Below are 57,671 nucleotides of genomic sequence, written 5' to 3' on the forward strand. Positions count from 1 at the left end.
CGTTGAGCCACGCGGCTAATCCGTCGTTCTGACCGATCCACATGCGGACGTCCTGGTCGATCGGCGAATACACCCACGTCGTAGCCTCGGCCAATGCCGCACCGGACTTGCCCAGCAGCTTGGCGAGATCAACGAAGTCGGCGTCGCTGACGACGGTGACGGTATGGAGGGAGGGTCCGGAGTTGATCGGATCGAGTACGTGGTGTCGCAGTGGCTCAGAACTATTGCCGGACTCGCGTACCGGAAATGGTCCTTTGATTTGCCAGAGTCGCACATGATTGCCCGGCGAGCACAAATCGGTCATCTTCGGCCGCAACGCCATCGCCGGAGTGAAGTTGTAGCGCAGCGCCGCGCGAAGGCTGTATGTCTCATGCGGCACTGGTTGGTGACCGCAGTCCCAGAGGTCGTCGCCGGCGGGATACCCCTCGCCGATCTCGCCGACGTGCGCCGCCCAGGTGTAATGCTGATACCAGGCTTGGAACATCTCCTTCCAGCCGGCGTCGTCGTAAAGGCAGGAGATCGCCGCGCCTTTCGGCCCGCTGTCGCCACCGGCGGTCAGGACATTGGGCTCCTTGTCAGTCGCGACGCGCGGGCGGATGAAGATGACGCTGTCGAACCAGCCGCGGTCGCCGACGAGGTCCTCTTTAGGGCCGTGTACGCCGCCTGGATATGTGCGGAAGGCGTGGGCGGTCTCGTCCTTGAACTCGTGCGTGGTAGTGATGATCCGCACAGCCCCGCCCGTGGCCGCTTCGACCATCCGCTGCACGACGATCCAGTCGCCCTTGATATCGAAAAGGCGATCGTTGGGAATGGACTTGTTCTGACGCGATTCGAGGATGACCAGGAGCGTGTACCAGGGCGAGACCTTTTTGGGGAAGGATGCCTCGTAGCAGCGCTCCATGTAGGGCAATTGCTTGAACTGGTTTGCGTCGAGGCGATCGAGCATCTCGCCCGCGCGGAACTGACTCTCGGCGTGCAGCGGGTAGATGACCCGGCACTCGTTGAATTCGCCGAAGGCCGGCCCGAAGAGGCTGCACTGCTGGAGGTAAAGCGCCCAGCGCCAATGTTCCATGAAGTTGCCGGAGAGCTTGCGCGGCCGCGTTTCGAAGCCGAACAGGCGGACGCCGCGCCGGGCGATGCGGGCAAGCGTCTCGTTTTGCGACTGTGCGAGCTTGCGGTATTCGAGGAGGGCGTTGACGTTGTCCCCGCCGATCTCGAAGGCCAGGGCCTTGAAGTACGCCTTGATCTCCGGGTCCGAGGCGGCGTCGTAAAATGCCGCAATCGGCCCGTTCAACGTCTCGTTGAGCAGGAGCGGATCGGGCATGGCGAACACCGCAAAATCGAATTGATCGGCGCGGCTTTCGAGGACGGCCTTGATGGCCATGCGACCGGTCGCGTATTCCGGATTTCGGCGGATGACGTCGAGGTTAATGACGTAGGCCGTAACGAACGGGTGCAGGTTCCACGGCGGCAGTTCCTGACCGGCAATGGTGAACTTGATGGTGGCGGGAACCTGCTCCATCTCTGGCGGGGCATCCGGATCGGCGGGCTGCGACATGGGGAACCGGAATTCCTTGGCCGCTTTGGGCTGCTTGCCCATGAGTACGAGGGCCTGCGGCAAGGGTCCGTTCGCCCCCATGGGCAGCCGCCACGAATCTTCGGGTTTGTCTTTGGTGATCTGACCGGAACCCATGCGGAGGACGGTCACGTCGGGATGGCCGGCGGCCCCGGCCCGCGCGGTCAACACAATGGCGGCAAACAGGGCGATGCAGTGAAAGGTCGGTCGATTCATCGGGCGGTGCAGATTCCTTGAACTAAACCGTGAAGTCTTCATCCCTTCGGCTATTGTCGCCGGGTCGCAAAGTGATGCAAGTCAGGATGCGGAGGGAGTCGAGTTTGACGACTTGGAGTCCACCGGGTTCTCGGACGCGCGCGGCGGGGCGTTGTCCGGCGGCAGCCATGCGAAATCGTCGTCGGTGTCCCGGCGCGCCGGGACGCGCGTACCGGATCGGCCTGCAAGGTGCGAGTCTCGTGCCGCCGTTCGGCGCGTTGCGGCACGGCGCAGCCACAGCCAGAGAATGGCCAGAAGCGCGATTCCGGGGATGAGCCAACGATCGAGCGAGGCTGCCGGTCCACCGCCGGGAATGCCCGTGGCGGGAGGCGAGAGGAGGTGGAGGTTCTTGGCGACGATCAGCGGGCCGGCGCCGGTTTCCCCGGCGCTGGTTTGAAAGGCGCGAACTTTGATGAAATAGCCCTTCACGCGGACGCGCGAACGTAGCGGAACCGCCAATGGCTCCTGCGTACAAATGACGGCGCCCAGCGCGCGGGTGCCGGTCTCCGACAATTCGCATTGGTAGAGCCTGCCGAGCCCCTCGCGGTTGGTTACATCGAAAGCGCGGATGGCCTGCAGTGTGCCTTCGATGACGACGGGCTTGCCGCGAAAGTCGCTGGGGCGTTCGAGGAGCAGGGTCCAGGGGAGCGATTCAGGGGATTCCTTGCCGGCAAGGGCGACATCAGCTTTCCCCGACGCGACGAATCGGCAGAACCAATAGAAGGCTGGATCGTCGAAGGAAAAGACATTGTCACGGACATCTTCGAGGAGGCGGGCGGCGTGCGCGAGGTCGTCGGCCTCTGGTTGTGCAAGTGCGGCGCCAGGCATCAATGCGACGAGTGCGACGGCGAACGGCATCAGACGATGTTTCGATAGGCGGCTGGCGTTCATTGCGAATCACCGCGGCCATCGGCCTCGCGGGCCTTGGCGGCCAATTCCAGCAGTCGCCCCTGCCATGGCGGGCCGCCGAGGTCGGGGAACCACGCCTTTTCGGATTCTATTCCCTTCCATACATCGGCCGCGCGACCGTGGCGGAGTTGATGCGCGAGCCAGTAATACCGCGCCTCCCAATAGACCTCGGGCGAGCGTTGGCGGAGGGAAGCATCTTCGAGGAGCCTGCCCCATTGCGCTTCGGCGCGATCGGCGGCGTCCGGATGGCTGGAGCTGGCGGCGAGTTGTTCTTCCAGCAGCGCCGCCCTGCGGAGATGGTCGCCGTTGGCCGGGTCGGCGGCGATGAGCTCGTCGTATTGGGCGCGGGCCGCGGCAAACTCGCCGAGCTGGACGAGGGCCTCGGCCAAACCGACCCTGGCCGCGATCGCGGCGCGACGTAATTCGTCGCCATCCGGTTGTTTGTCCATCCACGCGATCAGCTCGCGGAGGATGCCCGCGCAGGCGGACCAGTTCTTCTTCGCATCGTCCGTGCGGTCGGCTTTTTGTAAGCGGCGGGCGGCGCCTTCGTAATGCGCGGCCAGCGCCGCGAGGAGAGGGCCGCGCTGCGCCCCGGAGGCGTCATTCAGGATCGCGTCGAATTCCCGGCGGGCAGCGGCTTCATCGCCCCGGCTGGTAAGACATCGAAGCCGAAGGAGCAGGACGCGCTCGGATTGCGGCATTCTTTGCAGAATCGACAGGGCGTCATCGATGCGCTCCAGGTCCGGACCGGCCAACAACTCCGCGGCGGCGAGGTTCGCTTCATCGACTGACGGCTGGGAGGCGGTTGAAGTGGTGGTCGGCATCCCGGCGACGGCGATCCAGGCGTCGGCGGCGGCCTTTGCGGCTTCACGGCGAGCCTGGTGAGCCGCGTCGGGAGCAAGCTGATCGTAGAGCCGCTGGCGGCAGATCGCGATGCCCCAGCGGGCGGAACGATAACGGGATGACTTTTCTGGAATGCGGGCGTAGGCCTCAAGGGCTCTGTTCCATTGACCCGTCTCCTGGTGCGCGAGGGCGGCGACCCAACGGGCTTCTCCAGCGAGATCATTGCGGGGATAACGATCGGCCAAATGAGTGGCGGCGCGGGTGAGGTTGTCGTAGTTTGCGGTCGATTTTTCCGAATTCGCGATCTGCCGCCGGCAATGATAGGCATAGACGGCCGCCTGCTCGGCAAGATCGCCGCGCGATTCCTCCCGCGCAATGCCCTCGAATTGTTCAGCGGCGGCGGATAGGTCCCCGATCTGAAAACGACAAACCGCCAGGTTGAAGGCGGCTTCCGTCCTCTCCGGGTCTTTGTCGGCGCGGCTGAGCAGCAGCGTCAGGGGTTCGATCGCCTGTCGGTACTGGGCTTCTTTCATCCAGCGCGCGGACAGCAGCGACAATTCGGCGTCGCCGAGTTCGGCAAGGTTCTGGCGCGGACCGCGCAACGCCGCAAGGTAGACTTGGGCGATTTCCGTCCACGGCCCGCCTTGTTTGGCGATCTCGTTGAATTCCGCCGCGGCCTTGTCGCGCAGAGCGGCCCGGCTGGCGGCATTGCGGCCTGCGGCCTTTGACTCCAGGAGGTAGCTATAAGCGGTCACTAACGGAGCGAGGCGTTGATAGAAGTTGGATGCGCCGTCCGGATCGTTCGTTCGCTCCAGTTCCGCCAGCTCCCGGCGGGCTGCGTCGAACTCCCCGGCGGCAAGATGCGTCCGGGACTGTTCAAAGCGGGCGCGAATAATCACCGCGGACGACGCGACCGACAGGCGGACGCGATCGAACGCGGAATGGGCTTCGGTCGTCCGACCGCTCTCGCGAAGGGCGACGCCCGCGCCCAGGAGGGCGTTGTATTTTTGCTCGGAGTCTCTGGCGGAACGGGCGAGCGCGTCGAAATCGGCGAGCGCGCCATCGAGGAGGGCCTGGCGGCGTCCCGGCGCGCCGGGATCATTGGCCGATTCGGCGGGGTCGCGATCGACCATCGCCAGATAGACGGCGGTCCAGGCGGCGTTGAGGCGGCGCTGCTCGGCCAGCCGCGCGATCTTCGCGGCCAGGCCCAGGAGCAGATATTGTTCTTCCTGGGTGCGCAGGCCCACGAGCAATTCGTCCAACCGGACGGCCGATTGTCTGTAGAGGAGATGCGCGTCGTTCAGCAGGCCGACGATTCGCGGGCGATCATAGTCAAGTCCGCTCGTCACTTCGTAACGATCCAGGTCGGGGGCCGCCTGGCGTCGAAGGATGAGTTCAGAGAGTTCGACCTGCCAGAGGGCGATGTCGTAGCGTCGGCGCAGGCCGCGCAGCCAATTGGAGTCCCTGGCCAGCGTGAGAGCGCGGCGGTATTCGCTTGAGGCCTTTTCGAGAAACTTCTGCCGCTCCACGTCCGCCTTGGCGCCGATCGCCGCCTTGGCGTAGGCGCGGGCGATGTGGATGCGGTGCATGGTGGGCGCACCGGCGAGAAGCTCCTCCACGAGTTCCGGCATGTCCCGGTCGGTGAGTTCGTCGACAAGCGCCCGCTGCTCGCGCGGCAGGGCGTCGTCGGGTTCGCGCTCCGCGACGTCCGGCGACTGTGCCAGGGCGGCCGCGGCGCACCCCGCGAGCGCCAGCAGGGCCAGCGGCGTTCGGCGCAGCGTTCTCGGCGAGAGGGCGTCCATGTCATCACGATTCGTCGGTACGGACCGGCGTCGATCCGCCGCCGATGACCAGTTCGAGATTGGGAAAGCCGGCGCGCTGACAGGTGTCCATGGCCGAAATGACGCTTTCGAAGCGAACGGCGGGCTCCGCCAACAGGAGCACGCGACCCGCGGCGTCAGCGCCGGCGTCCTTTCTCTCGGTGAGCAGGCTCGACAACACGTCAAAGGAACTCTCGGCCAATGCCTGCCCCATGACCAGTATCCGCAGCCCCCCGGGCGATTCGCGGAGTTCGATCCGCACGACGGGCACGATGGAGACCCGAGCGCCGCCCCCCGGGCCGATTTGAGTAGGTAAGCGCGTCGGGAGCACTCCTTCGGGTGTGGCGAAACCCGTTCCGAGCATGAAAAAAATGAGGATGACCATGACGACATCAACCATGGGCGCGAGGTTGGGGATGCGGACGCGCGGCGCGCGACCGTGCAGATTTGGCATCATGGTCCGGCTCCGTCGTACCGCAGCGCCCCGAAGGTGATGTCCGACACACCCGCCCTGGCACAACCCTGCAGAACGGCATCGATGTGACCGTAGGGCAGCCGCCGATCGGCGCGGATCATGCACGTGATGTCAGGATGCTCCTGCGCCTGAGTGTCGATGTGATTCAGGACTTCTGCCAGGCTGCGCGGTTCCTCGCGGATCAGATACCTGGGTGCTCCGCGACCGTCGGCATCGGCGATGTTGATGACGATCCGTCGGTCGCGATCGCCGCCCTCCGGGTCCTGCGCGGCACGGGCGACGGGCAGGTCGATCCGGCTGATTTCCTGCTCCACCATCCGCGTGGCGAGCATGAAGAAAATGAGCAGGCACATCATGACATCGACCATGGGGGCCAGGTTGAGATCGAAGGATGCGGCCGATGGGATGTTTCGCATGCCGGTCCTCGTTAAGGGAACGCTCAGCCCGCCACCGGCGCGGCCGCCGGCTCGTTCTTGGAGATGGAATCGTTCTTGGGGACGGAATCGTTTTTGGCGGTGGTCGCGACCGCCGAACCGACGGTGATCGGCCGGAAATATTCAAGGAGATCAATGACGGCGGCGTGCGCGGAGGTCGTGAAGGCGTCCACGCGGCTGCGGCAGATTCCGAAAAAGCCGAGGGAGATAATGGCGACGGCGAGGCCGAGGAAGGTATTGACGAGGGCGAGGCTGATACCGCCCGCAAGATTTTCCGGTTTGTAGGCGCCGTGCGCATCCTGCATCGCGCCGAAGGCGCGGATCATTCCGAGCACGGTGCCCAGCAGTCCCATGAGCGGGGCGAGATTTCCGATGATGTTCAAATACTCAACCTTGCGAAACAGGCGGCTGGACCAGGCGGCGGCGCGTTCCTGCGAGGCCTCGTACATGGCGTCGAAGCCGTTGCGCCCGTGGCGCAGGCCGATCGTCAGGACGTCAGCGAACATCGACCGGCTGGCACGGACGGACTCGATGCACTCCTTGAACTTGCGGGCCTCGATGAGCTGGCGCGTTTCCTCGAACTCGGCCGCCGGCAGCATGGTCGCGTTCCGGATCGACCAGAAATGCTCGACGATGATGGTCACGGAGGCGAGGGAAAGCAGGAGGATGATCGCGCCCGGCCACTCGGCCCCTTCGAGGATGACCTGGAGGAGCGATTTTCCGGCGGTCGTGGGGGTATCGGCGGCGAAGATTACGGTGGCGCTGCCGGCAAAGACCATCGCTGCGAGGACGGCAGCGCGAAGGTAGTACATTTTCGCTCGGTGCATGTGGGGCCCTTGGCGTTTAGCGGCGGAGGTCCTCTTCGGTGACATGCTTATACACGCCGCCGTTGGATTCGGCGATGGCCCGGAGCACCCGCTCGCCTTCGCCCATTGTGTCATACACGAAAAGTATCGCATTGATCGTGGATTGCCGGTTTCGGTTGAACTGCCGGATCGTTCGGACGATGTTCTTGTTTTCCTCGCCGAAGTCGCCGTCGGAAAGCAGGAACAGCACGTCCGGCTTGTAACCCAGGCCGAGCCGTATCGCGGCCACCGGCTCGGTCTGGCCGCTGGGCACGATGCGGCCGATGGCAGCGAAGGCGTGTTGTTTGTTGGCGAGGGTCGCGGGCTTCATTCGCGAAAATAACTCCGTCGGCTTGCCCTCGTTGAACCAGATCACCTCAAAAATCTGGTCGCGCTCCAGCGAGCCGATGGCCCGTTTCAATTCGCGCTGGAGCAGGCCAAACGTGTCGCTCATGGACCCGCTGCGGTCCATGACATAGACAATCGAGCGCGCCCGCTGGCCTTCGCCGACGCCCCACAGGCTTCCCACAGGACCGCCGCCGGCGAGATCCCGATCTCCCAGACCGGTTCCCTGGCCACCCTGACCCGATGCGGAATCGAGACCGATGCCCACCACATCGCCTCGGCGCAGTTCTCCGGCGGCGTCGGCCAGTCCCGCGCCGGTAGGTACCGAACTGGCCTCGATGGGAGGCTGTTCCTGCTTCAAAAGATCGGAAAGGTCGGTCGAATCGCTCTTGAACTCGGCGGCCTTCGAGGAATCCGGCCGCTCGATGTAGGCGTAACCGGGGAATTGAAATCCTCCGCCGGGCGCGGTCGATTCCACCGCGGAGACCACGTGCACCTTAAAGTCGCGATCGGAGGGCTCGATGGTGCCTCCGATGGCCCATGTGGCGAGCCCCAGCAGAAGGACCATGAAAGCGTGAACGAGAAGGCTGATACCCGCGGAGCCGACAGTCTGCACGTAACCTCCGGCCTTGGGCTGAGGCGAAAGTGCATCGGCATTGGCGGGTGGCTCGAAGGTCGCGGGGGGCAATGGAAGGGGCTCCATTACGGGCTGTCCGGTGTGTTCGGTCGTGGGCGACGATGGATTATACGCGGCACAGCAGGGGTATCAAAGCGTGTCGCACAAAAAGCGATTGCGAATCCGCCGGGATCGAGGGATCGAGAGCGCCGAAGGCGGCAGGTCCCCTGATTATTGTGTTTGGGTTACGGACTGGGCGAGTTCCTTTGACGTCTCGTAGTACTTGAGGACACGCTTGAATTCCTCGGCTTGTTCGCCGGTGGTCAGGTCGATGGCTTTTTTCTGGGTGGCGATGGCGGCGTCGATCATGCCCATGGTGCACTGGGTCTGCGCGAGTAAGAGCAGGGCCTCGGCGTCCTGACCGTTGGTCAGTTCGTTGGCTCGATTGACGCTGCGATAGAGCATGGCGGCGTTTCGATCGGAGAGCGGCTTTTCCAATTCGACGGCGGCAAGCTGCAGCAGACCGTCGGACGAGTCCTTCATGGCCACTTCGATCTTGGCCTCCCAGGCGGGGATCTGGTCCTCCATGTCGAATTCGGCGAGAAGTTGCTTCTTGATCAAGTACGCCTGAATGTCGTTTGGCTTGAGGGCCATGATCTCATCAAGGATTTTGAAGACCCGCTCCTTGTCCTGGTTCCCGTAAGCGGCGCGAAGCTCACCCATCAACTCGTTGGCCTTCTTGGCGTTAGCCGCGGCTTTCTTGGCGGCGACGATGTCGAAGCTGCCGGTCAGGACCTGTTTGATGGTATCGTCCATGACCTTGGTGTCGGCGAGGGGGTTGCCGGTCCACACGATGGTGCCGGTCTTATCGACGACAAACGCGTAGGGGATGCCTTCGACGTCTTTCATCCAGACGTTTTGGGTGTCCATGTCTTCGTCGGAGCCGACGAAGTAGGGCATCTCCAGCTTCAACTTCTTGGCCTTGCCGCTTAAGAAGCTGGCGATCGTGTCAGGCTCTTCGTTGCTGATCCCGAGGACCACGAGACCGTCCTTCTGATGTTTCCGGTGAAGCTCGGCGAGGTGGGGAACGCTCTTCATGCACGGACCGCACCACGTCGCCCAGAATTCGACGAGGAAAATGTGCTTCTCGGCGCCCTTGTCGTTAGGGAGGGCGGGCGGCGCCAGGGTCATCCACTTGGCGACTTTCACCGGCGGGGCCTTGTCGCCGATCTGCGGGGCGGCACGAACCAGGGAAGGAAATAATACCGCGAACGTGGTCGCAAGAAGCAGGGAGTATCGTGTCATGTTGTCCTTTTCAAACAGGGTGGTCAGTTCCCATCCGTTCGGCTCGTGGCCGGGCGGCAGCTACGCCATCCCTGTAGAATGCTATCCTATTTACCGTGGATCGGCCAGCCTTTGACACGACCGTACGCCCGGCCCTGCCCCTGTATCAGGGGCAGTCGGGGCCCTGCGCCTATCTGCCGGGACGGACCGCAACTCATGAATACATGCTGAGCCGGCAATTGGCCCCGGAAAGCTATCAACGGCTCATGGACGCCGGGTTTCGCCGCAGCGGGTGTATTGTCTATCGTCCGATTTGCGAGGGGTGCCGGGAGTGCATACCGATCCGCGTGCCGGTTCGGGATTTCGCGCCCAGTCGTTCGCAGCGGCGGGTGCAACGGCGCAACGCCGATGTCCGCGTGACGATTGACGTGCCAAGAGCGACGGATGAGAAATGGCGCCTCTACCACGAATACCGTCTATGGCAACACGACGACGTGGGGGGCGACGAGCGGGAGGATTTTGAGGAATTTCTTTACCACTCGCCGCTCGAAGAGGCCGGGCGAACCTTTACCCTCGAGATGTGTTACTGGATTGGAGAGCGGCTGGCGGCGGTGGGGATTGTGGACGTCTGTCCGGACTCCCTGTCCAGCGTTTATGTTTATTTCGATCCGATCCATGCCCAGCGCAGCCTGGGGGTCTTCAGCGCCTTGTGCGAGATTGAGGAATGTCGGCGGAAGGGGTTGGCGTACTGGTATGTCGGGTACTACGTTCAGGATTGTCGCCAAATGAATTACAAGGCCCAGTACCGGCCGTATGAGTTGCTGGGGCGGGACGGGGTGTGGCGGAGACCGCGCGCGGAGGGGGCTTTGCCATGAGGACAGGAATTGAAAAGCGCCGGCTTTCGACGCTGAAGGTCCATGAGTGTGACGACCCGTCGCAATCGCTTCTCCTGAGCCTGGAAGCGGTGCTTTCCGCCTACGGTCGATGCGTTCCTCGCGACGAGCTTGCGGCGGCTTTGGGTGATGCGTTTCTTTTAACTTACGCCGCCGAGGCCCGGCCGGGAGAACAGTGGAACACCTATGGGCGGCACGCATTCCTCGAGTCAGCGGCTCGTTTGTACGGTCTGGAGCTGCGCGATCTTCACCCACCGGATGCGGCGCCATTGCCGCTGCCTCCGCCGGAGTTTGAGGATCACTTTACGGACAGCTACCTGCCCCTAGTGCGAACGGCGCTGGACCACGAACACCCGGCGCTGGCATGGATGGGCTGGCCGGCGCCGCAGCGGGCGATTTGGGGAGTCATTACAGATTACGATCCGTCGCGAGGCGAATGTCTCGGACGCTCCATCTACTCGGGCGGGCGGACGGTGGCGCTCGCGGCCGCGCCGGTGCAGATATACACGGTACAGGAATATCGAGAGACGACTCCGCCTCCGCCGGCGATCATCGATGTGGCGCTTAATCGCGCTGCGGCGGTGCTCGCCGATCGGCTGCCCGTGAAGTATCGCGTGGTGACGGGCGTGGTGGCGTTGGAGAAGTGGCGGGCGGCGGCGATGGAGGATTCTGGTGCGGATTGGCATTCGCGTCTGGTGCAGTCATTCGTGACTGGTCGCAGGCGAGCGGTGGAGTTCTTTCGACTGCACTGTGGCGCCGCTTCGGCTGATCAGGCGGCGGCGGTCGAGCAATACGCGGCGATCTTCGAGGAGCAGGTGCAGTTCCTGGCGCCGCTGGCGCGTGAGTCGAACGGACCGGCTGAGTTGCAAAAGGAGCTGCCGGCGGTCTTGGATTTGATTATCGCGTTGGAGCAGCGGGGGGCGGCGGTTATTCAATGACCCGGCGGCGGGGGTTACGGATGTCGCAGGACACGCCCACGTTGCCGATCCAGCGGTCCCAAGCGGAATGGTCGGAGATATCGACGCCGGCGGCTTTGGCCTGGCGCTGGAGATACGTCTGCAATTCAATGAGGAAGTCGGTGTCCATCAGCTCGGGGTGGTCGCCCAAGTGCTGATGCAGCACGCGGTACACAAGCTTCAATTCCTCGGCATCGAGCGCCGCCACGACCGCATCGGCACGTTCTTCAAAGCTCATGAGACCTCCGGGCTGATCGAATTAGTTCGGGCTCGGCCCGCCACAAGTGTCGGCGGGCAGAACCCGCCCTACGGGACATTGTAGCGTCAATCAGACCGCTCCGGCGAGCAGGAGCATCAATGCCTTTTGCGCGTGCAGGCGGTTTTCGGCCTCGTCAAAAATGGCGGAGTTCTTCGTCCGCGTCACATCGTAGGTGATCTCGTCGCCGTAATGCGCGGGGAGGCAGTGCAGGAGGACGCAGTCGGGATTGGCGAGCGAAAGCACTTTCATGTCGATGGTGTAGCCGGCGAAGATTTTCTTGCGGGCGGCGGCCTCGGCTTCCTGGCCCATGCTCGCCCAGACGTCGGTGTAGAGGACGTCCGCGCCCTTGACCGCGCCCGGCATGTCACTACTGACGTTGACGCTGCCGCCAGTTTCCTTGCCGATCGCCTGGCTGTCGGCCAGAACCTCTGGTTTCGGTTGGTAGCCCTGGGGGGCGATGATCGTGACGTGCATCCCGGCGAGCGCGCCGCCGAGCATGATCGAATGCGCGACGTTGTTACCGTCGCCGCAATAGACCCAGCGGAGACCGGCGAGCTTGCCGCGTCGCTCCTGGATTGCCTGCAGGTCGGCGAGGATCTGGCAGGGGTGCTCGTGGTCGGAGAGGCCGTTGATGACGGGGACGCGCGAGTGCTTGGCGAGGTCGGTCACGATGTTGTGGCCGAAGGTGCGGGCCATGATGAGGTCGGCCATCCGCGACAGGACGATCGCGATGTCTTCGGTCGTCTCCCGCTGGCCAATGCTGATGTCGTTGGGAGAGAGATAGATCGCGTGACCGCCCAACTGCGTCATGCCCGCCTCGAAGGAGACGCGGGTCCGCAGGGAGGGCTTTTGGAAGATCATGGCGAGTGTCTTACCCGCGAGCTTCTGGCGATACTCGGCGGGTTTTTTCTTGACGGCTGCGGCGGTGGTGAGAATTTGTCCCAGCTCATCGGGAGTGAGGTCCTTCATGGAGGCTAGGCTGCGAGATTTGAGCGCGCTCATGTGTTCGTACTCCTTTTTGCTATTACGGGCGAGAATATTACGGAACAAAGGCGGGGGGGACAATGACTGTTGAAAAGGTTCGACTCGTGACACGAGCGAACGCTACGGTAGAGCGCATTACTTGAAGCGCGGGTGACTACCTAGGACTAATGCGAGCTTCTCAGCCCCGTCGCCGGCGAGTTCGTAGGCCACGCGGAGGGCGGGCTTGTTGAGTTTGAGGAGGCGGGCGAGGTCGATCGGTGTGCCGACGAGGACGAGGTCGCAGGGGGCGGCGTTGATGGTCGCTTCGAGATCGTTCATCTGCTCGCGACCGTAACCCATCGCGGGCAGGATGTCGGTCAGGTGCGGGTATTTGGCGAAGACGGCTTTGATTGAGCCAGCGGCGTAGGGGCGGGGGTCGATGATCGCCGCAGCGCCGAATTGCTCGGCCGCGACGTGGGCGGCGCCGTAGCGCATTTCGCCGTGGGTGAGCGTCGGGCCATCCTCGACGACGAGGACCCGCTTGCCTCGGATTTGCTCGTGGCCATCACAGATTATCGCTGAGTCGGCGCGGATGACGCGGGCCTTGGGGTTCAGCCGTTTGGCGTTGGCCTCAACGGTGCCGATGTCCTCCGGTTTCGCCGTGTTGACCTTGTTGATGACAATGACATCCGCCATGCGTAAGTTCGTCTCGCCGGGGTAGTAGCGCGTCTCGTGACCCGGTCGGTGGGGGTCAGCGACGACAATGTGCAGGTCGGGCTTGAAGAAGGGCGTGTCGTTGTTGCCGCCGTCCCAGACGACGACGTCGGCCTCTTTCTCGGCGGCGCGGAGGATCTGTTCATAGTCGATTCCGGCGAAGAGGAGATTGCCCGCCCGAATGTGCAACTCGTACTCCTCGCGCTCCTCAATGGTGCACTCGTAGCGATCCATGTCTTCGAGCGTCGCGAAGCGCTGGCAGATTTGCCTGGTCAGATCGCCGTAGGGCATGGGGTGGCGGCAGACCGCAATTTTTTTGCCCATCCCGCGCAGGGTCTTGGCGACATGGCGGGTGGTCTGGCTCTTTCCGGAGCCGGTGCGGACGGCGCAGATCGCCACAACGGGCTTGGTGGAGGGCAGCATCGTCTTGGCCGTGCCGATCATGCCGAAATTCGCCCCGGCGGCGTTAACCCGCGCGCCCATGTGCATGACGTATTCGTGCGTCACGTCGGAGTAGGAAAAGACGGCGAGGTTGATGCCGTACTGCCGGATGAGCGATTCGACTTGCTCCTCCGGATAAATGGGGATGCCCTGCGGGTAGCGCGGCCCGGCGAGGTGCGGCGGATAGACGCGGCCTTCGATATTGGGGATCTGCGTCGCGGTAAAGGCGACCACCTGGTACCGCGGGTCGTTGCGATAGCAGCAGTTGAAATTGTGAAAGTCCCGGCCGGCGGCGCCGAGGATGAGGACGGAAACGGGCTTGACGTTGTCAGCCATGTCACAACTCCCGCGGCGAATCAACTCATGGCGAGATAAACATGAAGATACCAACCTTCGAGTGATGGATCAAGATCGCAATCGATGTCGTTGCATTCGCGACCGTCCTTTTTTGGCGTGATCCGCACGCCGATGCGCAAATACTGGCGGAACAGAGGCGCCCCGACTATCATTCCTGTCCCCCTGTCGGCCATGGATGGCTGCGCGCCGCGCACCCCCCGACGAAATCACCCGGGAGAGATCATGCTTACACGGAGATGGTATTGTCGCATCGGGATCACTGTCCTCCTCGGCGCGCTGACCGGTTGCCATGCGCCGGCTTCCAAACTCAGTGAAGCAGACCTTGGCGAGCCGTCAAAGGTTAAATCCGCCGCTCCGTCTTATTGGGAGCACGAACCGAAAGGGCCCGTCACGTCGGGGTATCGCAAGGTGGCTCTCGTCGAGTTTGCCATCGAGTACGTCACGGAGAAACTCGAATCGCTGGCCGACAATCAGCCAGGCGTCGTGATTCACGAGTTCATCCCCATCGGGCTGGCGACGTCGATGGCGGGGGCCGGGCGGATTCGCATACAGCTCGACGAGGCGATGCGGAAGGAGTTCCCCGACGAGTTGCATCGCTTTTTTGTGGACCGGCTGGAGGCCGAGGGAATGACGCTCGTTCCCCGCGAAGCAATTCGGGCGTCAAAGGCCTTTAAGAGTCTGCGGCTTGAGAAACCCGGTTACCGGGACCTCGGGCACGCGTTCAACGTTGCGGGGACGGATGTCGGAGTCCCGCGCCTTCTGGTGGTTGAGCCCGCCACAGGGTTTGACGTGATCGTCGGCACGAACGACTTTCGAACCGTGGAACAGGTCGAGCAGGACCTCATCAAGGAAGTTGGCGCGGATGTTGCGTTGCGGGTGCGCTTTCGGTTGAGCGTGTACCGGCAGTTCGCCTCGATGGAAAAATGGTCGATCCTGCGGGTGACAAAGGGCGACACGTTCGGATACCACTTTGCCGAGCGGTCGTTGGTGTCCGATGAGACCGTTGTAGGGAAAGAACAATTCCTGCCGGTGGCGGGAATCATCAAACAGATCGACACTGATCAGTATCGTCTGGCCATCAAAAAACTATACCCGCCGTTTCTGAACATGGCGGTGCACACGCTGGTGGAACAATCGACCATTGCAGAAGCCGCGCCGATTGAAGACGCGTCTTAAGAGACGGCCTTCATCGCCAGGCCTATTTCACCGGTTCCGCCTCGGCGAGGATCGGCCCGATCCGGTCCATTGCCCAGTCGATCTCGTCTTTCTTGATGATCAGCGGCGGGGCGAAGCGAATCACGTCTTCGTGGGCGTCCTTGCAGAGGATGCCCTCGGCCATGAACTTCTCGCAGAAGCCGCGGGCGTTGCCGTATTCGGGCTTGATTTGCACGCCGATCAAGAGACCGCGGCCGCGGATTTCCTTGACGGCGGGGGATTTGACGGCCTTGAGCTTGTCGCGGAAGTACGCGCCCTGCTCGCGGGCCGCCTGCTCCAGGCCCTCGTTCGCAATCATTTCGATCGCCACACGGGCGACGGCGCAGGCCAGCGGATTGCCGCCGAAGGTGGAGCCGTGGTCGCCGGGCTTGAAGACGCTCATGATCTCGCGCGACGTGACGATCGCTGAGATGGGGACGATCCCGCCACCCAGGGCCTTGCCGAGGCACATCATGTCCGGTCGGGCCGCGTCGCCCTCGTGCTGCCAGGCAAAGCGGTCGCCCGTGCGGCAGAGACCGGTCTGGATCTCGTCGGCGATGAAAAGGATGTTGTGCTTAGTGCAGATCTCGCGGACTTTCCTCAGGTACCCCTCGGGCGGGACGAGGATACCGCTCTCAGCCTGGATAGGCTCGACGAGGAATGCGGCCGTGTTCTTGGTGATGGCCTTCTCGAGTGCGGCGGGATCGCCGAAGTTTACCAGCGGGAAGCCGGGCGTGAAGGGGCCAAATCCGTCGCGATACTGCGCGTCGGTGCTAAAGCTGACGACGGTGACGGTGCGGCCGTGGAAGTTGCCCTTGGCGCAGATGATCTCGGCCTTGTCCTTTTCGATGCCCTTGACCTTGTAGCCCCACTTGCGGGCGGTCTTGATGGCCGTCTCGACGGCCTCCGCGCCGCTGTTCATCGGCAGCACGCATTCGTAGCCGGACATCTCGCAGAGTTCCTTGCAGAAGGGGCCGAGCTGATCATTGTGAAAGGCGCGGCTCGTGAGCGTCACCTTGGAAAGCTGCTTGGTCGCCGCCGCGATCAGCCGCTCGTGAGAGTAGCCGAAGTTCAGGGCGGAGTAGGCCGAGAGCATGTCCAGGTAGCGGTTGTCGTCGACGTCCGTCACCCAGCAGCCCTCGCCGGATTCGATGATGACCGGGAGCGGGTGGTAGTTGTGCGCCCCGTACTCGTCGGCGATGCGGAGATGTTCGGAGGTTTTGGAGTCCTTGGCGACGGCGGTGATCATGGTTTGTCCCCTGAGTTGGCGTCCCTGCGATTCGACCGGCAAAGGGGGCCGGTTCGGCGGGGATGATAGCGGGTAGGCGGGGCGGGTCAACAATACGCGCGTGAAAGGCAGCTTGTCGGGCCCGACAACGGGGATAAAATGGCAGCGGCTCGCCATGGCGGGCGAAAAGTCCCCGTAGCTCAATTGGATAGAGTGTCGGCCTCCGAAGCCGAAGGTTACAGGTTCGACTCCTGTCGGGGACGTATCAAGTACGTTTGGAATTGACTTGCCGAGCCCCCTCGGCCAATTGCATGCTGTTACAGAACCAAGGCTTGCTGCCTCGTCATCTGACGCCCCTTGTTCTCGTCTGCCTTATGTTTGGTTGTGCCCAACCCACGACTCGAGGCGGTGACAGCGCGATCGAGACCAAGAGGCAGCTTTACAGCGACGCAATGGGCTCGCTCAGGAGGATGCGCGTAAGTGTTGATTTCAAAGGAGAGCGGCTTGAGAGCGCCTTTGACCTGATTCAAGAGAAATCGGAATACCCGCTCCACATCAACTGGGAAGCCCTCGAGGCAGCCAGTATCGAACCGGATCAGCCGGTCACATTGAAACTGGAGGACGTCGATTTGGCAACCCTCCTCGAAGAGCTTCTGGTGGCGGCCGGAGCAGAAAACGAGACTGTGCTAGGTTACGAGGTGGTCTCTCAGATTCTTGTGTCGACCACAGAAACCCTGCCTGATCGGCCTGACGGAATCTGGACAACTCCCCATAATGACGAGCGGGTAAGAGAAGGCCTCATATACAAAGTCTCACTGAGACACGATCCGACATCGCCCACTGGTCTATACGTGCCAGCGGATCTTGAAGAATGCTTTACGGAGTTGAAACGGATGCTGACTCCGGAACTGGTCGCTGAGATGAAGGCTGATCCGGATGAAAAACTTATTGTTCATCACTTCGGTCTCGGCCTCTGGATCAGGAATAACTGGGGGCTTTGGGGAAACTCGCGGCTCGCCAAATACTTCGAGAGTCACGGAGTCCATCACCCGGACGATATGTCAGGGATCATCCTGACGTCCTTTTGGCGGCGGTTGAACAACCAGCCTCTCAGATTCGAGGAACAGATCGAATTCTATCAAACGTATTGGAAGAAACAGAGGGAAATAGCAGCGACGCAGAAGGACGACCAAGCCGAGGGCGAAGAGGAAGGCGACGAGAGAATAGAAGACGATGGTGAAGCCGAGGACGATGAGTAGCGCGAACTTCTGCGAGAATCAGCTCGTCCGCGCTTGTGGTGCCCTCGCCTACATTGCGGGACGGTTCGTTGCCCGCGGGGCAGCGCGCTGAATTACCGGTCGTTTCTTCGGCTCCGGAGGCGGCAGGCCCTTTTCAATCACCTTCTCAATGGCGGCGCAGAAGATGTCCAGCTCCTGCGTCGTCGTGTAGACGTTCGGCGTCACCCGGATCCCCTGGAAATCCTCATGCATGATCGGCGTCACCATGATCTTGTGCTTGTGCCATAGATGCTCGCCGAGATTGACCGAATCCGCGCCCTCGATCATGAACACCCCGATCGCGCAGGAATGCGCCGGGTCCAGGTTCGTATGGATCTTGACCTTGTGATGCTTACTTAATCGCCGGGCCCAGTAGTCTCGCAGCCAACGCAGCCGCGCCTCCTTCCGCGCCGGGCCGATCCCCTCATAGAACGTGAGCGCCTCGGCGATCGCCAGCCGCGGCGCCGCCGGGTGCGTCCCGATCTCCTCGAACTTGCGGATATCCCCATCTTTCTCAGGTAGCGCCGCCTGGAGCGGCCAGAGGCTGCGAATCAGGTCCTTCTTCACGAACAATAAACCCGTCCCGATCGGCGCCGTCAGCCACTTGTGCAGGCTCACGCCGTAGATGTCGCAATCCAGGTCGGTGTACTGAAAGGCGAACTGGGCGAAGGCGTGGGCGCCGTCGACGATCGTGCGGATGCCGCGCGACCGGGCGATGCGGCAGATGTCCCGCACTGGCAGGATCTCGCCCGTGATGTTCACGATGTGACACATTAGCAGGACCTTCGTCTTCGGCGTCATGTTCTGCTCAAAGAGCTTCACCACTTCGTCGTTGGACCGGATCGGCACGGGCAGCTTGATCTGCCTCATCACGATCCCTTCGCGCCGCTCGCGCTGCTGGATGGTGGCGATCATCCGCGGGTAATCCTGCGTGGTGGTCAGGATTTCGTCGCCCGGCTTCAGGTCGATCCCATTGAGCGCGATCTGCAGGCTCTCGCTGGCGTTTCGCGTGATGGCCATCTCCTCCGCATCGCACCCGAACGCCCGGGCCAGCCGCACGCGAACCAACTCCACTTGCGGGTCCTGATGGTCCCACATCCAGCGCGCAGGGGCATGGTTGGCCCAGTCGAGCTGCCGCTTGTAGGCCTCGTGCACCACGCGCGGCGACGGGCATACCCCACCGTTGTTGAGGTTGATGATCGAGCGGTCGATGTCGAAGGCCTGCTGGACGTTGAACCAGAAATCCTCCGCCCCCGCAGCCGCCTGCGGTCTCTGGTTCAGCGGCGCAGACTCCTGCGCCCGGGCGACATGCTCCGCCCAGTCATCTCTCAGCCATGCATACGCAAAGAGACCGGTCCCCGCGACAGTGCGAAGGAAACCGCGACGATTTTTTTCCATCGATAGGCTCCAGGACCCCTATTCCGCGATTGTATCGTGCTGAGAGAGTTCGCAAGATCAAATTCGCCTTTTTCCGGGGCTTGCGGGAACGTGCAGGATGAATAAAATCGAAGCAATAGACACAGTCCTAGCTCAAGTAGACAGGTTACAGGCTCAAATCCTGTCGGGGACGTGTTGGGCGAGTGCTCTCAATATCAAGGTTTGAGGGGTATTTCATGAACACCAAGATACTTTTGCGCAGCGTGCTGGCGTTGGCCGTCGTCACGGGACTGGGTGCAGCTCTCGTCGCTTTCGCCTGTGACGATAACCCAACCACGCAACCGGTCAGCAAGCGTTACGAGGAGCAGGCGAAGAAGATCATCGACGCCGCGCTCGCGGGCAACGACGCGTGGAAGAAGATGGAGGAGTTATGCGACGGGATCGGCCATCGGCTCAGCGGGTCAGAGGCGCTGGATAAGGCCGTCGCCTGGGCCGTGGCGACGATGAAGGCCGACGGACAGGAAAATGTCCGCGCCGAGCCGGTCATGGTGCCCAAGTGGGTCCGCGGCGAGGAGTCGCTGACGATGGTCGAGCCGTATCGCTATCCACTGGTGATGTCCGGCCTGGGATTATCGGTAGGGACGCCCACCGACGGGCTCACCGCAGATGTGCTGGTTGTCGCAGATGAAAAAGAATTGGAAGCGGCGGGAGATAAGGCACGCGGACGGATAGTCTTGTTCAACAACCCCATGCAGACTTACGATCCGAACAAGGGCTCCGGTTACGGGACAGCGGTACGGTTCCGGCACAAGGGAGCGGTACTGGCCAGCGCGCAGGGGGCGACGGCGTGTCTCGTGCGGAGCGTGACGGCGCGGAGCCTGCGCTCGCCGCACACGGGAGCGATGTCGTACGCCGATGCGAAGGAAAAAATTCCCGCCGCGGCGATCTCGACCGAGGACGCGGAGATGATCTGCCGGCTCGCCGCGCGCGGGCAGGCGGTGAAAGTGACGCTGAAGATGGGGGCCCAGGACCACGGCATGGTCCCGTCGGCCAACGTTGTCGGCGAGCTGCGCGGCCGTGAGCACCCCGAAGAAATCGTGGTGATCGGCGGGCATATCGATTCATGGGATGCGGGACAGGGAGCCCACGACGATGGGGCCGGCTGTGTTATTGCGATGGAGGCGATCAATGTCCTGCGGAAGCTCAATATGATCCCGCAGAGGACGATCCGCGTCGTGCTGTGGACGAACGAAGAAAATGGGCTGGCGGGCGGCAAGCAATACGCCAAGGACCACGAAGCCGAGCTGGCCAAGCACGTCGCGGCGATCGAGTCGGACTCCGGCGCGTTTCGCCCTGAAGGGTACTCCGTCGAATGCCTCGACGGCCGCCGACAGACGGTCGCGGCCGGGCAGCTCGTCGAATTGATGAAGTTGCTGTCGCCGCTGGGGCGGATGGATGTCAGCGTGGGGCATTCGGGGGCGGATATCAGCCCGATGAAACCCGGCGGCGTCGTGCTGATGGGCTTTGACGTCGAAGGGTCGAAGTACTTCGACTACCACCACACCCACGCGGATACGCTGGACAAGGTTAATCCGCAGGACCTGTCGCAGTGCGTGGCGTCGATGGCGGTTACGGCGTATGTCATCGCGGAGATGCCGGAGCGACTGGGGGAATAATTCGGATCGCGACAGAGACACAGAGAAAATAAATAATTTCTTGTCGGCGTACTCTGTGCCTCGGAGCCTCTGTGGTAAATTCTGATCGATCAGATTAAGGGGCGATGGTGTTTACGAACTGCTGTAAGTCGGCGCCGTCGACGAAGGTGTCGCCGTTCAGGTCGGCGAGGTCAATGTCGCAGCCGCCGTACGTGTCGGGATCGACCAGGGCGTCGACCATGTTCGGCACGTCGGCCAGTTCCACCAGGCAGTTGCAGTCCATGTCGCCCACGGGCGAGGGGCCGGAAATCGACAGATTGGACGTGCTGGCGTCGACGCCGAGCTTGTCCAGGGCGTTGCGGGCCACGACTTTGATGCGGGCCTGTTGCGAGCAGATGTTCGGCACGGTCCAGAGGTGCGAGCCGTCGTCGGCGGTCATGCTGGCAATCGTCGTGTCATAGTTCACCCCGCCGTCCGTGGAGAGCAGGAGGTCCACGTTGACCACGCCCACGTCGTCGTCAGTGATCCAGTTAATCTCGATGTCAGCGCCGGGCGTCAGCACCTCGCCGCCGCGATAGTTCTCCAGATACGCCGTGGGGTTCGCGCCACCGAGATGGATCGGCACGTGCATGACAATGCAGTGCATGACGCCCGCCAATCCGACCATCGCCTGGCAATTCACCTGAATAATCGTCTTGCCCGGCATGGCCGTCTGCCACGTCGCAAGGGCTTGGCCGTTGTGACCGGCGGAGACAATCGTTGCGTTGGTATAGGTGGGCAGAAGGATCACATCATTGAGGAGCACGACATTGGTGTAGGTGTAGTGGACGCCGCTGAGTGATCGCGCCGGGACGCGATACACGGTATACCCCTGACCGGCCATGTAAGTCGCGGCGTTGTCGCAGATGACATCCTGCGTCGATCCGACGTTGTTGGGCCAGTCGCTGATGACCACCTTGTCGTCGGCGATGACCTGCATCCACATGTCGAGATGCTGGGTGGAATCGACCGACGTGGGAAACGGCGGGAAGATGTGCGTGTCCACGTTCTGGAAATCCTGCCAGATATCGTGAATCTGCGTGTGGGAAAGGCCGGGGTTCTCGTTCCAAATGAGTTCCGTGGCGTAGGAGCGATTCAGGGCGTCGAGATGGTAGTTGCCGCCCCCGTGGACGAGCTGGTGTTCGTAATAGGCGTGATGTTTGACCGTCGAAAAGTAAGACGGAAACGCGTCGTCATTGGGGCGCGTAGGCCGGTTGTAGTCGTGGTCGACGATGCCCCGGCATTGGCCGTGGTAGATATAGCGTGGGCCGTAGTCGCGAATCCACACGGAGTCGGTCGTGCGGATGACGAACTGGACGTTACTCATGTTGGCGCCGGCGGTGGTCAGCATCGACGTGGCGGTTGATTGTTCGCCGGAGGTATCCACCACGACATAGGCCCTGGCCGCCGCGGTCGTGGTAATATGTTTGATCATGGTGGGCAGGATGTCGGTGCTGCTGTTCACGAAGGGACTTCCGCCCTCCCACGCGAACAGCAATCCCTCCATCGGCTCATACTCCGCGACACAGTGGATAGGCAGGGTCGGTGGGGCGGTGAGGGCGCGACTGGAGGGAACATGAGGAAAACGCTTGAGGAATTCGCGCTCCAGTTCGGTCATGTAGCGCGGAATCGTCGCGCCTTCGGGATAGATCAGTTCATCGCCGACCCATAGCGGCTCATCGTGGACGATCTCCGGCTCGCCGCCGATGACCGGCGCGATCGCGATGAGCGTAGAGAACAACACGCTCGTGGGAACGAGGAAGCATCGCTTAAGATAACGCATGCATCAAACCCCAGAGGGGAGGCCGAACATCCATGCCAGGATGCCAATTCTATCCAATCGGCCCACGGGCTTCAAGATGCGGCGGGTCGAATGATATTATCGCGCCCCCGATGGCTTACGCGCCATTGGCACCGCTGACCGCGGTTTGTCGGTGCAGAGGGCGGCGGATAACATCGAGTCTATGTCGCAAAGGGCGTACTTGCGGTGTATCCGGCCGGACTGTGCGGCTACCACCAGTCTCACCAATACGGCCTACGCCTGCGATCGATGCGGCTCGCTCCTGGATGTAGCCTATGATTGGGGCCGATGCTCGCCGCCAAGGGCGTTGAAGGAGTTTGAGGGCCGCTGGGCCGGGCGGGCGAATCCGCTCGATTTTTCGGGGGTCTGGCGGTTTCGGGAACTCCTGCCGTTCGCGGACGAGGGAGACCTCGTCACCATCGGCGAGGGGCAGACGATCCTCCAGACCCCGGATGTAAAGGCTCTCGATCTGCCGCTCAGTCCGGGCCGCCTGCACTTCCAATACGAGGGATTGAACCCGTCGGGTAGCTTCAAAGATAACGGCATGGCGGCGGCGTTCACGATGGCCCGTCGGCTCGGCCGGTCGCGCGTCGCCTGCGCCTCGACGGGCAACACCAGCGCGAGCATGGCCCTGTACGCCGGTCTGACGCGGCTGACGGATGGTCGGCCGATGCAGGCAACCGTCTTCATCGGCGAGGGCAGGATCGCCTTCGGCAAGCTCTCGCAGGCGCTGGACCATGGGGCGCTGACGCTTCAGGTGCAGGGCGATTTCGACGCGTGTATGAAGCGAATCCGCGAGGCCGCCGACCGGCTGGGCCTGTACGTGATGAACTCGATCAACCCGTTCCGTCTGGAGGGGCAGAAGACGATCATGTACCGCGTCCTGGAGGGCCTCGGCTGGGAGCCGCCGGACTGGATCGTGGTGCCGGGCGGCAATCTGGGGAACACGAGCGCGTTCGGCAAGGCGTTCATCGAGCTGCGCGAGCTGGGTCTGGTCAAGCGCATGCCGCGGTTGGCGGTCGTGAACGCGGCGGGGGCCAACACGCTATCCGAGTTGTTCAACCGCCACGTCTTGCGTTGGAACAACGGCGATGTGGACATGGCCATCGTGGAGCGCTTCGAGCGAGAGATGGCCGAGTCGGGGCGCAAAGCACAAACGATCGCCTCGGCAATCGAGATCGGCCGGCCGGTCAACCTGACCAAGGCGCTGCGCTCGCTGGAGGCAATGGACGGCGTCGTGTGTGAAGTGACGGACGAGGAGATCCTGGACGAAAAGGCACGGATCGGTCGCTGCGGCCTGGGTTGCGAGCCAGCGAGCGCGGCGAGCGTGGCGGGGCTGCGGCAGTTGGTGAGCCAGGGCGTCGTCGATCGCGGGGCTCGTGTCGTGTGCATCTTGACGGGGCATGCGCTGAAAGACCCGGACGCGACAGTGAGATACCACACGGGTATCGGTACGATCCAATCGGATTCCGCGGCCAGGACAATGGGGCGGCTGGCGAACGAGCCGATCCCGGTGGCGGATGATCTCGATGCGATCTGCGCGGCGATTGAGAAGAACTGCAAATAGCGAATGGCGAATAGCGAAAAAAAGGATCCGCAGATCAAGATCGCCATTGCCGGCGCGGCGGGGCGGATGGGGCGGCGGATTGTCGCGCTGGCAGCGGTGCAATCGGACCTGCGCGGTGTCGCAGCGATTGATTCGCCGGGAAGCGAAGGCGTGGGAAAAGATGCGGGGGAATTGGCGGGGATCGGGCCGATCGGCGTGCGCGTGGCGGACCGCGTGGCGGCCGAGTTCGACGTGCTCATCGATTTTTCGTCACCGGCGGGGACGGATCAGTGCCTTGCGACCTGCGTCGACGCGGGGCGACCGATCGTGATCGGCACGACCGGCCAGAGCGACGAGCAGATGGGCCGGATTCGCGAGGCGTCGTCTAGGATCGCCGTGCTCAAGTCGGCGAACATGAGTGTCGGCGTCAACGTCATGCTCCGCGTGGTGCGGCAGCTCGCCGAACTGCTCGACGAGGGCTACGACATCGAGATCACCGAGGCCCACCATCGCTTCAAGGTAGATGCGCCGAGCGGGACGGCGCTGGCGTTATTGGAGGCCGTGAAGGCCGGTCGGAAGGCAAAGCCGTCGACGCCGATCGTTCATGGGCGGCAGGGGAATGTCGGGCAGCGACCGTCAGGCGAGATCGGCATCCACTCGCAACGCATCGGCGACACCGTCGGCGAACACACCGTCGCCTTCGGCACGCTTGGCGAGACGTTATCCATTCATCATTCCGCCCATTCCCGCGACACGTTCGCCCTCGGCGCCCTCCGCGCGGCGAAGTGGCTCGTCGGCAAACCGGCAGGTCTTTACAACATGCAGGATGTGCTGTTCGGCGGGTCAATTTGATCTGCACGAAAGCGCGAGGTTACTCGGCACAAGATGCCCGGTCTATTGCAAATCGACGAGCTTTTTAACGTCCGGCGCCGGCAGGGGGCTTTGCCATGCTCCCAACAGGGCGATGCATTCCAGCGGCGTGAGCCTTCGTTTCTCGACGATCTTTTCTTCCTGTAGAATCTGTGCCTCCCAACCCGGCTGTCTCCAGGCCAAAATCAGCACAGCGTCTGCGGCCGTAAATCGCCGGGTGCTCGTCTTAAATTGCCGTAGCGACGTCTTACGTATCACCAGACCGCCGGGAATCAAAATCCACTCGTTTTGGCGAAGCCAGTACACAGCCATCGGAACGACGATGGTGATGCCGAAGGCCAAGAGCCCCAACTGACCGCGCCGCGAACGCAGGCCATTCTCGAGGATGAACTGAATCGCTCGCGAGCCCCAGTAGATGAGCCAAAAAGCGGGCAATCCAATGCGAATAAAGAAACGGCGAACGAGTGAACTACGCCGGGAGCGGCGATCCTGCTCGATCGGCGCGTTGAGCGCATACTCGGCAAGTTGCAGGATCGTCGGGCTCGTCTCATCCAAACTCAGAGGCTCGAACGGCACATCGAGAGGCTGGACAGGTGGAATCGACTTTTTCTCAGAGGGGTCATAGACAACGGCCAACCCAGGAAGGTCTCTATTCTTGAGTGTGTTCCATAATCGATTCAGCCGATATTTTTCATCGCGCCAGCCCTTGCCGGCGTCACAGACCTGTTCGATCAGTCGGGGGCTCAGTTCCGGGCAAGTCGCAACAGTTTTGACTCCCTTTTTGAAATCCTGAATGTGAACTACGTATGCCGCGCGAAGCAATGGAGTGATTGGGGGCGCAGGTGACGTGGCAGTTTGTGAGTCGGCTCGATCGTCGTTCACGGCATGACCGCAATGATCTTCAACTCAACTGCAATCGGTGTCGGCAGGGCGGTGATTTCGACGGTCGTCCGCGTCGGATTGGGCCTGCCCGGCCCTGCGAAGTGCTCGGCGTAGAGGCGGTTGAAAGTCGGGAAGTCTTCTTTCATGTTCGTCAGGAAGACGGTCACATCGACGATGTCCTCCCACTTCGCCCCGGCATCCTCGAGAACGAAGCGGACGTTTTCGAAGACCGCGCGGCACTGCGCCTCGATGTCGTAGGCGGCGACGTTTCCCGCGGCATCGAGCGTCACGCCGGGGATGTCCTTGCTGCCGCGCTTCCGCGGCCCGATGCCGGAGAGAAAGAGCAGGTTGCCCACGCGCTTGGCGTGCGGATACGCCCCGACGGGTTCGGGGGCTCGTGTGCTCTCAATAGGTTCAAGCATGGGCCTTTCCTGATCAGGCGATCACGCCTGACCCTCTATCCAGAACCGGTTTTTTTCCGCACTCCGGGCATCGCTCCGCGTCAGTGCGGCCGTGCAGATCGTAGCCGCAGTTATCGCATACGAGAACGCCGATCAAGTGGAGGCGACGGCGCAGCGGCCCCAGACGATCAAAGATGCGCAGTTCACGCTTCCAATAATAACCATAGAGAACGACAATGTAGACGATCGTAAAGAGGGCCACATTCCGTGTCAGTCCCATGAAAAACCAGGCGAACATGCAGGCAGCGAGCGGGACCATGCTCACAAAGGGCCTGACCTCGTAGATCAAGACCGCTCCCGCGGGCCCATCAGTGATCCGGAGCCATGCTCGCGGCCAGGCTCCCATGTGCCACCATTTCCTGCGAAAGCAAAAGCCCTCGCCTCTCTCGCGCGCCACCAATGGAGTCAGAGATAATGATTCTCGGATGGACTGGCTGGCGATTTCAGCCGAGACGTCAGTTTGCCACTCTTCATGGTGCAGCGCTGGGCCGAGTGGCCAATACCGTGCATTTAGGCCGAAGAAGAGCGCGCACTCGACCAGAGAGAACACGACAATGACGGCAGTGACCGCTAAGACGCCTAAGAACATAGGTTCGCGTCATTTACTCCAAGGCCGTGTCGATGGTGGTGACTGACCAACCTACGAATTGGGCACTTGGATGCACACGTTCTTCGGCTCCGTAAAAAACCGCAGCGCCTCCTCGCCGCCTTCGCGCCCGAGGCCGCTTTGTTTCATTCCGCCGAAGGGCACGCGCAGGTCGCGGACCAGCCAGCAGTTGATCCAGACCGTGCCGCTTTGAATCCGCTCGGCGAGGCGATGGGCGCGGGGGAGGTTCTGGGTCCAGACGCTCGACGCCAGACCGTAGTCCGTCGCGTTGGCGTACTGTACGACCTCGTCCTCCGACGAGAACGGCACAATCGCGGCGACCGGGCCAAAAATCTCTTCGCGGTTAACGCGGCAGTCGACGCCCAGATCGGTGATAACGGTCGGCTGGAAGAAATAGCCTTCCTTGCAGCGGTCGCTGATCTTCGCAGGCGGTCCGCCGCCGCAGCGAATCTTGCCGCCTTCTTTCTTGGCAAGATCGACGTAGAAAGTTGATTTCTCCAACTGGGCCTTGGAGACAAGAGCGCCCTGCTCGGTGTTTGGTTCCAGTGGATCGCCGACCCGGAGCTTGCCGGCCGCCTCCGTGAAGCGCTCGACGAAACGGTCATAAATCGGCTGCTCGACGAAAATGCGCGAGCCGCAGAGGCAGATCTGACCCTGGTTGGCGAAGGCGGCGCGAAGCGTGGCGGGTATGATCTGTTCCATGTCCACGTCGGCAAACACGATCGTCGGATTCTTGCCGCCCATCTCCAGCGAGAGCTTCTTGAACAGCGGGGCGCAGCTTTTGGCGACTTCCCGGCCCGTGACGGTACCGCCGGTGAACGAGATCGTGCCGACTTTCGGATGCGCGGTAAGAGCCGCACCCACCTTCGAGCCCAGACCGTGGACGATGTTGAGCACGCCAGCCGGCAAACCGGCCTCGCGGCAAATCTCGGAAAGGAGATACGCCGTGAGGGGCGTGACTTCGGACGGCTTGGCGACGACGGTGTTCCCCGTCGCGATGGCGGGGGCGACTTTCCACGTCAGGAGGTAGAGTGGCAGATTCCACGGCGAGATGATCCCGCAGATGCCGCGGGGTTGGCGGAGCGTGTAATTGAGGGCGACGCCGTCGGTCACGTGCGTCTCGGAATGCGCGTGGAGGATGGCAGTGCCGAAAAAGCGGAGATTTGCTGCGGCGCGGGGAATATCCATCGAGCGGGCGAGCGAAAGGGGCTTGCCATTGTCGATCGACTCGGCGCGGGCCAGCTCGTCGGCCTTCGCATCAATCGCGTCGGCGATGCGAAGCATGATGCGGCAGCGCTCGGCCGCGGGCGTTTTCGACCAGTTGGGAAACGCCCGCTCGGCGGCTTCGACCGCGCGCTCGACATCCGTCGCATCGCCGTTGGGCACTAGCGAATAGACCTTGCCGGTCGCAGGCTCGATATTGTCGAGATACTGACCGGACGCCGGATCGGCGAGTTCGCCGTTAATGTAGTGTTTGATCTTGAGCATGGCCTACAGGCTCGCCGTACGCCCGCCATCCACCGGCAGATTTATACCGGTGACATAACTCGCCGCCGGTGAGGCGAGGAAGGCCGCCGCCGCGGCAATTTCGTCTGGGCTGCCGAGCCGGCCCATTGGGACGCGGGCGACCATTTCCTGGCGGACTGCGTCTTCCGGCTGGCCGCCAGCCCTCGCCTTCGCGCCGATCAGTTCTTCCAGCCGCGCTGTTGCGGTATAGCCCGGCAGAAGGTTGTTGACCGTAATGCCGAACCGGGCGACTTCCCCGGCAGTCGTCTTGGCCCAGGCGGCAACGGCCCAACGCGTCGTGTTCGAGACGCCCAAGCCCGGTATAGGTTCTTTCACCGACAACGAGATAATATTGATGATTCGCCCATAGCCCGCCTCTTTCATTCCTGGCAGCACCGCCTGCACAAGGAGCTGATTACAGACGACATGCCGGGAAAAAGCCTGCAAGAAATCCTCTGGGTTGGCATCGACAATCGGGCCGTGCGGCGGGCCGCCGGTGTTGTTGAGCAGGATGTGGACCGGCCCAGTCTCCTGTAAGTGCCGGGCGACCTTGTCGGCCAGCGTGTCGGGGTCGGAAAAATCGGCGCAGACAACACGGTGCATCTGACCCGCGGAGATGTCCAGTTCCCGGCGGACCTTGGCAAGGGAATTCTCGTCGCGAGCAATCAACGTCACTTCGGCCCCCAACCTCGCGAACTGCAGGGCGCAGGCGCGGCCGATCCCTTGCGTACTTCCGCAGGCGATCGCCCGCTTGCCGGTCAGGTCAAAGATGTCAAAGGCCTTCATGGAAAGCTCCCGGCGATTGGGGGGACTCGGTGGCGATTCTAAGCGGCGAATCGCAAGTATGCCATCAAAGCGGCCGAAGGCGGCCGCTCTTTACCGCGCGAAAGTCGCGGGATGATGGTATCCTTACGGGGATGTCGACATCGGACGGGGCAACGATATCAGGAGCGGTTTCTCTGCACGGATTGTGGTCCGGAACGGCCTTTCATCTCTTCGGGTTGCACGCGGAGGAGGCGGCCGATCGATCCGGCATGGCCGTCCGACCGCGAGATCGAGCGCACGGTTCGTCAACGCCCGCGTGGGCGCTTTCCCCCGCGGAACTGCACGAAGTCGTCGGTGAGTTATCGCCCGATGGACTGCTTGCGTCCGTCGCCGGAACGTCGGCCCTCGAGCTGTGGTTGCCGTTTGACGAGGAGCGGGAACGACCGGTCATGACGGAGGGCGCCGTTCCGGCGAACGCCGTCGTGTTGCGGCGCTGCACCATTCCCGCGATCTCTTATGCGCCGGCGGACGGCGTGGATTTTCTGACCAGCCTGCCCACGTCGCCCGGTCATGTGTTGAGCGACAGCCTTGCGTATTGGGCGATTCTGGCGCGGTGGTCGCTATCCGTGTTGGCGCGGCAGCAGTTTTGCCCCGATGCGCTGGAGCAGCCCGACGGGCGTTGCGAAGCGCGCTGGCGGCTCTTCGTGCAGGACCGCGGTGAACTTTCCTGGTTGGAGCGCTTCGTCGCCGCCATGCCGCCGGTTTGTCGGGCGATCGCACGGCTGGAGGAGCCGCCGGCGGATGCGACGCGGCTGGTGGAGACCTTTCTGGCGGAGACGTGCGACGCCCTCGTGCGCCGCGGCTTGGCGGGGGACTCATTTTTTCAACAAATCCACCGGCGGGCCGAGGAGACCGGTGCGTGGGAGCTCGCCTGGCTGTCCGCGCTCATTGGAGCGCGGCGCGACGTGCAGGCCGAGAGTGATGGGAATTCCACCGGTGCGGATCGCGTTCGCGATTGGTTGGCCCGGGGCGAGGTCGATGCCGATGAGCCGGCCCCGGAATTGAGTTTTTCCTTGCACGAGCCGCCGCCGGAGGCAAGCCTGAAGGGCGCCCGCTGGCGGCTGGCGTTCGAGTTGAAATCGGGGAATGGCGAACTCGTGCCCGACCTGTCGAAGATCCTGGCGGAGCGCGGGGAAGCGGCGGGCCTCCTGGGCAGCCGACTGCTCACGCGGCGGCAGCATCTGATGTCGCAATTGCGGCGGGCGGCCGAGATTGTGCCCGAGCTGGGCCGATCGTCCGTTCGAGCCGCCGGCGGCGTCAGCCTGACCACGGCGGAGGCGCACCTGTTCCTGCGCGAGCGTGCGCCGCTGCTCGCCGCGCAGGGATTCGACGTGACCTTGCCGGAGTGGGCCGAGCAGGGACAGGCCCTCCTCGGGCTGCGGCTTCACGTTCGACCGCACGTAGACGACGCCGGCGGGACGCGCGATGTTTCGCTCGGCCGGTTGGGGCTCGGCAATCTACTGGACTTCGATTGGCGAATCGCCATCGGCGAACAGCAGCTTTCGCTCGACGAATTCGAAGCGCTGGCGGCCGACAAGGCGCCGCTCGTCAAGCTTCATGGCCGCTGGATCGGCCTGGATACGGATGCCGCCGAGCGGGCGCTGGATTTCATGCGCCGCCAGGCCGGCAAGCCGATGACGCTCTTGCAGGCGATGCGTCTGGCCGGCGGCGCCGAGGAGATCGATGCGGGCCTGCCCATTGTTGGCCTCTCCGGGGCCGAGTGGGTGGATCAGTTCCTGCGGGAGTCGGCGAATGCGGAGATTGAGACGTTTGAGCCGCCGCCGGATTTCGATGGAACCCTGCGGCCCTATCAACTTCGCGGACTCCACTGGCTGGCGTTTCTCGATCGGCTGGGGATCGGCTCCTGTCTCGCCGACGACATGGGTCTGGGAAAGACGATCCAGCTCCTGGCCCTTCTGCTCCACGAGCGGCGCGAAGGGCGGACCGTGGGGCCGACGTTGTTGTTTGCGCCCATGTCCGTGGTCGGAAACTGGGAGAGGGAGATACAGCGATTTGCCCGGTCGCTCAAAGTCCTTGTCCATCACGGGCCCGCGCGAATGACGGGCGACGAGTTTGTCGAGGCATCGAATCGCCACGACGTTGTGCTCACCACCTATGGCCTGGCGGGGCGCGAGCTGCGTGACTTATCACGCATTCAGTGGCATCGCATCGCCATGGACGAGGCGCAGAAGATCAAGAATCCCAGTGCGAACCAGACAATCGCCCTCCGCGCCCTGAAGAGCATGCACCGCGTTGCGCTGACAGGCACCCCCATTGAGAACCACCTCTCCGAACTGTGGTCGATCATGGAAATGCTCAATCCCGGCCTGCTCGGAAGCGCGTCGGCCTTTCGCAATCGGTTCGCGGTTCCGATCGAGAAATACGGCGATCACAAAAAGTCGGATCAGCTTCGTCAGTTGATCCGGCCGTTCGTCCTGCGGCGGTTGAAGTCGGATCCGACGGTAGCCTGCGACCTTCCGGAGAAGATGGAGATGCGTGTGTATTGCAATCTCACGCCGGAGCAGGCCGCCCTCTACGAGCGGACGGTCAGCGATACGTTGCGGCAGGTGGATTCGGCGGGCGGCATTCGGCGGCGCGGCCTGATCCTGGCCGCCCTGACCAAGCTGAAGCAGATCTGCAATCACCCGGCTCACTTTCAGAAGACCAGCGGCCCGTTGGACGGCCGCAGCGGAAAGTGCGAGCGGCTCGTGGAGATGCTGGAGGAGGTGCTGGAGGAGGGCGACGCGGCGCTGGTGTTCACTCAGTTCAAAGAGATGGGCACGCTCCTCAAAAAGCTGATGGAAGATCGCCTGCAAACGGAGATTCCCTTCCTCCACGGCGGTACGTCGATGCAGAAGCGCAATGACATGGTCGTCGGGTTCCAGGACCCGAAGGGGAAAGCCCGCATTTTCCTGCTCTCGCTAAAAGCCGGCGGGTTCGGTCTGAATCTCACCAAGGCCAACCACGTGTTCCATTTCGATCGCTGGTGGAACCCGGCCGTCGAGGAGCAGGCCGCCGATCGCGCGCACCGCATCGGCCAGTTGCGGCGCGTACAGGTCCACAAGTTCGTCTGCATCGGCACCGTCGAGGAGAGGATCGACCGGCTCTTGTCAGAGAAGAGCGCCCTGGCGGATCGGATCGTCGGGAGCGGAGATGAATGGTTGACAGGTTTGTCGACGCAGGAATTGCGGACGTACCTGGCTCTATCGGACGATGCGATTGGAGAATCCTGATATGCCGCGAAAGACAAGAACAGGATTGTCGCCTTCCGCCGACGTCATCCCGGCGGGCTTGCCGACCGACCCCCGAGGGTTCTGGCGAGCCTCGTCCAATCTCGCGATGCTTCGACCTCCGGACGACGTGGATCGGACCCCGACACTGAAACGCTTGGGCCCTTTGCCCTTCTCAGGCAGCGGGTTTCCATTGATGGGTTTTCTGGCGACGCTGTTCGAACATGTTGCCAACTCCGCTCGGGAGGAAGTGATGCCGGACGAGCATTCGGCCATCAACGAGTAACCAAAACGACCAGCGAGTGCCGTCGTTCTGTCATCCGAAAATTTTCCTCGATCGACGAAAAGCGCCTCGTGAAGCTTTCCCTTGGGCAGTCACGAAACGGCCCGCCGGCAGGTGTTTGGAAACTATTGTCCCTAAAGGAGATTGATGTACGGAAACGGCCAAAATCACAGGGCCGATCCGCTTCTCGGACGCCTCGGATCGAGTGGCCAAAAAATCTCAAAAAATCTTCGAGTAAGGACTTGACCTTAGGGTTTTATCCTATACGATATCTTCCGGTCCCACTAGAGAGCCTCCTTTCTCTACTCTCCGGCCCGAGAGGTAGGGACCAGGGATCCGCATCACCTGCGGGTCCCTTTTTTTGCGCATTGGTTTTTGAAATCGCATTCCCGCGCGAAAGCCGGCGCGGCTTTTGTTTCCGCGCCCTAATAGCTCATCGTCGCCACGACGCAGGATCCTGATTAAAAAACGATTCTAGCAGGGCGTACAACGCGCGATGATTCCTGCGGAAGCGCTGCGGCTGCTCGAAGAAGTGTTCCGTCACGACGGCGAAGAACTCGGCGGGATTCTTGGCGCCGTACGGATCGAAAAAGGTACGCCGCCCCCGCTGATCAGCGGCCACCAACGACTGATACTCGTCAGTCATGACCCGTTTCCATGTGGCACGTTCCTCGTCCGTTTTCAGCGGCGGCGCCCCGTCGGCCGCACCATCAAGATAATCCAGCGCGTGGGCGAACTCGTGCAGCACGGTATTATGACCATTATCGTTTTCACTGTAGGGTCCGCCGACGCTGTCCCAGGCCAGCAGCACGGGCCCGCCGCGCCACGTCTCGCCGATCTTGGAAAGGTCGATCTTGTAGCGGCGGCCGTCCGGCCCAATGGCCTCGATGATCTCGCCGAACTCGCTGGGATACAGGATCACTTCCCGGGTGCGGGGAAACAGACCCAGGTCCGGTCGTTTCAGGACCAGGAGACACGCGTAGGCAGCCACGACGACCTTCATTTCCGGAGTGACTTCGAGGTCTTGCGACCCCCAAAACTCCTTTTCGTCAAGAAAGGTTTGGACCTGTTGCGCCAGTGCGGCGCGCTGGGCCGGCAAAAACCGGCGATAAAAAGGAACGTGTTGCCCAAGAAGGCGCGGCCATTCCTTCGGCAGCACCTCATCCGCCAATGGCGGCTCAACCGTTTGGCGATTCCACAGCCGTTTCCACCACGACATTTCCAACATCCTCTTCCCGCGGGAACATATTCGTCCAGGATATCGTAGCCTGACAACACTGTCATTCGCGCCATCGCCGGAGCGACTACGATGTGAGTGCGGTCCAGCACGCGAGCGATGGGGCGGGAAGTTCGCTTGCCGGTCAGCGAGGAATCGGCGACACTGGGGATTCGAAAGCGAGGCAGACCGGCGATGGCAACGCCGTGCAGCCAACGGGCCGAGAGGGTTATCTATGATTGCGAGTTTAATGAACCGTTGTGCCGCCGATCGAAAGAACCTCCGCGGGTCGGTCTTCGCCGGCCTTATGGCGGTATTCGCCGTCGCGACCAACGCCGATACGCCGAAAGCGTCGGAAGCAGGGGGCCTGCGCGAAGAAATGCGGCGGATGATCGAAACCGCCAAGGACCGCGTCTTTCCCGCCCTCGTCAACATCCACGTCGTCACAGTAGACTATTGGGACGGCAAGGAGCACAAAGGCAGCGCCGTCGGCAGCGGCACGATCATTTCCAAAGAGGGCTACGTCGTCACGAACCAGCATGTGACGAATAATGGCAAGAAATTCAAGTGTACCCTGGCCGACAAACAGGAGATTCCCGCGACGCTGGTGGGGGAGGACCCACTCACCGATCTGGCCGTCCTCAAGCTCGATCTGAAGCAGCTCAAGACCTCGGCGGGAGACCTTCCCGTCGCGGAGTTCGGCAACTCCGATGAGCTTCGCGTGGGGGACCAGGTGATGGCGATGGGCTCGCCGCTCGCGCTGTCGCGAAGCGTGACGCTGGGCATCGTCTCCAACACGCAGCGCGTCTTCGCGGGTAGGGGCGACGACGATGTGGAGGAAATGGAACTGGAGAGCGGTCAGCGCACCGGTCTCTTTACTCTCTGGATTCAGCACGATTCGCTGATCCACCCCGGCAACAGCGGCGGGCCGCTCGTCAATATGAAAGGCGAGATCATCGGCGTCAACGAGCTGGGCGGCGCGGCCATCGGCTTCGCCATCCCCAGTAACCTCGCGAAATCCGTCGCGGCGGAACTGATCAAAAGCGGCGAGGTCGCGCGAAGCTGGGTCGGCCTGGCCTTCAAACCCATCGAAAAGACGGGGCTGGATCATGGCGTCCTCGTCAATTCGGTTGTCGACGGCAGCCCGGCTGAAAAGGCCGGCATCAAGGCGGGCGACGTGATCGTCAGCATCATGAGCGAGCCGGTCACGGTGCGCTTCGCTGAAGAGGTCCCGCCGCTCATGAAGCAAATCGCCGAGGCCCCGATCGGTTCGGAACTCAAAATCGGCTACGAGCGCGACGGCAAGGCCGGCGAGGCGACGCTTGTCACGATGAAGCTACAAAAGGACCGCGGCGACGAGACCGCCCTGCGGGCGTGGGGCATTACGGTCGAAGAAATCACCGAGAAGATGGCCCGCGATTACCGGCTGGACAGCGAGGCGGGCGCCATGGTCAGCAGCGTCCGCTCCGGCGGCCCTGCACAGCTCGCCGAGCCCTCACTCAATTCCGGCGACGTGATTCGCTCCATCGACGGCAAGGCCATCGACGACCTGGCCGCCCTGGTCGAGCGCTACAAGCAGATCATGCAATCCACGCCGCTGCCGGAATATCTCCTGATCCAGTTCGACCGGCAGGGCAAAGACCACGTCACCTTGATCAAGCCCAAGCCCGAGGAGGACGAAGACCCACCGCGCGAAGTACCCAAGGCCTGGATCGGCATCGCCACGCAGCCGGTCATCGACAAACTGGCCAAGAAGCTCGGCCTCGGCGATCAACTCGGCTTTCGGGTGACGAGAGTTTACCCCCGGACGCTGGCCGCCGAGTCCAACCTGAAAGTCGGCGACATCATTACCACGCTGAACGGCCTGAAAATGCAGCCGCGCGGGATGCAGGACGCGGGTCTTTTCGCCCGGGCACTCCGCAAGCTGGAAATCGACGGCAACGCCAAGCTCAAGGTGATCCGCGAGGGCAAGCCGGTTGAGCTGTCGGTCAAACTGGAACGAACTCGGCTTTCGCCGGAAGAGGCGCGAAAGGATCGCAATCGCGACTTCGAAATGACCGTCCGCGAAGTGACCTTCTTCGACCGAGACGAAAACCGCTGGGATGAGAACGTAACCGGCGTGATCGTCGAACAGGTGGAATCGGCCGGCTGGGCAGGGCTGGGCGGCATCGAATCCGGCGACCTGATACAGCGAATTGGTCAACACCCGATTAGCGGGCTCAAGAGCTATCGCAAGGCGATGAAGGCGGTCACCAAGGAGCAGCCGCAGCGCGTCGTCGTGCTGCTCTTGCGCGGCGTGCAAACAAGGTTTCAATACCTGGAGCCGGATTGGAAGCCGGTCCTGGACAAGGACAAGAAGGACGAGGTCGCGAAGGCCGGGGCGGCGGCCAAGGGCGGCTCGGACGGCGGCGACGCCTCAACCGCCGACAAGGAGTAATCTGAATGCTGAATTCGAAATACGGGCGGGCGTGTCTAGTGGGAATGGTCGGCGCGCTCGCCCTGTGCGGCGGGGCGCGGGCCGACGGGGCGGGCGAATATGCCAAGCTGTTGTTGGACACGACCCCGGCCCTCGTGACGGTCAAGTTCGTCCTCAAGATGGAGGGCCAGTTCGGTAAGCGTGAGACCGAGACCGAGATCACCGGCCTGATGGTCGATTCCAGCGGCCTTGTGCTATGCGCGAACTCCAAGCTCGGCCTGCCGCGGATCATGCGCAGTCTGGGCAGCGCGACGCCGACGGATATCAAGGTGCTGATCGGCGACGACACGGAAGGTTTGGAAGCGAAGGTCATGGCCCGCGACACCGAGCTGGACCTCGCCTGGGTCAAGATTAAGGAGCCGGGTGACAAGAAGTTCGCGGCCCTAGACCTCGGGAAGTCCGCTATGGTGAATCCCGGCGATCGCATCCTCACCCTTCGCAAAATGGCCAAGTTCTTTGACCGCGCGATTACGATCAGCGAGGGCCGCCTGGCCGGTCGCACCGCCAAGCCCCGCGACCTGCTCGTCCCCGGCGGCGGCATCGACGTCGAGCCCGGTCAGCCGATCTTCACCCCCGACGGCCGGATCGTCGGCCTCGTGGTCATGCAACTGCCGGACATGGAGGAAATGGAGAGTAACCCCATGGCCTTCATGGGCATGCGCTCGGACATCCTGAACGGGTTGATCCTCCCGATCGGCGAGGTCGCCAAAGCCACTGCGCGGGCCAAGGAACGGCCGGAGGATGAAGAGGACGACGCCGACGACGACGTAGGCGAGAAACCAGCGACAACCCAAAAGGCCGCTACGCCGGATGACGACGAAAAACCCGCCGCTGACAAAAAGTCGGATGACGATGACGACGAAGAATAAAAGGCCCTGCGCGAATCCGTAGGCCGATGAGTGTGGCACAGGCTAATAGCCTGTGCGAATCACACCGGCTATTAGCCGGTGCCACACGTCACCACATCCCCCACGCGAATCGTTCCCGCCTGCAAGACGCGACCATGCACGCCGCCCCGGCATTCGGGCTTGAGCGCCGCCTTGAGGCCATGGTGCAGCCGATCCATCAAGTCGCAGGGCTTGGTCTCCCCCTCGATCTTTAGCTGCACGTCGCCGACCGTTATCTCGCGGCCGATCAGATGCCCCAATCGCTCAGCGTCCACCAACACATTCGCCCGCCGCGTGTACCACGGCAGGTCGGACTCAAGCTCCTTCTGCACCTCGGCCCACTGACCAGCGGCGATCAGCGTGACGCCGCGATAGGCCTGCACCGCCAGATCGCCATCCAGCCCGCCGTCCACTCGCGCCTCCGCCTCGGCAACTTCGGTCATCTTCCCCTTGTCGCGGCAGCGCAGGGCGATTCCCAACACGCGGCCAATCTGTTGGTCGGTCATCTTTAGACTCCTGAAGGCGCAAGGTAGTCGTGGCCGTATGAGGGGGCAACCGCCGCTCAACTCGCTTGTAGAACGGCTTCGCCAGACCTACAATAGAATCATGATCGGCGAAGAAATCCGTGAAATGCTGGCCCGCGAGCCCTTCCGGCCCTTTCGCATCATCATGTCCAGCGGCGAAAAGTACGTCATCGACAACCCGGGCTCGGCCATGGCGCTCAAGTCCGAGCTTTTTGTCGCCATGGATGACGGCGAGCGCGTTCGCATCTGCCCCTATCTGCACGTGACCACGATCGAATACGTCAACGGCCGCGCGTCTCGCTTGCGCCGCCGCAAGCGCCGACGGTAATTCACGTTTATGTCCCCGGCGCGTTCTGCCGCTAGGAGTATGACGTGACTGTCCCCTGTCGATTGTTGCAAGGCGCGGTCATTGTAAGCTTTAGTACCCTGAGTGCTTGCTCAATCTATGTCCGCCAATTGGGGACCGGTATCACCGCGCGTTTCAACGACGAGTCGGGAGCGGCGATCGAGTCAGATGGATTTCTATGGGTCCAAAGGCACCGCTTTTTTACCCCGCGCGCCGACGACGAACGGTGGGTTTACGAGATCGTGGAGATTGAGCGGGGTCAGGCCCGCATTCCGGAAAGGCGTATCACACGATCGCTTAAATGGGGGTGGTACATCTTGCCCGCTTGCTACTATTACCCCGCCGAACAAGTGTCCTGGGTTCCATGTGTGACTGGCTTTTTGGGTTCAATGAATCCGGAATTTTGCAAGCATAACGACATTCGGCTGGAGCTGAGTTCGGCAAGGCGGTATGACGCAATCTGGTACTGGAGCGGTCTACTAAGTGCCGTTGAAGGACGCGAGTCGAGTAAGACATCGATGCAAGAGAACGATTTTCAACGACTAGAGACGTTTATTCATCGCGAATTGGACAGGCTTCAAGCCCCTTCTAGCGAACGCTCTGCTGACGTTACAGTTCATTAGGTAACACTTAATCAAGCCCCACCCGTGAAGAACGCCACGACCGTCTCCGTAAAAATCGTCAGCGGCACCAGAAAAATCGAACTGAAGAACGCCGTAATCACTTCCGTCATCGACGAAAACAGAACATCCAGTACGAAGTTCATGAAGATCCCTCTCAAAAACGCATCGACAGGCCTGCGCCGGTGAAGAAGTCGTCCGCCTCTTCGTTCAGACCGGCGCCGGTCCGCACGTCGAACTGCAGGTTGTCGGTGATCAGAAACGTAAAGCCCCCGTTGACCGTGTGGGCGCAGTCCGTCCAGCGGTCGTTCGGGTAGAAACCAAAATACTCGACGTACATCCCCATCCAGTCGGTCAGCGAGTAGGCCAGCGAGACGGAGGCCGACGTTTGGAAAAAGCGGCCCTCCTCGCTTGTCGGGACGGCGAGATTGAGATTGCCCGAGAGGGCGAAATCCGCCGGCAGTTCGTACGACCACAGGATCTTCACCTGCGGGTCCACGTCGCCGGAGGATTTCGTATCCGTGCCCGTCGGCAGAGAGAGTTCGCCGATCACGCCAAGTTCCGGTCTTAAACCCTCCTGCGGGAGCAGGTACCGTTTGAAACCGACGATCATGTCCGTCCCGCCGTCGTCGTGCTCCTCGCGCCGGACCTTGCGGCCAGAGTCGTTCTCTTCCATGAAGAGTTCCTCGGTCAGCGACCAGCCGGTCCAGCCGAGGCGCAGTTCCCAATCCTTGACCACGCCGATGCGCATCAACGCCTCGGGAAAGGTCTGATCGCTCACCCGCCGACCGTCCTCATCGTCGTACGTAAACGTGTAGCCGGTCTCCAATTGCACATGACCGAAGGGGACGGGCAATGTCGATTCCGTAAAGTCCGGCCGATCGGTCACCAGCGGCTCAGTCAGGGGCGCGGCCTCCAAGCCGAGGAAATTAATCGTCGGCTCGGCCTCGGCGGGTTGGCTGGTGGCTTCCTGCGCAAGGGATGTCGAGTCGTTCGCCATGGCCAGCGACACCAGGACGAACGCCGGCCCCCCGCGGCGTAGTACGTACTTTATTATTGAACACCTGCCCATTTATGTAGCCCAGACTACATCCATCGAACTGGGCGGTCAAGCGCCCGTTGCACCGGCGGATTGTCCGATGGCGAAAGGTCTGGCTTTTCCTACTTGCGACCGGCCTCCCGCGCCTGTAACCTGCGGCCAGGATTCGGCTTATGGCAAAAACTGAAATGAACACCGAAGTCCGCGCCGCCTATCGCACGACGCTGCTCGGCCGATTCGACGAACGCTACTTATCCCGGCCGCATGTCGACAAGGTTCTGTGGGGGATCCTCCTCGCCGTGCTCGTGACCGCAGGCGTCCAGGCAGCCGTGCAGATCCGCAAGGTCGATTCCAGCGCCTTCCGCGCCACCGGCGAACGCCGTAAGACCGCCCTCGGCCGCTGGATGCCCGACGCCCACGCACTCACCGCGGGCGAAAACCCCTACGGCCCCGGTCACTGGTTCCCCACGCCGCCACTCGTCCTGATCTGCCTCGTGCCGTTCACAAAAATGCCGCTCGCGCTGGCCGGTGGACTATGGGCGGCGCTGAAGATCGCCGGCGTCGCGCTGGCGTTCACGTTGTTGCATCGGTCCTTGGCGAAGAAAGGCGTCGTCGTGCCGACCGGCGTCTGGTTGATGACGGCGATCTTCGGCACACGGGCCGTCTTCTCCGACATCCAGCACGCCAACGTAAATACATTCGTGCTGATCTGGATTGCGCTGGCATGGACGCTGTTCATGAAGGGCAAGGATTTCTGGGTGGGGATCTTCCTGGTGGCGGCGATCGTCACCAAGATCACGCCCGCGTTGCTCCTACTCTACTTTGTTTACAAACGGGCGTGGCGTGTCTGCCTCGGCGGTTTGGTTGGCATCGCACTCTTTTTCTTCATTGTTCCCGGTATTTCTCTGGGCTTCACCCGCAACTGGGCGCTGCTTACGTCGTGGTACCACATGCTCGTCGAACCGTTCGCCCGCGAAGGCTACGCGGCTCTGGAGATCGCCAACCAATCGCTCTACGGCGTCCTCGTCCGTCTCCTCTCCAACGCCGGTATTCTCTCCATAGTCCATATGCCCGACCAACAGGCTTGGGCCAGCGGCATGGAGGAGATGGCCCGACCGGCGACGGCGCTGGGCAGGCTTCTGCGGCCGGCAATCACGTTGACGGCGCTGGCCGCGCTGGCGTGGCTATGCCGGGCAAAGACGGCGAAGCGCCAGGACCCTCGCCTGCTCCTCGAATTCGGACTGGTCTTGCTGGCGATGCTGCTTCTTAGCGAGCGGACGTGGAAGCACCACGCGACAACGCTTCCGCTGATCTACCTCGGCATCTGGTACGCGCTGACCTGCCTGCCGTGGAACGAGAAGTTCCGGTCCTGGGTCGTCGCCGGTCTGGGGGTGCAACTGGTCCTTTTGGTAGGGCTGAGTGAAGGGCTGGTCGGTGATCGCGTGGCGGACATGGCCCTCGACGGCGGGCTTTTCTGCTGGGGGCTCATCCTATGCTTTGTACAGTCGGCGATGTTGGTGAAGGCGCTGGAGGCCCGCGAGCCTCAGCCGAGCGCGATAGGCTGAAAGCACCCGAGGGCGGCTGCTCTCCATTACCCCTCTAGTTGCTTGACCGCGTCGTCAGGCTCGAGACCGACGAAGTTGAAGAATCGGTCCTGCGGCAGCCGGGGAATGGAGAACATCCGGGCCCTCATGATCGCTTCGTCGAAGCGCTGTCTCTCATTCATGGCCCGACGCGTGCGGGGGCCCTGAGTGGTGTCGATCTCCGGGGCGCGGGGAATGGTGGGTACCGCGGCTGACTTCACCGCGGTATCCGCGGGCTTCGCCTCCTCGGTAGCGGCGGGCTCTTCAGCGGGCGCCTCTTCTTCCGTCGCGGCTGGCTTTTCCTCGGCCTCGTCCGTATCCTCCGCGGCATCCTCTTCGGGTTTAGCTTCGTCTTCGCCGCCTTCGGCCGCTTCTTCGTCACCGCCCTCGGCAGTTTCTTCCTCGGCGGCGGGTTCTTCGGATGTCGCTTCGTCGGCAGCCGGCTCGTCGGCTTCCTCTCCCTCTGCCGATTCTCCTTCGCCCTCCGCAGGCGTCTCTTCGGCTGATTCTTCGTCAGAGGGTTCTTCCTCTGTGGATTCTTCCGCGGCGCTGTCTCCCTCTTCGGCCGCGGCCTCACCTTCATCACCAGCCTTCTCGGGTTCGGCTTCCGCGGGGGCCTCAGGCTCCGCTTCTTCCGCCGGCGCGATCTCCTCCGGCTCGGCAACGCCGATTAACGGCGGCTCTTGACCGACGACGACGTAGTCCGTCGTGGGATCGACGCGATCCACCACCTCGCCGCCAAAACGGCGCACCAGGGCGGCGATCGCCTCGTTGCCCATGGCATCGACATTGCCGTCGAAGTCGATGTCAAACTGGCCGACAATGCAGAATCGCTGCTTCTTGTCATGATCACGACTGAGAACGATGTTGCCGACGATGTCGCCTTCTAGGATCGGATCATCGGGCGAGGGCCGGGCTGTCACGCGGCACTCAGCGGTGCGTCGGCCGACGCTGACGACCTCAATGTTGGCCTTGCCCCGGCCGTCGGCGGGGACGCGTTCATCCTCGGAGTACACGCTGAAGGTCAGGCCGAGCGTGACATTGTCTTCCTTACCCAGATCGATATGGACGAGGGAGTCACCGGGCAGGGCCCGCAAGACGCGCCCGACGCCGTTGCGGGCGATGGCCAGTTCCTGGGCCGTCGCCGGTCCCGGGCCGCGCAGCGTTGAGATTGCCTCGCGCTGCTCATCCAGAAGCCGGTCACGATGCCCCAGCTCGTTCGCGAGTTTGCGGCGCATGTCGACCTGCTCCCGGCGCATCGCGTCGATGGCGTCCTGCTTGGCGCCGATTTGCGAGGCCAGCGCCTGCGTCTCGCCGGACTTGAGATTCTCGAATTCCGACTTGGCCGCCTGGAGTTCCTCCACTTTGGTCCGCATCTTGGCGAGGTCGGCGCTGATTTTCTTGGTGAGATCCTCGTTCGCCGCGCGGGCCGCATCCAGATCGCCGCTGGCCCGGGCGAGGTCCGCTTCGGCCTTTTCGCGAGCCGTCTTTTCGTCGGCGTAGAGCTGGTGGAGGTAATCGATGATCGCGACCGCGCCGAAATCGGACGAGATCTTCTCCGGATCGGCGACCTTGCCGGATGCGCTGATCTTCGCCAGCGCGGCGTCCAACTTGCCGCGGGCCGCCGTGGGCGAATCGTTCTCATTGCCGGTCATTCCGCGGCAGACCAGCGCGATACCCTTGTTCATTTCGCCGACGAGTGTCTTGTTGACGCCGCCCGCGTCGGGGAACATCTGCTTGGCCTTCGCTTCATCGCCGCCCGTGGCCAGTCGCTTCTTGGCGGCCGTGGCCTGCTCGGCGTTCGTGCGAAGTTGTTCCTGCTGGGTGATGAGCCAGATCAGGCCTCCAAGCAGCAGAACCGCGACCAGGATGGAAACGACCATGCCGATCGTGGTCGCGTTGGAACCGCCGCGTTGCTGGGGTACTGCGCCCGCCATGCGCTACTCCTTCAAGGAACCTGCTCCCTCGCCGTCGAGGATTCACCGCCTAATAGCCGGTGCCACAAGGGAAGATCGGCTATGAGCGGGCATCCATCTAGGCTGAGCCTGAGCCTCGCCGTGGGTGGGTACCGTCCGGTATGACCGTAGGGACGCTGGGTCGGCGACGCACATATAAGTATCTGCGAATGGCGGCCCAATGTCAACGGGGAAGGGGGGTTAACCTTCGGAAGGGTTAGGTCTCGGAGAGCCCCGAGTCCGCAAAGAAGGGGGAGAGTCGAGAGCCCCTGGCGCCTTTATCGACCCCGGCGTCGCGCCTTCCGGACGGGGGATTTTCCAATTGCGAGCGGTCCCGCCGGATGGAATTTCGCTGATAAGGACGGGCGGCTAGCCCTTGCGCTCTCCGGTTTCTACGACTTAAGGTGCCAGGCTCGCGCATGGATCGAGATCGACCAGTACCAGGGTGGACCACGCCGCGCAGAAGTCCTGGATGGGCTTCACGATGGCGTTGATCTCGGACTCGATGACCGGGCGAACGACCAATTCGGCAAGTTCGTCGCCTTCGGAGGCGAAGGCGACCAGGACGTCAATGAGTTCCGGCAGAAAATTGATCAGGAAGAGAAACTCCTCGCAATCCGCGGTGACCTGCTCGCAGTCGCTCTGGCCATCGGCAGCGAGATCGAAGCGCTTCGAGCGCCCGGTGGCGTTGTCCGGATTGAAGGTAACAGTGTCGCCGCCGGCCCCGACAATGTTGAACGTGAGGGTGATATCGCCGTTGGCGCCGGGGCTGAACAGGAAGGTGGAGCCGCCGGCCGTGGTCACCATGTTGATCTGGCCGTTGGCGATGTCGTACGTCGTACCGTCGCTGACCACGATCCGCGAGAGATTGCCGTTGGCATCCTTCAGGATCTGGTAGGTCGCGCCGTTGGCGGACAGGGACCCGATGACGTTGCCCGAGCCCGGGACAAACGTCGGCGAGGTCGAACACGAAACGACCGTCGTCACGAGTACCAGGACTAAGCCTCGCCCCCAATTCCTCATACTCGACCGGTTCAAACGTTCAGTACACTTGGTCATTTTCGATTCTCCCATGGCCTCGGCCGGGGACGGACCCCCGCTTGCCCGATGTACCCGGCCAATGCCGGTCTCTCACACCAAATCTGAGATATTCGCCGGAAAAAAAATCGGACCCCCTCAGGGCCGACCGGGGGTGTCGAACTTGATGAATTGACTCCCCATCCGCAGAATGAACCCCTTGGACCCTAAACACGATCTTCGGGGACCGACATGACCCTCCCGCAGGTGCCAACCCTGATCCTCGGCCTGACGGTGACGGCGTACTGGATGTACGTCGGCCGGATGGTTCGGCGCGTCCGTCAGAATGCGGGAAACGTTAAGAAAGTGCTGGTTCCGGCGCAGCGGCGCGAAAAGTTGATGTGGATCGTCTGGGTGCCGCTCATTCTTCTCTGGTTCACGACGCCGCTCAAGGTGGCGTTGGGCTACGGCGGCCGTTACGACGAAATCGTCATTTCGCCGTTCTGGGCGGCCAGCAACGCCGTCCTGGTAGTCCGCTTTATTGCCGCGGTGATCGCCCTGGGCTGCCTCGGGCTTTCCATCGTGACCTGGCGGCACATGGGCGAACAGTGGCGGATGGGGATCGACCCGACACAGAAAATCAGGCTCCTCGTCGACGGCCCGTTCGCCAGAATCCGCCATCCGATCTACTCACTCAGCATCCTTCTGATGTTGTGTTCGGTCGTCATCCTGCCGAGTCCGACGATGTTCGTCCTCGCAGCCGTTCACATCCTGCTCATGCACATCAAGGCGGGAAACGAAGAACGTTTCCTCCTGGAGACGCAGGGCCGGACCTACGCCGAGTATTGTCGAAAGACCGGCCGATTTGTTCCCTTCATCCGCCATAGCGGGCCAGCGCATGTGCCTCACATGGATGGCAGCGAGACGAGTCCTGACTCGCCGATCCGCGCCTGGAAGGCGGGCGGCATCTACCCCTTTCGATTGAACATGTTTCAGCAGGCGATGCTGCACTGGGACCGGCTGCACCCGTACAACGCCGTTCATGCCGTGCGGGTCAACGGCCCCGCAAACGTCGAAAAACTCCGTCACGCGGCGTGGGAAGTGGCGAAGAATGCGGGCCTGGGGGAGTTCGCCGTCAACGCTTTGCACACGAAGTATGAGTACCGGCCGCTGCAACACGTTCGCGTTCAGGAATTCGCCCCTGGCCGTTCGGACGAACAGCGGCTGGACGAACTTGTCGCGGAAGAGCTCAACACGCCGTTTCATGGGGAGATGCATCATCCCGTCCGCTGGACGGTCTTCAATGAATCGGCCGGCGAGGGGCATTACGTCATCCTCTGTTATCACCACGTCATCGCAGATGCCTACGGAATCGAGCGCATCTTCGCGGCCGTGTTGCATCGCTATCTCAATGTGTCCGGCGCCGGTGACGAAAGACCGCTGACAACCCGACTGACGCGCCTCGATCGTTCGCTGCGACCGAAGGCCGGCATTCTGGACTATGTAATCGGCCAGATTCGGCTCAATAATCGCCATCGCCAAATGCGCAGGGCCCACAAGATGCCCGACGAGCGGCTCGGCGGCGATGCGACCGCCGTGGCGATACGGACCGCCCCAGACCGGCTTCTGGAGCGGCTGTCGGCGGGGTGCAAGCGGCGCGGCGTCGGCGTGAACGATGCCCTGATTGCCGCCCTGGCCTCCACGATCGCCGAGCAAACGCCGGACCGCCATACCAGCCGACGTCGTCGGCATTTAACGATGGCCACGGTCGTCGGCGCCCGCAAGCACCTGCCCGCTGAACAGGCCGACGACTTCGGCGTCTGCCTGACGAGCATCGTGGCCGTGTTACGCAAGCCGGATGTGTCAATGGACGAATTGGTCCGCGACGTGGCCCGCCAGACCCGCGTGCTGAAGGAACGTCCATCGCGCGCGTCCGCGGAAACGACCCTTCGCTATTTCGCCGTCCGCTGGATGTGGCGGCTCGCGGCGCTCAAGCACGAGCGGCGCGGCTATCGCCGCGTGTTCCCGATCTGCGGCGCGGTCAGTTCTGTTTACGTTGACGATAAGCGATTTGCCGAACTCGCGCTGCAGGTGGCCCGCTACGTCCGCGCCTGCCCCTGCGGGCCCGCCTTTCCTCTGATACTCGCGCCGACCATGTTGCGAGGAAGTTTGGAACTTGGGTTGACGTATCGAATTTCGTGCCGGACGCGTCCACAAGCCGAGGCGCTGCTTGACGGAATCGTGTCGCGACTTGAGTCACTTGCCGATCTCGAAGCGGCAAGCGGGCCCGCGCCCGAATTGGTGCCGTCCGAGACATCCGCGCAGCGCATAAGTGCGGCCATTGTAGAACACTAGTCCCTATCCATAAGTGTTGATCCCGTTAGGCAATAGTCGAATTGCTGGTCGTACTTTTTCGGACCTCGGGAGGCGGGATTGACATGAACCGGTAGCCTGCCAAAAACTATCCAGAGGGCGTGGGTGGCGCGACCGGCTCTTGGACCGGGCACCACGCCGAAGATTTTCGATTCTTAGAGGGTTTGGGGTGATGGATCGCCCGCCTCGAGTGAGGAGCGAGGATGGAGCGGTTGTTTCGATTCCTGCCAGGGCTCGCCTTGGCCGTGGTGATATTGACGTATGTCTCGGGCTGCGGAGCCGGGACGACCGGTTCCGATGACGCAGTGCCGGATTCCTGCGCGAGGGGGTCTGCGGTCCCTTATCAGCCGTCGATCATGCCGTCTCGAACGGCCACAGATCCCATGCGGGTCTATCTCCTGCACGGTTTGTACGACACCTATTCGCTCGGGCTGGATCAGTTGGCGGAAAAACTGAACGATCTGAATATCCCCTCTTCGATCATCGGCTGGTATGAACGCGACGTCGCGCTCACCATCATCTCCGAGGCCTACGCCGATCGGCCGAACGGCACCACCGTGGTCTTGATGGGGCACAGCTACGGTGCGGATGACGCCATCACCTTGGCCGAGAAGCTGGGCGAAGAAGGTATCCCGGTTGAATTGCTATTTCTCTTTGATGCGACGACGCCCAAGCCTGTTCCGGCCAACGTCGCGCGGTGCGTCCATCTCTTGACTCCGTCCCTGGAGGGATATTTGTTTCCGTGGTTCTTCGCGGGCAATCCCGTGGAAGCCGCGGTTGGCAACACCCATACCCAGGTCTTGAACGTGCCCTTTACGGCCGAGAAGTTCGGGGCCGCCGCATTGGGCTGTGTCAATCACTACAGCATTGATGTGAACATCGCGGCGCACAACCTGGCCATACAGGAGGTGTTCCGCTGCATTGATCCCGTGTCCTACCCAGACCCCTCCGCGGCCCTGGCAGTGCCGCCCTAGGACTAATGGGTCAATTCGCGCTCGCGCACTCAGTATCTGAGTTGACAGCCGGCGGTGATCGCAACATCGGCTAACCGCGATAATCCTGCCGCGAAGGCTCGTATTGGCGTCCCGTCGGTGATTATGGATCTATTGACCGATTCATTTATCAAATCCGAGTTGGCCCGGGCCTGGCGAGAGTCGGACTTGGACGAGCCGGTCAACCGCCATGAAGAAGGCGGATACATCGTAATGAACGACGAGGGTGCCTGGGCGGTCGAACGATCGCCGCCCGGCGGTCAATCTCGAGTCGTCCCGCCGCCTCTCGATGCGAGTCAACGCTATAATGGAATGCGGGTGGTCGGCACTTTTCACACCCACCCCAATCCACTGATTGACGAATTGGGGCGAGAATGGGAACAAGCGCCAAGTGAGTCTGATCGCCGTTGGCATCGGCGACGTGGGATTCGAGGCTTTGTAATTAGCCGCTCGATGGTGTATGAAATCGAGCCGACCGGCGCGATTATCGAACGTGGAGAAAGAGAAAAGGTTCTATAGATTCATGCCACTTCTTCTCAATCCGCTACTCGACGCTTTGAAGGCTGCCCGCAACGCCGCCTCGGACGTCGTCCATCTCGATGACGAGGTGAGCGTGGACGACCAAGGGGATCAATGGGTCTTCGAATTCACTCCGACCGACGACACCCTCGGCGGCGGCGCGAGAGTCACTATTGCCAAGGATGATTTGCGAATTCTCAACGTCGTCCGCAGCCAATAGTCGCTTCGTACAATAGGACTATGCGCCCACGCCTACGCCAACGACTCTTCTACTGGTACATCCGAATTCGGTGTTGGCGGCAAAGGGAAGTGCTCTTGCCGGGGTCGGTACTACACCCGAATCGCCCTGAACTCATGTTGCATCGGGCGATATCCCGGGCGGAAAAGCGTGCGGGCGGTAGACTGCCGGGGGCTTTTAGGATCACACCGGAGAATGTTCTTGACCATTGCGATTATTGGGGCGATGAGTTTGATGGTCCGTTCGCGCAGTTGGTCGAATCCTATTCGCCATCGCACAAGCTCGATAGCGCAGGAATGTGGTCGGCAATACCGGAATATGTCCGAGCCCTCCCGCCGAGACCCCTGGAAGTCCGAAACACCAACATCAAGAAACCTACTTCACCGGGCGACCTTAAGTGGACGGTCAGTTTCCGACTCGTATCACCAACCGAGATTGAATGCCATTACAGCGCTCCACCATCGTCCGCGTCATAGCGGTTACGATAACCGCCCATGGACCGCAAAACCCTCTACCTCATCGACGGTCACTCCCAAATCTACCGGGCCTACTACGCCCCGTTTCGGGCATTAACCTCTCCCAAAGGCGAGCCGACTCGGGCGGTTCATGTCTTCACGCAGATGCTGCTCGGCCTCCTGCGCGACCGCAAGCCGGACTATCTGATTATGACGATGGACGTGGCGGACGAAACCGTCTTTCGCGTCGACATCGACAAGGAATACAAGGCCAACCGCCAGCCGTCGCCAGAAGACCTCCCGCCGCAGATCGATCGGATCGTGACGGTCATGGAGGCGATGAAGGTGCCGATCCTGCGAAAGCAGGGATTCGAGGCGGACGATCTGATCGCGACGGTCTGCCGCCGGTTCGCGGACGCCGATCTGGACATATACATCGTCAGCAAGGACAAGGATCTCGACCAACTCGTCGGAAAGCGCGTCCGGCTCTACGACCCTGCGAAGGATCGCGTCCTCGACGCGGCGGCGATCCTCGAAGAGAAGGGCTACGGGCCGGACAAGGCCGTCGAGGCCCAGATGCTCATCGGCGACAGCACCGACAACATCAAGGGCGTGACCGGCGTCGGGCCGAAAAAGGCCGCGCAGCTCCTGCAACAATACGGATCGGTCGCGGCGATCATCGATCATGCCGACGAGCTAAGCCCCAAGCTCCGCGAGAACATGCTGGAGTTCCGCGCCCGTATGGAGGTGGTGCGGCAGCTCGTGACGCTCAAGAACGATGTTGAGATCGACTTCGACCTCGCCGCCGCCGCCGTCTGCGAATTCACGCCGTCCGCCGCGGTTCCGATCCTCCGCGAACTCGGCCTAAACACGCTGCTGGAGCGCATCCTCGCCGGTGTCTGCGATGAAAAACAGCAGGCGGAGGCCACGACCCAGGTTCCCGCCATTCCCGCGACGCTTTTCGAGGCTCAGCAGCAGGAGGCCCCAGTTCGACCCAGCGCGCAGGCCGACTACCGGCTCGTGGACACCGCCGAGGCCCTCGCCGATCTCGCCAGGCGAATGTCCAAACTCAAGGCCTTCGCCTTCGATTCCGAATCGACCGGCCTCACGCCTGCGGATTCGCAGCTTGTCGGCATCAGCCTCTCCTGGGAGCCGGCGACCGGCTGGTATATCCCCGTTCGTGGAATCGGCGGCGTAGTGTCCGAGGAAGCTGTCCGTCGGCATCTCGGGCCGGTCTTTGCGAATCCAAACATCAAGAAGTCCGGTCAGAATCTGAAGTTCGACGTGGGGATGCTGGCCACGATCGGCATCGAGGTCGCCGGCATCGACTTTGACACGATGCTCGCCAGTTTCGTCCTCGATTCCTCACGGCGATCGCATGGGATCGACGCCCTCGCGCTTGATCTCCTGAACTACCGCAAGATCACCACCGAGGAAATGATCGGCAGGGGCCGCCAGCAAGTCACTTTTGACCAACTCTCCACGCAGCGGGTCTGCGAATACGCCTGCGAGGACGCCGACATCGCCTGGCGGCTTCACGAATCCTTCGAGCGGCAATTGACCGACCCTGAACTACGGTCGCTCTTTCGCGATCTCGAAATGCCGCTGATCGAGGTGCTGGCGCGAATGGAACAGCGCGGCGTCGCCGTCGACACGGAAATTCTCGCCCGACTGAGCAATCAAATGGCCGACCGCATGACTTCCCTACGCGACGAGATACATGCCGCCGCCGGTCATCCCTTCAATCTCGATTCGACCAAGCAACTGGCGGACGTGCTCTTCGACGAGCGAAAGCTGCCGATCATCCGGCGCACGAAGACTGGTCGGTCCACGGACGCCGAAGTCCTCGAAGCCCTGGCCACGCAGACCAACGATCCTATTCCCAAACTTCTCCTCGAGTATCGCGAAATCGCCAAGCTCAAGGGTACCTACGTCGATGCCCTGCCGGACATGATCTCTCGTCGCACCGGTCGCATTCATCCGAGCTTTAATCAAATCGGCGCCGTGACAGGGCGGCTCTCGTGCAGCGATCCCAACTTGCAGAACATCCCGATCCGCACGCCGCTGGGGGCGCAAATTCGCCGGGCCTTCGTTCCCGGTAATCCTGACAGCGTCCTGCTCAAGGCCGATTACTCGCAGATCGAACTGCGCGTCCTCGCGCACTTGTCCGGGGACAAAATACTGGCTTCCGCCTTCCGCGAGGACCAGGACATCCACGCCTTCGTCGCGGCGCAATTGGAGGGAATCCCAATCGACCAGGTGACCAGCGCCCAGCGGGCCAGTGCCAAGACGGTCAACTTCGGAATCGTCTATGGCCAATCCGCCTTCGGACTCGCCCGACAGACCGGTATGTCCCAGGCCCACGCCAAGGCCTTCATCGAACGATACTTTCAGCGTTACCCAAGAATCCGCGACTTCCTCGACGAGTGCATTGCTCACGCCAAGCGCCACGGTTACGTCAAGACCATCCTCGGCCGCCGTCGGGCCATCCCTGATATCGATTCGCGTAACCCGGGCGTCCGCAACGCGGCGGAGCGGTTCGCCGTCAATACCGTCGTACAGGGTTCGGCGGCGGACTTGATCAAGCGGGCGATGATCAACATCGATCGCCGAATTCAGGCGGAAAAACGACCCCTGAAAATGCTGATTCAGGTGCATGACGAACTGGTTTTTGAGACCCCCCGAGTAGAGGTGGAAAAGCAGGCTGAAATGGTCTCCCGGGAAATGTCCCAGGCGATCGAAATGTCTGTCCCTATTGGAGTTGACGTCGCCTGGGGGCCGAATTGGCTGGATGTGAAATGATCAACCCGAGGGTGGTTGCAAGAACTCCGCAATTCGTAGATACTGTTCCCCTGTCTTGTGAATGTGCAACAAGGGTGGGCTCATAGAGATTACACGAGGAGCGTGAGTTATGTTTCCTTTTAACCTGCTTGGCGGCGGTTTGGGCGGCGGATTGGGTGGCTTCTTCCCGATCTACGGCATCCTGTTCGTTATCAATCTGGTCTGGACGCTCTTTACGGGCGGAGCGGACCTAGACCCGAACACGCCGATGTGACCGTTCTGACACCGGCCATTAGCCGGTGCGGACCGCGGCATTCTACTTCCAGCGGCGCAGGTCGCGCATTCGTAGTATGCGCTTCGCGCTGATCGCCAAATCGTCGCCCTGAACAATCGGAAACCACGCCGAGCCGGTGGGGGGTTGGATCAGGTGGAAGGTCTGCGCCGGCGTACCCGCGTCGCCTAATAGAACGGCAACTTCTCCGCGCGCGCTCGTCGCAACATCGACGACGAGCAGGGAGCACGCATTCTTCCCCGGTCGCAGGAAGACATCACCGGGTGCGATCGATCCGTCCTCGACCGCCCGCGTGTCGTCAAAGACGCTGTACACCGAGCAATATTGAAAAATCGTCTCCAGGTAGCTGCAAAAACTCTCGCGGCTCCCATCGGGTTCCGCCATCGGCGCGAAGGCCACGGTCTTCCCGCTGACGTTCGGCCGCCGCCCCTCGGCCCACTGACCCCACGCTGCGAGGTGGCCGCTCGTAAAATGAAAACCGAGGTCCGCCAGGCGTTTCGTCGCCCAGCAATACTCCGCGCGCAGCCGGACGAGCATGTTGGGTCCCGCCAGAGCCTTCTCGGTCCGAGGTTGCAACAGGATGACGGCCGCCAACTCTGAATCGCCGGGACTCATGACGAGCTTTCGCTTGCCCGTGGTCACCGGCGTGCCTTCGGGCGCGACGGGCAGGTTCCTCAACCAGGCCGCGAAACTCCCCGCGGGCGCGGGGATTCGGGAAAAGCCCTCGGGAGTGGGAATCCTCTCGATAAGCGGGACGTACTTGGCGGCCTCGCGCTTCGTAAGCCACGCATAGGGGGCCGGGCCGCGCGCCGCCGGCTGATCGATCGGGGAGATCGTCTCCGGCGACGACCGGATGCTCTGGAGCGAAGTAGGCGATGAAGTTCGCCGTGCCCCGAGGAGGACGATGGCGATGGCGACGACGGCGCCGATCGAACGGATCCATCGCCGGCGGCGATTGGGCAAGGAGGTGGCGGGATTCGGTGCGGCCGCATCCATGTGGCCGGGGACATCGTCCATGAAGAGGTGGTTTAGCAAGAGGCGGCTCCAATGGCAATGGGCGGCGAGCGGCCCTGCATTCCTTTCAAAACGAAGTGACTACGGGGCGTCGGTTCGCTTCACGGTTTCCGGCTCTCCCGCGAGCGGCCCGACCGGCGGCGGCGGGGCTTCCGAAGGCTCCGGCGACGTGGCGGCGGCCAGATGCGCGACCCGGCGAAGCTGGCCCTCCGCGCCCGGACAGTTGGGATTGATGGCCAGGGCCTCGCGCAGCGAGTGTTCCGCACCGGCATAGTCGCGCTTCTGGAGGCAGACCATCGCCACGTTGTAATGAGCGGCGTCCGCGGCGACGACCCGGCTGAACTCGATCACGCTTTCTTCGAGCCGTCCCAGTTGGGCCAGCACAATGGCGAGGTTCATCCGCGCCCGCTGAAAATCCTGCGACCGAACCAGGGCGTCGCGATACGCCTGTTCCGCTTCCGGCAGCCGCTTCTGCGCCTGATAGCAATAGCCGAGATTGTTAAGAAGGGCGGCCGACGTCGGATCGGCACCGGCTCCCTGGCGGAAGATGTTCTCCGCGTCGGCGAAACGCCCGAGCTTCTGATAGACGATGCCGAGTCGGTTGTACCCGACCGCCGCCCGCGGACTCGAGGCGATCGCGCGCTCGTATTGCGCAATCGCGCCGGTCAGGTCACCTTGCTTTTCCAGCATTTTGCCGGCGGCGATGTGCGTGTCCGACATAATCGTCGGCGGAGGGGCCGGCTTGGCGGAGTCCGCCTTGCGCGACTTCTCCTCTTCCATGCCGGTCTGCGCGACGCGCTCCTCCTTGTCGAGCGCGCAGCCCACGATACTTGCCAGGCCCAGCGTCATTGGTAGGAAAAAGAGTCGGCCGGGCACGGGTCAATCTCCTTGTTTCTCAAAGGCTTTGTTCTCGTTGAGGTAGTAAGCATTCTTTCGTGGCTCCGCCTGTTGGGCCACGGCAGCGCCCTCGCTCGCTTCTTTGTTGCTCATTCCCCGGCCGCCCGCCGGGCCGACCAGGACATCAACCGGTTGGCCGCCCGGACAGGCCTGCGCCAGGAAGTCCCGCGCCGCTTGGAGCCGCGCATCCAGGAGCTTGGGATCATTCATCGCCGTGTCGTAGTTGAGCGTTCCCCCGCGCGCGGCCAGCAACTCGGCGTACCGCTCCAGCCGGGCCTCGCCCACGCCGGAAAGGCACGTCGAATGGGGCACAAAATGGATGTCGGCGATGGACATGTCCGCCAGCATGCCCTGATCGTTGTGGTACGTGTAGTAGTCCGTCCACGTCGGATGACACGGGGCTTCGCCCTGCGGCGGCGAATTGAGCCGCGTGTACTCGTTTGCCGCGCAGCCGCATGCCGCGCACAGCCCCAGCGCGGCCAACCAGGGGATTCCCGAAACCGTCGTTTTCATGTCTTGCTCCCGGCGCAATTGGGGGACCGACCTTCGGCGGCGCGTGGGCACTTCCTCTGTATCTATCGGCGATAGGGCCACGGTACGGCCATGCGTAAGCACGAAGCCCTCTCGCGACGCGCAGTACCAGCCTGTTGACCGCACTCACCGGATCGCTAAGCTCTGCCGGATGTCGCACCCCTATATGCCCGACAAGGATCCCGTCGAGACGAACGAATGGCTGGAGTCGCTGGAGGCGGTCGTCGCCGAACAGGGCCCGGACCGTGCGCAGTTTCTGCTCGCCGCGCTGCGCGATTGGGCACACGCCCACGGCATGCCCGTCCCGCACAGCATCAACACGCCCTACATCAATACGATCCCCGTTTCCCATCAGCCCCCGTATCCCGGAGATCGCGAGATCGAACGTCGCTTGAAGAGCATCCTCCGATGGAATGCGATGGCCCTTGTCGTAAGGGCCAACCGCCGCTCGCCCGGCATCGGCGGTCACATCTCGACGTACGCCAGCGCCGCCACGCTATTGGAAGTGGGCTGGAACCACTTCTTTCGGGCCAACACCGCCGAGCGGCCCGGCGACCAGATTTACTTTCAGGGACACTCGTCGCCCGGCATCTACGCGCGGGCATATCTGCTGGGTCGCCTCTCCACCACGCAGATGCACAACTTCCGCCGCGAACTCAGCCCCGGCGGCGGTCTATCCAGTTATCCCCACCCTTGGCTCATGCCCGATTTCTGGGAATTCCCCACGGTCTCCATGGGTCTCGGGCCCCTCAGCGCGATTTACCAGGCGCGGTTCAATCGTTATCTCCACGACCGCGGGCTGGCCAACACCGAGGACTGCCGCGTGTGGGCCTTTCTCGGCGACGGCGAGATGGACGAGCCCGAAAGCATGGGCGCGATCACCCTCGCCTCGCGTGAGGAGCTGGACAATCTCACCTTCGTCGTGAACTGCAACCTCCAGCGCCTCGACGGCCCGGTACGAGGCAACGGAAGCATCGTCCAGGAACTCGAAGCCGCCTTCCTCGGCGCCGGCTGGAACGTCATCAAAGTCCTCTGGGGCGACGATTGGGACCCGCTTTTCGCGGCGGATACCGAGCGTGCATTGCCGGCGCGGATGACCGGTGTAGTGGATGGTCAGTGGCAGAGGTACAGCGTCGCGGAGGGAAAATACATCCGCGAGCATTTCTTCGGCGCCGATCCGAGATTGGCGAAGATTGTTGAGGACATGACCGACGCGCAGCTCGAAAAGCTCCGCCTCGGCGGACACGACCCCGCCAAGGTCTACGCCGCCTACAAGGCCGCCACGCAGCGCAATGGCAAGCCGACCGTCATCCTCGCCCGCACGATCAAGGGCTACGGCCTGGGCGAGGCCGGTGAAGGCAAGAACATCACCCACCAGCAGAAGAAGCTGAACGAAAAGGAGATGCAGGAGTTCCGCGACCGGTTCGAGATTCCGCTCTCCGATAAGGAACTCCGCGACGCGCCGTTCTATCGCCCGCCCGACGACAGCCCCGAGATCGCGTACCTCCGCGAGCGCCGCGCCGCCCTCGGCGGTTACATCCCCCGCCGAATCGTTCGCGCGCAACCGATCCAGGCCCCCTCCGACAAGGCCTATGAGGAGTTCTACAGAGGCAGCGGCGACCGCCCGGTCAGTACCACGATGGCCTTCGTCCGCATGTTGGCCCGGCTCCTGGAGCACAAGCGGATCGGCAAGCTGATCGTCCCCATCGTCCCCGACGAATCGCGGACCTTTGGCATGGACGCCCTCTTCCAGAAGTACGGCATCTACGCCCACGGCGGTCAGAAGTACGAGCCCGTCGACCGCGCCATGCTCATGTACTACCGCGAGGAAAAGGACGGCCAGCTCTTGCAGGAGGGCATCACCGAGGCCGGCTCCATGGCCTCCTTCACCGCCGCCGGCTCCGCCTATGTCAGCCACGGCATCAACACCATCCCCTTCTTCGTCTTCTACTCCATGTTCGGCTTCCAGCGGATCGGCGACAGCATCTGGGCGCACGGCGACATCCGCGGCAAGGGCTTCCTCATGGGCGCCACCGCCGGCCGCACCACCCTCGCCGGCGAAGGCCTCCAGCATCAGGACGGTCACAGCCAACTTCTCGCGACGACGGTCCCGAACTGCCTCGCCTACGACCCCGCCTACGCCTACGAACTCGCGGTCATCATCCGCGATGGGATTAGGCGGATGTACGAGCAGCAGGACGACATTTTTTATTACCTGACGATCGGCAACGAGCCGTACGTCATGCCGCCGATGGTCGAGGGCGTGAGCGAGGGGATTCTGAAGGGCTTCTATCGCTTCAGTTGGGGCGAGCGCAAGCGCAACTGGCCGAAGGTGCATCTCTTCGGCAGCGGCTCGATATTGAACGAGGTCAAGCGGGCGCAGGAGATCCTGAGCGAGCGGTACAAAATCTCGGCGGATGTCTGGAGCGTCACGAGTTACCAGCAATTGCGCCGCGAGGCGCTGACCATCGAGCGCTGGAACCGCCTGCACCCCTCGGCCAAGCCGAAGAAATCCTATTTCCAGAAGATGCTCGCCGAGGACGCCTTTCCGATCATCGCCGCATCGGACTATATGAAGATCGTCCCCGACCAGGTCGCCCGCTGGGCCCCGGCCGGGTTCGTCCCGCTAGGCACCGACGGCTTCGGCCGAAGCGAGGCCCGCGAAGAACTCCGCCGCCACTTCGAGGTCGACGCCGAATCGATCGTGGTAGCGACCCTCCACACCCTCGCCCGCCGCGACGAAGTCCCCACCGCGACCGTCGAGGCCGCTATCAAAGAATTCGGACTGGAGCCGGACCGCGCTGATCCCGCCCGAGCGTAATCTGGATGCGTCTGGGTAATAGCGTCTCCTCTGTTCGACAATTGGGACGCGCGTCCCAGCCCGCCATAAGAAGGCCTTGGCGCGCGCCAGAGCCGTTTTATTGGCAAATCCCGATACGAACCTGCGACCGGAAAGGGTTTCACTAAATTGCGCTGAGTCGGGGCTTCCATGAAAGGCCCATCGGAATTGTCTTCCGGAGCACCACGATCCTCGCGGTCCTGCGGACGATCTGGCCCCGAGCGATGATATCCAACGTGAAGAAAACGCCAAAGCGCAAAAAGTCAAAATGGGGGAGGGAGCCGAGGAGATGTAGTGATTCGGCGAAGTGT

General features: G+C 62.4%; 49 protein-coding genes and 1 tRNA gene (1 of these 50 cut by a window edge). 21 read left to right on the forward strand and 29 right to left on the reverse strand.

Going from position 1 to position 57,671, the window contains the following annotated elements; translation table 11 throughout:
* The 8 genes from VJZ71_01120 to VJZ71_01155 all read right to left on the reverse strand — a co-directional run.
* Positions 1 to 1,792, reverse strand: the 5' portion of a protein-coding gene (locus VJZ71_01120; protein HKQ46650.1) for a hypothetical protein. It extends 863 nt beyond the left edge of the window; the window shows 1,792 of its 2,655 coding nt (coding positions 1-1,792); its start codon is at positions 1,790 to 1,792; its stop codon lies beyond the left edge, outside the window.
* Positions 1,793 to 1,873: 81 nt separating this feature from the next.
* A complete protein-coding gene (locus VJZ71_01125; GenBank protein ID HKQ46651.1) occupies positions 1,874 to 2,722 on the reverse strand; it encodes a hypothetical protein in 849 nt (282 codons plus the stop codon).
* A complete protein-coding gene (locus VJZ71_01130; protein HKQ46652.1) occupies positions 2,719 to 5,385 on the reverse strand; it encodes a hypothetical protein in 2,667 nt (888 codons plus the stop codon). Before VJZ71_01130 ends, VJZ71_01125 begins: the two co-directional genes overlap by 4 nt.
* A gap of 4 nt (positions 5,386 to 5,389) precedes the next feature.
* The gene (locus tag VJZ71_01135; GenBank protein ID HKQ46653.1) at positions 5,390 to 5,860 is read right to left on the reverse strand and encodes a biopolymer transporter ExbD; all 471 of its coding nucleotides are present in this window, start codon (positions 5,858 to 5,860) and stop codon (positions 5,390 to 5,392) included.
* Positions 5,857 to 6,294, reverse strand: a complete 438-nt coding sequence (locus VJZ71_01140; GenBank protein HKQ46654.1) for a biopolymer transporter ExbD — start codon at positions 6,292 to 6,294, stop codon at positions 5,857 to 5,859. Before VJZ71_01140 ends, VJZ71_01135 begins: the two co-directional genes overlap by 4 nt.
* Before the next feature lie 23 nt (positions 6,295 to 6,317).
* Entirely contained in the window at positions 6,318 to 7,139 is an 822-nt protein-coding gene (locus VJZ71_01145; protein ID HKQ46655.1) for a MotA/TolQ/ExbB proton channel family protein, read from the reverse strand.
* A 16-nt stretch (positions 7,140 to 7,155) separates the two neighbouring features.
* Positions 7,156 to 8,190, reverse strand: coding sequence for a hypothetical protein (locus tag VJZ71_01150; GenBank protein HKQ46656.1), 1,035 nt, complete (start codon positions 8,188 to 8,190; stop codon positions 7,156 to 7,158).
* Positions 8,191 to 8,349: 159 nt separating this feature from the next.
* On the reverse strand, positions 8,350 to 9,423 hold the full coding sequence (locus tag VJZ71_01155) for a TlpA disulfide reductase family protein (protein HKQ46657.1): 1,074 nt from the start codon (positions 9,421 to 9,423) through the stop codon (positions 8,350 to 8,352).
* A gap of 95 nt (positions 9,424 to 9,518) precedes the next feature.
* Here VJZ71_01155 and VJZ71_01160 point away from each other — a divergent pair, with 95 nt between their 5' ends.
* Positions 9,519 to 10,277 carry an arginyltransferase gene (locus tag VJZ71_01160; GenBank protein HKQ46658.1) on the forward strand — a complete coding sequence of 253 codons (759 nt, stop codon included), beginning with the start codon at positions 9,519 to 9,521 and terminating at the stop codon, positions 10,275 to 10,277.
* Complete coding sequence (locus VJZ71_01165) at positions 10,274 to 11,233, forward strand: hypothetical protein (GenBank protein HKQ46659.1); 960 nt, start codon at positions 10,274 to 10,276, stop codon at positions 11,231 to 11,233. Before VJZ71_01160 ends, VJZ71_01165 begins: the two co-directional genes overlap by 4 nt.
* Here VJZ71_01165 and VJZ71_01170 read toward each other — a convergent pair.
* From VJZ71_01170 to VJZ71_01185, 4 genes are all read right to left on the reverse strand, one after another.
* Positions 11,223 to 11,489 carry a hypothetical protein gene (locus tag VJZ71_01170; GenBank protein ID HKQ46660.1) on the reverse strand — a complete coding sequence of 89 codons (267 nt, stop codon included), beginning with the start codon at positions 11,487 to 11,489 and terminating at the stop codon, positions 11,223 to 11,225. The genes VJZ71_01165 and VJZ71_01170 overlap by 11 nt on opposite strands.
* A gap of 90 nt (positions 11,490 to 11,579) precedes the next feature.
* Positions 11,580 to 12,512 carry an ornithine carbamoyltransferase gene (argF, locus tag VJZ71_01175; GenBank protein ID HKQ46661.1) on the reverse strand — a complete coding sequence of 311 codons (933 nt, stop codon included), beginning with the start codon at positions 12,510 to 12,512 and terminating at the stop codon, positions 11,580 to 11,582.
* Positions 12,513 to 12,629: 117 nt separating this feature from the next.
* The gene (locus VJZ71_01180; protein ID HKQ46662.1) at positions 12,630 to 13,964 is read right to left on the reverse strand and encodes a cyclic 2,3-diphosphoglycerate synthase; all 1,335 of its coding nucleotides are present in this window, start codon (positions 13,962 to 13,964) and stop codon (positions 12,630 to 12,632) included.
* A 20-nt stretch (positions 13,965 to 13,984) separates the two neighbouring features.
* The gene (locus VJZ71_01185; protein HKQ46663.1) at positions 13,985 to 14,137 is read right to left on the reverse strand and encodes a hypothetical protein; all 153 of its coding nucleotides are present in this window, start codon (positions 14,135 to 14,137) and stop codon (positions 13,985 to 13,987) included.
* 70 nt (positions 14,138 to 14,207) lie between these two features.
* Between VJZ71_01185 and VJZ71_01190 the strand changes: the two genes are divergently transcribed.
* Positions 14,208 to 15,161, forward strand: a complete 954-nt coding sequence (locus tag VJZ71_01190) for a hypothetical protein (GenBank protein HKQ46664.1) — start codon at positions 14,208 to 14,210, stop codon at positions 15,159 to 15,161.
* A 22-nt stretch (positions 15,162 to 15,183) separates the two neighbouring features.
* Here VJZ71_01190 and rocD read toward each other — a convergent pair whose 3' ends face one another.
* Complete coding sequence (gene rocD, locus VJZ71_01195; GenBank protein ID HKQ46665.1) at positions 15,184 to 16,428, reverse strand: ornithine--oxo-acid transaminase; 1,245 nt, start codon at positions 16,426 to 16,428, stop codon at positions 15,184 to 15,186.
* 168 nt (positions 16,429 to 16,596) lie between these two features.
* On the opposite strand from rocD, the gene VJZ71_01200 reads away from it, so the two are divergent.
* Positions 16,597 to 16,670, forward strand: a tRNA-Arg gene (locus VJZ71_01200).
* Between the two features lie 189 nt (positions 16,671 to 16,859).
* A complete protein-coding gene (locus VJZ71_01205) occupies positions 16,860 to 17,666 on the forward strand; it encodes a DUF6794 domain-containing protein (protein HKQ46666.1) in 807 nt (268 codons plus the stop codon).
* Positions 17,667 to 17,714: 48 nt separating this feature from the next.
* On the opposite strand, the gene VJZ71_01210 is transcribed toward VJZ71_01205, so the two are convergent.
* Positions 17,715 to 19,082 carry an aminotransferase class V-fold PLP-dependent enzyme gene (locus tag VJZ71_01210; GenBank protein HKQ46667.1) on the reverse strand — a complete coding sequence of 456 codons (1,368 nt, stop codon included), beginning with the start codon at positions 19,080 to 19,082 and terminating at the stop codon, positions 17,715 to 17,717.
* Positions 19,083 to 19,297: 215 nt separating this feature from the next.
* Here VJZ71_01210 and VJZ71_01215 point away from each other — a divergent pair, with 215 nt between their 5' ends.
* A complete protein-coding gene (locus VJZ71_01215; GenBank protein ID HKQ46668.1) occupies positions 19,298 to 20,737 on the forward strand; it encodes a M20/M25/M40 family metallo-hydrolase in 1,440 nt (479 codons plus the stop codon).
* A 94-nt stretch (positions 20,738 to 20,831) separates the two neighbouring features.
* Here VJZ71_01215 and VJZ71_01220 read toward each other — a convergent pair whose 3' ends face one another.
* Positions 20,832 to 22,538, reverse strand: coding sequence for an agmatine deiminase family protein (locus tag VJZ71_01220; protein HKQ46669.1), 1,707 nt, complete (start codon positions 22,536 to 22,538; stop codon positions 20,832 to 20,834).
* Positions 22,539 to 22,719: 181 nt separating this feature from the next.
* On the opposite strand from VJZ71_01220, the gene thrC reads away from it, so the two are divergent.
* A complete protein-coding gene (gene thrC / locus VJZ71_01225) occupies positions 22,720 to 24,123 on the forward strand; it encodes a threonine synthase (protein ID HKQ46670.1) in 1,404 nt (467 codons plus the stop codon).
* A gap of 3 nt (positions 24,124 to 24,126) precedes the next feature.
* A complete protein-coding gene (dapB, locus tag VJZ71_01230) occupies positions 24,127 to 24,954 on the forward strand; it encodes a 4-hydroxy-tetrahydrodipicolinate reductase (GenBank protein ID HKQ46671.1) in 828 nt (275 codons plus the stop codon).
* Between the two features lie 42 nt (positions 24,955 to 24,996).
* Here the strand turns inward: dapB and VJZ71_01235 are convergent, their stop codons facing one another.
* From VJZ71_01235 to VJZ71_01255, 5 genes are all read right to left on the reverse strand, one after another.
* Entirely contained in the window at positions 24,997 to 25,527 is a 531-nt protein-coding gene (locus VJZ71_01235; GenBank protein HKQ46672.1) for a hypothetical protein, read from the reverse strand.
* Positions 25,528 to 25,850: 323 nt separating this feature from the next.
* Complete coding sequence (locus tag VJZ71_01240; GenBank protein ID HKQ46673.1) at positions 25,851 to 26,276, reverse strand: RidA family protein; 426 nt, start codon at positions 26,274 to 26,276, stop codon at positions 25,851 to 25,853.
* 13 nt (positions 26,277 to 26,289) lie between these two features.
* A complete protein-coding gene (locus VJZ71_01245) occupies positions 26,290 to 26,604 on the reverse strand; it encodes a hypothetical protein (GenBank protein HKQ46674.1) in 315 nt (104 codons plus the stop codon).
* A 351-nt stretch (positions 26,605 to 26,955) separates the two neighbouring features.
* Positions 26,956 to 28,410: an aldehyde dehydrogenase gene (locus tag VJZ71_01250; GenBank protein ID HKQ46675.1), complete on the reverse strand. Its 1,455-nt coding sequence runs from the start codon at positions 28,408 to 28,410 to the stop codon at positions 26,956 to 26,958.
* 3 nt (positions 28,411 to 28,413) lie between these two features.
* Entirely contained in the window at positions 28,414 to 29,214 is an 801-nt protein-coding gene (locus tag VJZ71_01255) for an SDR family oxidoreductase (GenBank protein ID HKQ46676.1), read from the reverse strand.
* Between the two features lie 248 nt (positions 29,215 to 29,462).
* Here VJZ71_01255 and VJZ71_01260 point away from each other — a divergent pair, with 248 nt between their 5' ends.
* Together VJZ71_01260 and VJZ71_01265 are read left to right on the forward strand one after the other, a co-directional pair.
* Positions 29,463 to 32,486 (forward strand): DEAD/DEAH box helicase, encoded by a 3,024-nt coding sequence (locus tag VJZ71_01260; GenBank protein HKQ46677.1) that lies wholly within the window; start codon positions 29,463 to 29,465, stop codon positions 32,484 to 32,486.
* Between the two features lies 1 nt (position 32,487).
* On the forward strand, positions 32,488 to 32,769 hold the full coding sequence (locus VJZ71_01265) for a hypothetical protein (protein ID HKQ46678.1): 282 nt from the start codon (positions 32,488 to 32,490) through the stop codon (positions 32,767 to 32,769).
* 430 nt (positions 32,770 to 33,199) lie between these two features.
* Here the strand turns inward: VJZ71_01265 and VJZ71_01270 are convergent, their stop codons facing one another.
* Positions 33,200 to 33,985 carry a M90 family metallopeptidase gene (locus VJZ71_01270; GenBank protein ID HKQ46679.1) on the reverse strand — a complete coding sequence of 262 codons (786 nt, stop codon included), beginning with the start codon at positions 33,983 to 33,985 and terminating at the stop codon, positions 33,200 to 33,202.
* A gap of 247 nt (positions 33,986 to 34,232) precedes the next feature.
* Here VJZ71_01270 and VJZ71_01275 point away from each other — a divergent pair, with 247 nt between their 5' ends.
* On the forward strand, positions 34,233 to 36,419 hold the full coding sequence (locus VJZ71_01275) for a PDZ domain-containing protein (protein HKQ46680.1): 2,187 nt from the start codon (positions 34,233 to 34,235) through the stop codon (positions 36,417 to 36,419).
* Positions 36,420 to 36,424: 5 nt separating this feature from the next.
* Entirely contained in the window at positions 36,425 to 37,327 is a 903-nt protein-coding gene (locus tag VJZ71_01280; protein ID HKQ46681.1) for a serine protease, read from the forward strand.
* 71 nt (positions 37,328 to 37,398) lie between these two features.
* Here VJZ71_01280 and VJZ71_01285 read toward each other — a convergent pair whose 3' ends face one another.
* Entirely contained in the window at positions 37,399 to 37,851 is a 453-nt protein-coding gene (locus VJZ71_01285; protein ID HKQ46682.1) for an MOSC domain-containing protein, read from the reverse strand.
* Between the two features lie 100 nt (positions 37,852 to 37,951).
* Between VJZ71_01285 and VJZ71_01290 the strand changes: the two genes are divergently transcribed.
* Positions 37,952 to 38,197: a hypothetical protein gene (locus tag VJZ71_01290; protein HKQ46683.1), complete on the forward strand. Its 246-nt coding sequence runs from the start codon at positions 37,952 to 37,954 to the stop codon at positions 38,195 to 38,197.
* Between the two features lie 652 nt (positions 38,198 to 38,849).
* On the opposite strand, the gene VJZ71_01295 is transcribed toward VJZ71_01290, so the two are convergent.
* Both VJZ71_01295 and VJZ71_01300 read right to left on the reverse strand, forming a co-directional pair.
* On the reverse strand, positions 38,850 to 38,981 hold the full coding sequence (locus VJZ71_01295; protein ID HKQ46684.1) for a hypothetical protein: 132 nt from the start codon (positions 38,979 to 38,981) through the stop codon (positions 38,850 to 38,852).
* 11 nt (positions 38,982 to 38,992) lie between these two features.
* Positions 38,993 to 39,835 (reverse strand): transporter, encoded by an 843-nt coding sequence (locus VJZ71_01300; protein ID HKQ46685.1) that lies wholly within the window; start codon positions 39,833 to 39,835, stop codon positions 38,993 to 38,995.
* Between the two features lie 212 nt (positions 39,836 to 40,047).
* On the opposite strand from VJZ71_01300, the gene VJZ71_01305 reads away from it, so the two are divergent.
* Entirely contained in the window at positions 40,048 to 41,439 is a 1,392-nt protein-coding gene (locus VJZ71_01305; protein ID HKQ46686.1) for a glycosyltransferase family 87 protein, read from the forward strand.
* 26 nt (positions 41,440 to 41,465) lie between these two features.
* Here VJZ71_01305 and VJZ71_01310 read toward each other — a convergent pair whose 3' ends face one another.
* Entirely contained in the window at positions 41,466 to 43,394 is a 1,929-nt protein-coding gene (locus tag VJZ71_01310) for a hypothetical protein (protein ID HKQ46687.1), read from the reverse strand.
* Between the two features lie 417 nt (positions 43,395 to 43,811).
* On the reverse strand, positions 43,812 to 44,471 hold the full coding sequence (locus VJZ71_01315) for a hypothetical protein (protein HKQ46688.1): 660 nt from the start codon (positions 44,469 to 44,471) through the stop codon (positions 43,812 to 43,814).
* A gap of 210 nt (positions 44,472 to 44,681) precedes the next feature.
* On the opposite strand from VJZ71_01315, the gene VJZ71_01320 reads away from it, so the two are divergent.
* The 6 genes from VJZ71_01320 (at position 44,682) to VJZ71_01345 (ending at position 52,061) form a co-directional block, all read left to right on the forward strand.
* Positions 44,682 to 46,784 (forward strand): methyltransferase, encoded by a 2,103-nt coding sequence (locus VJZ71_01320; GenBank protein ID HKQ46689.1) that lies wholly within the window; start codon positions 44,682 to 44,684, stop codon positions 46,782 to 46,784.
* A 221-nt stretch (positions 46,785 to 47,005) separates the two neighbouring features.
* On the forward strand, positions 47,006 to 47,776 hold the full coding sequence (locus VJZ71_01325; GenBank protein HKQ46690.1) for a hypothetical protein: 771 nt from the start codon (positions 47,006 to 47,008) through the stop codon (positions 47,774 to 47,776).
* 132 nt (positions 47,777 to 47,908) lie between these two features.
* The gene (locus VJZ71_01330; protein ID HKQ46691.1) at positions 47,909 to 48,313 is read left to right on the forward strand and encodes a DUF4329 domain-containing protein; all 405 of its coding nucleotides are present in this window, start codon (positions 47,909 to 47,911) and stop codon (positions 48,311 to 48,313) included.
* A 4-nt stretch (positions 48,314 to 48,317) separates the two neighbouring features.
* Positions 48,318 to 48,533 (forward strand): hypothetical protein, encoded by a 216-nt coding sequence (locus VJZ71_01335; protein ID HKQ46692.1) that lies wholly within the window; start codon positions 48,318 to 48,320, stop codon positions 48,531 to 48,533.
* 512 nt (positions 48,534 to 49,045) lie between these two features.
* Positions 49,046 to 51,808: a DNA polymerase I gene (gene polA / locus VJZ71_01340; GenBank protein HKQ46693.1), complete on the forward strand. Its 2,763-nt coding sequence runs from the start codon at positions 49,046 to 49,048 to the stop codon at positions 51,806 to 51,808.
* Positions 51,809 to 51,917: 109 nt separating this feature from the next.
* The gene (locus VJZ71_01345) at positions 51,918 to 52,061 is read left to right on the forward strand and encodes a hypothetical protein (GenBank protein ID HKQ46694.1); all 144 of its coding nucleotides are present in this window, start codon (positions 51,918 to 51,920) and stop codon (positions 52,059 to 52,061) included.
* A gap of 42 nt (positions 52,062 to 52,103) precedes the next feature.
* On the opposite strand, the gene VJZ71_01350 is transcribed toward VJZ71_01345, so the two are convergent.
* The 3 genes from VJZ71_01350 to VJZ71_01360 are packed head-to-tail and all read right to left on the reverse strand — an operon-like array spanning position 52,104 to position 54,503.
* A complete protein-coding gene (locus VJZ71_01350; GenBank protein ID HKQ46695.1) occupies positions 52,104 to 53,114 on the reverse strand; it encodes a DUF4846 domain-containing protein in 1,011 nt (336 codons plus the stop codon).
* Positions 53,115 to 53,174: 60 nt separating this feature from the next.
* Complete coding sequence (locus tag VJZ71_01355; GenBank protein HKQ46696.1) at positions 53,175 to 53,969, reverse strand: tetratricopeptide repeat protein; 795 nt, start codon at positions 53,967 to 53,969, stop codon at positions 53,175 to 53,177.
* Positions 53,970 to 53,972: 3 nt separating this feature from the next.
* Positions 53,973 to 54,503 (reverse strand): hypothetical protein, encoded by a 531-nt coding sequence (locus VJZ71_01360; GenBank protein ID HKQ46697.1) that lies wholly within the window; start codon positions 54,501 to 54,503, stop codon positions 53,973 to 53,975.
* A 184-nt stretch (positions 54,504 to 54,687) separates the two neighbouring features.
* Here VJZ71_01360 and aceE point away from each other — a divergent pair, with 184 nt between their 5' ends.
* Complete coding sequence (gene aceE, locus VJZ71_01365) at positions 54,688 to 57,342, forward strand: pyruvate dehydrogenase (acetyl-transferring), homodimeric type (GenBank protein ID HKQ46698.1); 2,655 nt, start codon at positions 54,688 to 54,690, stop codon at positions 57,340 to 57,342.
* The last annotated feature ends 329 nt before the right edge of the window (positions 57,343 to 57,671 follow it).

The sequence above is a fragment of the Phycisphaerae bacterium genome (genome assembly GCA_035275405.1).
GTDB lineage: Bacteria > Planctomycetota > Phycisphaerae > UBA1845 > UTPLA1 > DATEMU01.

Bases quoted from the DNA above. Each gene is read 5' to 3' on its own strand.
- VJZ71_01125 (HKQ46651.1), bottom strand. From the start codon at position 2,722: ATGAACGCCAGCCGCCTATCGAAACATCGTCTGATGCCGTTCGCCGTC.
- VJZ71_01130 (HKQ46652.1), bottom strand. From the start codon at position 5,385: ATGGACGCCCTCTCGCCGAGAACGCTGCGCCGAACGCCGCTGGCCCTG.
- VJZ71_01135 (HKQ46653.1), bottom strand. From the start codon at position 5,860: ATGATGCCAAATCTGCACGGTCGCGCGCCGCGCGTCCGCATCCCCAAC.
- VJZ71_01140 (HKQ46654.1), bottom strand. From the start codon at position 6,294: ATGCGAAACATCCCATCGGCCGCATCCTTCGATCTCAACCTGGCCCCC.
- VJZ71_01145 (HKQ46655.1), bottom strand. From the start codon at position 7,139: ATGCACCGAGCGAAAATGTACTACCTTCGCGCTGCCGTCCTCGCAGCG.
- VJZ71_01155 (HKQ46657.1), bottom strand. From the start codon at position 9,423: ATGACACGATACTCCCTGCTTCTTGCGACCACGTTCGCGGTATTATTT.
- VJZ71_01165 (HKQ46659.1), top strand. From the start codon at position 10,274: ATGAGGACAGGAATTGAAAAGCGCCGGCTTTCGACGCTGAAGGTCCAT.
- VJZ71_01170 (HKQ46660.1), bottom strand. From the start codon at position 11,489: ATGAGCTTTGAAGAACGTGCCGATGCGGTCGTGGCGGCGCTCGATGCC.
- argF (HKQ46661.1), bottom strand. From the start codon at position 12,512: ATGAGCGCGCTCAAATCTCGCAGCCTAGCCTCCATGAAGGACCTCACT.
- VJZ71_01180 (HKQ46662.1), bottom strand. From the start codon at position 13,964: ATGGCTGACAACGTCAAGCCCGTTTCCGTCCTCATCCTCGGCGCCGCC.
- VJZ71_01185 (HKQ46663.1), bottom strand. From the start codon at position 14,137: ATGATAGTCGGGGCGCCTCTGTTCCGCCAGTATTTGCGCATCGGCGTG.
- VJZ71_01190 (HKQ46664.1), top strand. From the start codon at position 14,208: ATGCTTACACGGAGATGGTATTGTCGCATCGGGATCACTGTCCTCCTC.
- rocD (HKQ46665.1), bottom strand. From the start codon at position 16,428: ATGATCACCGCCGTCGCCAAGGACTCCAAAACCTCCGAACATCTCCGC.
- VJZ71_01205 (HKQ46666.1), top strand. From the start codon at position 16,860: ATGGGCTCGCTCAGGAGGATGCGCGTAAGTGTTGATTTCAAAGGAGAG.
- VJZ71_01210 (HKQ46667.1), bottom strand. From the start codon at position 19,082: ATGGAAAAAAATCGTCGCGGTTTCCTTCGCACTGTCGCGGGGACCGGT.
- VJZ71_01215 (HKQ46668.1), top strand. From the start codon at position 19,298: ATGAACACCAAGATACTTTTGCGCAGCGTGCTGGCGTTGGCCGTCGTC.
- VJZ71_01220 (HKQ46669.1), bottom strand. From the start codon at position 22,538: ATGCGTTATCTTAAGCGATGCTTCCTCGTTCCCACGAGCGTGTTGTTC.
- thrC (HKQ46670.1), top strand. From the start codon at position 22,720: ATGTCGCAAAGGGCGTACTTGCGGTGTATCCGGCCGGACTGTGCGGCT.
- dapB (HKQ46671.1), top strand. From the start codon at position 24,127: ATGGCGAATAGCGAAAAAAAGGATCCGCAGATCAAGATCGCCATTGCC.
- VJZ71_01240 (HKQ46673.1), bottom strand. From the start codon at position 26,276: ATGCTTGAACCTATTGAGAGCACACGAGCCCCCGAACCCGTCGGGGCG.
- VJZ71_01250 (HKQ46675.1), bottom strand. From the start codon at position 28,410: ATGCTCAAGATCAAACACTACATTAACGGCGAACTCGCCGATCCGGCG.
- VJZ71_01255 (HKQ46676.1), bottom strand. From the start codon at position 29,214: ATGAAGGCCTTTGACATCTTTGACCTGACCGGCAAGCGGGCGATCGCC.
- VJZ71_01260 (HKQ46677.1), top strand. From the start codon at position 29,463: ATGGCCGTCCGACCGCGAGATCGAGCGCACGGTTCGTCAACGCCCGCG.
- VJZ71_01265 (HKQ46678.1), top strand. From the start codon at position 32,488: ATGCCGCGAAAGACAAGAACAGGATTGTCGCCTTCCGCCGACGTCATC.
- VJZ71_01270 (HKQ46679.1), bottom strand. From the start codon at position 33,985: ATGTCGTGGTGGAAACGGCTGTGGAATCGCCAAACGGTTGAGCCGCCA.
- VJZ71_01275 (HKQ46680.1), top strand. From the start codon at position 34,233: ATGAACCGTTGTGCCGCCGATCGAAAGAACCTCCGCGGGTCGGTCTTC.
- VJZ71_01280 (HKQ46681.1), top strand. From the start codon at position 36,425: ATGCTGAATTCGAAATACGGGCGGGCGTGTCTAGTGGGAATGGTCGGC.
- VJZ71_01285 (HKQ46682.1), bottom strand. From the start codon at position 37,851: ATGACCGACCAACAGATTGGCCGCGTGTTGGGAATCGCCCTGCGCTGC.
- VJZ71_01290 (HKQ46683.1), top strand. From the start codon at position 37,952: ATGATCGGCGAAGAAATCCGTGAAATGCTGGCCCGCGAGCCCTTCCGG.
- VJZ71_01295 (HKQ46684.1), bottom strand. From the start codon at position 38,981: ATGAACTTCGTACTGGATGTTCTGTTTTCGTCGATGACGGAAGTGATT.
- VJZ71_01300 (HKQ46685.1), bottom strand. From the start codon at position 39,835: ATGGCGAACGACTCGACATCCCTTGCGCAGGAAGCCACCAGCCAACCC.
- VJZ71_01305 (HKQ46686.1), top strand. From the start codon at position 40,048: ATGGCAAAAACTGAAATGAACACCGAAGTCCGCGCCGCCTATCGCACG.
- VJZ71_01310 (HKQ46687.1), bottom strand. From the start codon at position 43,394: ATGGCGGGCGCAGTACCCCAGCAACGCGGCGGTTCCAACGCGACCACG.
- VJZ71_01315 (HKQ46688.1), bottom strand. From the start codon at position 44,471: ATGACCAAGTGTACTGAACGTTTGAACCGGTCGAGTATGAGGAATTGG.
- VJZ71_01320 (HKQ46689.1), top strand. From the start codon at position 44,682: ATGACCCTCCCGCAGGTGCCAACCCTGATCCTCGGCCTGACGGTGACG.
- VJZ71_01325 (HKQ46690.1), top strand. From the start codon at position 47,006: ATGGAGCGGTTGTTTCGATTCCTGCCAGGGCTCGCCTTGGCCGTGGTG.
- VJZ71_01335 (HKQ46692.1), top strand. From the start codon at position 48,318: ATGCCACTTCTTCTCAATCCGCTACTCGACGCTTTGAAGGCTGCCCGC.
- polA (HKQ46693.1), top strand. From the start codon at position 49,046: ATGGACCGCAAAACCCTCTACCTCATCGACGGTCACTCCCAAATCTAC.
- VJZ71_01345 (HKQ46694.1), top strand. From the start codon at position 51,918: ATGTTTCCTTTTAACCTGCTTGGCGGCGGTTTGGGCGGCGGATTGGGT.
- VJZ71_01360 (HKQ46697.1), bottom strand. From the start codon at position 54,503: ATGAAAACGACGGTTTCGGGAATCCCCTGGTTGGCCGCGCTGGGGCTG.
- aceE (HKQ46698.1), top strand. From the start codon at position 54,688: ATGCCCGACAAGGATCCCGTCGAGACGAACGAATGGCTGGAGTCGCTG.